52 protein-coding genes, 1 tRNA gene and 2 rRNA genes (2 of these 55 only partly in view) are annotated in these 57505 nt (G+C 60.0%); 19 read left to right on the top strand and 36 right to left on the bottom strand.

Annotated features, from left to right (window positions below; all coding sequences use genetic code 11):
- A protein-coding gene (locus EB233_RS08550; protein WP_064990865.1) for an integrase core domain-containing protein crosses the window boundary here: on the top strand, positions 1 to 1180 show its 3' portion. It extends 11 nt beyond the left edge of the window; only the last 1180 of its 1191 coding nucleotides appear in the window; its start codon lies off the left edge, out of view; it ends in the stop codon at positions 1178 to 1180.
- Between the two features lie 96 nt (positions 1181 to 1276).
- Here EB233_RS08550 and mgtA read toward each other — a convergent pair whose 3' ends face one another.
- From mgtA to EB233_RS08535, 3 genes are all read right to left on the bottom strand, one after another.
- Positions 1277 to 3940 carry a magnesium-translocating P-type ATPase gene (gene mgtA, locus EB233_RS08545; RefSeq protein WP_081294388.1) on the bottom strand — a complete coding sequence of 888 codons (2664 nt, stop codon included), beginning with the start codon at positions 3938 to 3940 and terminating at the stop codon, positions 1277 to 1279.
- 10 nt (positions 3941 to 3950) lie between these two features.
- A complete protein-coding gene (locus tag EB233_RS08540) occupies positions 3951 to 4760 on the bottom strand; it encodes a universal stress protein (protein ID WP_064992337.1) in 810 nt (269 codons plus the stop codon).
- Between the two features lie 705 nt (positions 4761 to 5465).
- Positions 5466 to 6218 carry an SDR family NAD(P)-dependent oxidoreductase gene (locus tag EB233_RS08535; protein ID WP_064992338.1) on the bottom strand — a complete coding sequence of 251 codons (753 nt, stop codon included), beginning with the start codon at positions 6216 to 6218 and terminating at the stop codon, positions 5466 to 5468.
- A gap of 366 nt (positions 6219 to 6584) precedes the next feature.
- On the opposite strand from EB233_RS08535, the gene EB233_RS08530 reads away from it, so the two are divergent.
- Entirely contained in the window at positions 6585 to 7127 is a 543-nt protein-coding gene (locus EB233_RS08530) for an Hsp20/alpha crystallin family protein (protein ID WP_064992339.1), read from the top strand.
- Positions 7128 to 7181: 54 nt separating this feature from the next.
- Here EB233_RS08530 and EB233_RS08525 read toward each other — a convergent pair whose 3' ends face one another.
- Positions 7182 to 7376, bottom strand: a complete 195-nt coding sequence (locus EB233_RS08525; RefSeq protein WP_064992340.1) for a hypothetical protein — start codon at positions 7374 to 7376, stop codon at positions 7182 to 7184.
- A gap of 464 nt (positions 7377 to 7840) precedes the next feature.
- Here EB233_RS08525 and EB233_RS08520 point away from each other — a divergent pair, with 464 nt between their 5' ends.
- Complete coding sequence (locus EB233_RS08520) at positions 7841 to 8272, top strand: DUF2267 domain-containing protein (protein ID WP_064992485.1); 432 nt, start codon at positions 7841 to 7843, stop codon at positions 8270 to 8272.
- A 256-nt stretch (positions 8273 to 8528) separates the two neighbouring features.
- On the opposite strand, the gene EB233_RS08515 is transcribed toward EB233_RS08520, so the two are convergent.
- Entirely contained in the window at positions 8529 to 9110 is a 582-nt protein-coding gene (locus EB233_RS08515; protein WP_244277837.1) for a hydrolase, read from the bottom strand.
- A gap of 89 nt (positions 9111 to 9199) precedes the next feature.
- Between EB233_RS08515 and groL the strand changes: the two genes are divergently transcribed.
- Positions 9200 to 10822 (top strand): chaperonin GroEL, encoded by a 1623-nt coding sequence (groL, locus tag EB233_RS08510; protein ID WP_064992341.1) that lies wholly within the window; start codon positions 9200 to 9202, stop codon positions 10820 to 10822.
- Between the two features lie 66 nt (positions 10823 to 10888).
- Positions 10889 to 11077, top strand: a complete 189-nt coding sequence (locus EB233_RS08505) for a hypothetical protein (RefSeq protein WP_027054313.1) — start codon at positions 10889 to 10891, stop codon at positions 11075 to 11077.
- On the opposite strand, the gene EB233_RS08500 is transcribed toward EB233_RS08505, so the two are convergent.
- From EB233_RS08500 to EB233_RS08485, 4 genes are all read right to left on the bottom strand, one after another.
- Positions 11074 to 11910 (bottom strand): universal stress protein, encoded by an 837-nt coding sequence (locus EB233_RS08500; protein WP_064992342.1) that lies wholly within the window; start codon positions 11908 to 11910, stop codon positions 11074 to 11076. The two genes, EB233_RS08505 and EB233_RS08500, sit on opposite strands and share 4 nt — an antisense overlap.
- A 44-nt stretch (positions 11911 to 11954) precedes the next feature.
- On the bottom strand, positions 11955 to 12782 hold the full coding sequence (locus tag EB233_RS08495) for a universal stress protein (protein ID WP_064992343.1): 828 nt from the start codon (positions 12780 to 12782) through the stop codon (positions 11955 to 11957).
- A 73-nt stretch (positions 12783 to 12855) separates the two neighbouring features.
- On the bottom strand, positions 12856 to 13281 hold the full coding sequence (locus tag EB233_RS08490) for a DUF3775 domain-containing protein (protein ID WP_081294377.1): 426 nt from the start codon (positions 13279 to 13281) through the stop codon (positions 12856 to 12858).
- Positions 13259 to 14176, bottom strand: coding sequence for a DNA-binding protein (locus tag EB233_RS08485; protein ID WP_081294389.1), 918 nt, complete (start codon positions 14174 to 14176; stop codon positions 13259 to 13261). The genes EB233_RS08490 and EB233_RS08485 overlap by 23 nt, the downstream gene beginning before the upstream one ends.
- Before the next feature lie 149 nt (positions 14177 to 14325).
- Between EB233_RS08485 and EB233_RS08480 the strand changes: the two genes are divergently transcribed.
- Positions 14326 to 15366, top strand: coding sequence for a hypothetical protein (locus EB233_RS08480; protein ID WP_064992345.1), 1041 nt, complete (start codon positions 14326 to 14328; stop codon positions 15364 to 15366).
- On the opposite strand, the gene EB233_RS08475 is transcribed toward EB233_RS08480, so the two are convergent.
- From EB233_RS08475 to EB233_RS08465, 3 genes are all read right to left on the bottom strand, one after another.
- The gene (locus EB233_RS08475; protein ID WP_064992346.1) at positions 15311 to 16288 is read right to left on the bottom strand and encodes a ribose-phosphate diphosphokinase; all 978 of its coding nucleotides are present in this window, start codon (positions 16286 to 16288) and stop codon (positions 15311 to 15313) included. The two genes, EB233_RS08480 and EB233_RS08475, sit on opposite strands and share 56 nt — an antisense overlap.
- Positions 16289 to 16399: 111 nt before the next feature.
- Positions 16400 to 18118 carry a PHA/PHB synthase family protein gene (locus EB233_RS08470; protein WP_064992487.1) on the bottom strand — a complete coding sequence of 573 codons (1719 nt, stop codon included), beginning with the start codon at positions 18116 to 18118 and terminating at the stop codon, positions 16400 to 16402.
- Positions 18119 to 18281: 163 nt separating this feature from the next.
- Complete coding sequence (locus tag EB233_RS08465) at positions 18282 to 18626, bottom strand: hypothetical protein (protein ID WP_032917720.1); 345 nt, start codon at positions 18624 to 18626, stop codon at positions 18282 to 18284.
- A 435-nt stretch (positions 18627 to 19061) separates the two neighbouring features.
- Between EB233_RS08465 and EB233_RS08460 the strand changes: the two genes are divergently transcribed.
- A complete protein-coding gene (locus tag EB233_RS08460; protein ID WP_064992489.1) occupies positions 19062 to 19595 on the top strand; it encodes a flavin reductase family protein in 534 nt (177 codons plus the stop codon).
- A 90-nt stretch (positions 19596 to 19685) separates the two neighbouring features.
- Positions 19686 to 20513 carry a universal stress protein gene (locus tag EB233_RS08455; protein WP_064992348.1) on the top strand — a complete coding sequence of 276 codons (828 nt, stop codon included), beginning with the start codon at positions 19686 to 19688 and terminating at the stop codon, positions 20511 to 20513.
- 244 nt (positions 20514 to 20757) lie between these two features.
- Here EB233_RS08455 and EB233_RS08450 read toward each other — a convergent pair whose 3' ends face one another.
- The 4 genes from EB233_RS08450 to EB233_RS08435 form a co-directional block, all read right to left on the bottom strand.
- Positions 20758 to 20946 carry a hypothetical protein gene (locus tag EB233_RS08450; protein ID WP_064992349.1) on the bottom strand — a complete coding sequence of 63 codons (189 nt, stop codon included), beginning with the start codon at positions 20944 to 20946 and terminating at the stop codon, positions 20758 to 20760.
- Positions 20947 to 21557: 611 nt separating this feature from the next.
- Positions 21558 to 22208, bottom strand: coding sequence for a BON domain-containing protein (locus EB233_RS08445; protein WP_064992350.1), 651 nt, complete (start codon positions 22206 to 22208; stop codon positions 21558 to 21560).
- A gap of 136 nt (positions 22209 to 22344) precedes the next feature.
- Positions 22345 to 24183: an ATP-dependent zinc metalloprotease FtsH gene (gene ftsH, locus EB233_RS08440; RefSeq protein ID WP_064992351.1), complete on the bottom strand. Its 1839-nt coding sequence runs from the start codon at positions 24181 to 24183 to the stop codon at positions 22345 to 22347.
- A 29-nt stretch (positions 24184 to 24212) separates the two neighbouring features.
- A complete protein-coding gene (locus EB233_RS08435; RefSeq protein ID WP_155765464.1) occupies positions 24213 to 24728 on the bottom strand; it encodes a hypothetical protein in 516 nt (171 codons plus the stop codon).
- Positions 24729 to 24841: 113 nt separating this feature from the next.
- Here EB233_RS08435 and EB233_RS08430 point away from each other — a divergent pair, with 113 nt between their 5' ends.
- The 4 genes from EB233_RS08430 (at position 24842) to EB233_RS08415 (ending at position 28927) form a co-directional block, all read left to right on the top strand.
- Complete coding sequence (locus EB233_RS08430) at positions 24842 to 25660, top strand: ABC transporter ATP-binding protein (RefSeq protein WP_064992353.1); 819 nt, start codon at positions 24842 to 24844, stop codon at positions 25658 to 25660.
- Positions 25653 to 26444 (top strand): ABC transporter permease, encoded by a 792-nt coding sequence (locus EB233_RS08425; RefSeq protein WP_208986344.1) that lies wholly within the window; start codon positions 25653 to 25655, stop codon positions 26442 to 26444. Before EB233_RS08430 ends, EB233_RS08425 begins: the two co-directional genes overlap by 8 nt.
- Before the next feature lie 90 nt (positions 26445 to 26534).
- Positions 26535 to 27785 carry an NRAMP family divalent metal transporter gene (locus EB233_RS08420; protein WP_246298424.1) on the top strand — a complete coding sequence of 417 codons (1251 nt, stop codon included), beginning with the start codon at positions 26535 to 26537 and terminating at the stop codon, positions 27783 to 27785.
- A 521-nt stretch (positions 27786 to 28306) separates the two neighbouring features.
- Complete coding sequence (locus tag EB233_RS08415) at positions 28307 to 28927, top strand: hypothetical protein (protein WP_155765465.1); 621 nt, start codon at positions 28307 to 28309, stop codon at positions 28925 to 28927.
- A 36-nt stretch (positions 28928 to 28963) separates the two neighbouring features.
- Here EB233_RS08415 and EB233_RS08410 read toward each other — a convergent pair whose 3' ends face one another.
- The 14 genes from EB233_RS08410 to EB233_RS08345 all read right to left on the bottom strand — a co-directional run bounded on the left by EB233_RS08410 (position 28964) and on the right by EB233_RS08345 (position 44260).
- The gene (locus EB233_RS08410) at positions 28964 to 29686 is read right to left on the bottom strand and encodes an ABC transporter ATP-binding protein (RefSeq protein WP_064992357.1); all 723 of its coding nucleotides are present in this window, start codon (positions 29684 to 29686) and stop codon (positions 28964 to 28966) included.
- Complete coding sequence (locus EB233_RS08405; protein ID WP_064992358.1) at positions 29679 to 30905, bottom strand: ABC transporter permease; 1227 nt, start codon at positions 30903 to 30905, stop codon at positions 29679 to 29681. The genes EB233_RS08410 and EB233_RS08405 overlap by 8 nt, the downstream gene beginning before the upstream one ends.
- Complete coding sequence (locus EB233_RS08400) at positions 30902 to 32173, bottom strand: efflux RND transporter periplasmic adaptor subunit (RefSeq protein ID WP_064992359.1); 1272 nt, start codon at positions 32171 to 32173, stop codon at positions 30902 to 30904. The genes EB233_RS08405 and EB233_RS08400 overlap by 4 nt, the downstream gene beginning before the upstream one ends.
- Positions 32174 to 32348: 175 nt before the next feature.
- The gene (locus EB233_RS08395; RefSeq protein WP_155765466.1) at positions 32349 to 32753 is read right to left on the bottom strand and encodes a baeRF12 domain-containing protein; all 405 of its coding nucleotides are present in this window, start codon (positions 32751 to 32753) and stop codon (positions 32349 to 32351) included.
- A 571-nt stretch (positions 32754 to 33324) separates the two neighbouring features.
- A complete protein-coding gene (locus tag EB233_RS08390) occupies positions 33325 to 34104 on the bottom strand; it encodes a universal stress protein (RefSeq protein ID WP_064992361.1) in 780 nt (259 codons plus the stop codon).
- An 802-nt stretch (positions 34105 to 34906) separates the two neighbouring features.
- The gene (locus tag EB233_RS08385) at positions 34907 to 35968 is read right to left on the bottom strand and encodes an ABC transporter ATP-binding protein (RefSeq protein ID WP_064992362.1); all 1062 of its coding nucleotides are present in this window, start codon (positions 35966 to 35968) and stop codon (positions 34907 to 34909) included.
- 38 nt (positions 35969 to 36006) lie between these two features.
- Positions 36007 to 36828 carry a carbohydrate ABC transporter permease gene (locus EB233_RS08380; protein ID WP_064992363.1) on the bottom strand — a complete coding sequence of 274 codons (822 nt, stop codon included), beginning with the start codon at positions 36826 to 36828 and terminating at the stop codon, positions 36007 to 36009.
- Complete coding sequence (locus EB233_RS08375) at positions 36829 to 37767, bottom strand: carbohydrate ABC transporter permease (protein WP_064992364.1); 939 nt, start codon at positions 37765 to 37767, stop codon at positions 36829 to 36831.
- Positions 37767 to 39104, bottom strand: coding sequence for an ABC transporter substrate-binding protein (locus EB233_RS08370; protein WP_064992365.1), 1338 nt, complete (start codon positions 39102 to 39104; stop codon positions 37767 to 37769). The genes EB233_RS08375 and EB233_RS08370 overlap by 1 nt, the downstream gene beginning before the upstream one ends.
- 64 nt (positions 39105 to 39168) lie before the next feature.
- Positions 39169 to 39828 (bottom strand): GntR family transcriptional regulator, encoded by a 660-nt coding sequence (locus EB233_RS08365; RefSeq protein WP_064992366.1) that lies wholly within the window; start codon positions 39826 to 39828, stop codon positions 39169 to 39171.
- A 22-nt stretch (positions 39829 to 39850) separates the two neighbouring features.
- Positions 39851 to 40735 (bottom strand): dihydrodipicolinate synthase family protein, encoded by an 885-nt coding sequence (locus EB233_RS08360; protein WP_064992367.1) that lies wholly within the window; start codon positions 40733 to 40735, stop codon positions 39851 to 39853.
- 520 nt (positions 40736 to 41255) lie between these two features.
- Entirely contained in the window at positions 41256 to 42044 is a 789-nt protein-coding gene (locus tag EB233_RS08355; protein WP_064992490.1) for an ATP-binding cassette domain-containing protein, read from the bottom strand.
- 34 nt (positions 42045 to 42078) lie between these two features.
- Positions 42079 to 43182: an ABC transporter permease gene (locus tag EB233_RS08350; RefSeq protein WP_244277838.1), complete on the bottom strand. Its 1104-nt coding sequence runs from the start codon at positions 43180 to 43182 to the stop codon at positions 42079 to 42081.
- A 121-nt stretch (positions 43183 to 43303) separates the two neighbouring features.
- On the bottom strand, positions 43304 to 44260 hold the full coding sequence (locus tag EB233_RS08345; RefSeq protein WP_081294390.1) for a sugar ABC transporter substrate-binding protein: 957 nt from the start codon (positions 44258 to 44260) through the stop codon (positions 43304 to 43306).
- Between the two features lie 507 nt (positions 44261 to 44767).
- Here EB233_RS08345 and EB233_RS08340 point away from each other — a divergent pair.
- Both EB233_RS08340 and EB233_RS08335 read left to right on the top strand, forming a co-directional pair.
- Positions 44768 to 45865 carry a LacI family DNA-binding transcriptional regulator gene (locus EB233_RS08340; protein ID WP_064992370.1) on the top strand — a complete coding sequence of 366 codons (1098 nt, stop codon included), beginning with the start codon at positions 44768 to 44770 and terminating at the stop codon, positions 45863 to 45865.
- Positions 45866 to 46176: 311 nt separating this feature from the next.
- Complete coding sequence (locus EB233_RS08335; protein ID WP_064992371.1) at positions 46177 to 47544, top strand: aspartate aminotransferase family protein; 1368 nt, start codon at positions 46177 to 46179, stop codon at positions 47542 to 47544.
- Between the two features lie 258 nt (positions 47545 to 47802).
- Here EB233_RS08335 and EB233_RS08330 read toward each other — a convergent pair whose 3' ends face one another.
- Positions 47803 to 48000, bottom strand: a complete 198-nt coding sequence (locus EB233_RS08330) for a hypothetical protein (RefSeq protein ID WP_064992372.1) — start codon at positions 47998 to 48000, stop codon at positions 47803 to 47805.
- Positions 48001 to 48459: 459 nt separating this feature from the next.
- Between EB233_RS08330 and EB233_RS08325 the strand changes: the two genes are divergently transcribed.
- Complete coding sequence (locus EB233_RS08325) at positions 48460 to 48717, top strand: hypothetical protein (protein ID WP_064992373.1); 258 nt, start codon at positions 48460 to 48462, stop codon at positions 48715 to 48717.
- Between the two features lie 449 nt (positions 48718 to 49166).
- On the opposite strand, the gene EB233_RS08320 is transcribed toward EB233_RS08325, so the two are convergent.
- Positions 49167 to 49637, bottom strand: coding sequence for a hypothetical protein (locus EB233_RS08320; RefSeq protein WP_155765467.1), 471 nt, complete (start codon positions 49635 to 49637; stop codon positions 49167 to 49169).
- A gap of 70 nt (positions 49638 to 49707) precedes the next feature.
- A complete protein-coding gene (locus EB233_RS08315; protein WP_155765468.1) occupies positions 49708 to 50271 on the bottom strand; it encodes a hypothetical protein in 564 nt (187 codons plus the stop codon).
- Between the two features lie 271 nt (positions 50272 to 50542).
- On the opposite strand from EB233_RS08315, the gene EB233_RS08310 reads away from it, so the two are divergent.
- From EB233_RS08310 to EB233_RS08295, 4 genes are read left to right on the top strand one after another with little or no spacing between them, the layout of a single operon-like run.
- Positions 50543 to 51241 carry an ABC transporter ATP-binding protein gene (locus tag EB233_RS08310; protein ID WP_064992375.1) on the top strand — a complete coding sequence of 233 codons (699 nt, stop codon included), beginning with the start codon at positions 50543 to 50545 and terminating at the stop codon, positions 51239 to 51241.
- Positions 51238 to 52440 carry an ABC transporter permease gene (locus tag EB233_RS08305; RefSeq protein WP_064992376.1) on the top strand — a complete coding sequence of 401 codons (1203 nt, stop codon included), beginning with the start codon at positions 51238 to 51240 and terminating at the stop codon, positions 52438 to 52440. The genes EB233_RS08310 and EB233_RS08305 overlap by 4 nt, the downstream gene beginning before the upstream one ends.
- A gap of 16 nt (positions 52441 to 52456) precedes the next feature.
- A complete protein-coding gene (locus tag EB233_RS08300; RefSeq protein WP_064992491.1) occupies positions 52457 to 53995 on the top strand; it encodes a TolC family protein in 1539 nt (512 codons plus the stop codon).
- Between the two features lie 3 nt (positions 53996 to 53998).
- The gene (locus EB233_RS08295) at positions 53999 to 55378 is read left to right on the top strand and encodes an efflux RND transporter periplasmic adaptor subunit (protein ID WP_081294381.1); all 1380 of its coding nucleotides are present in this window, start codon (positions 53999 to 54001) and stop codon (positions 55376 to 55378) included.
- A gap of 364 nt (positions 55379 to 55742) precedes the next feature.
- On the opposite strand, the gene EB233_RS08290 is transcribed toward EB233_RS08295, so the two are convergent.
- From EB233_RS08290 to EB233_RS08280, 3 genes are all read right to left on the bottom strand, one after another.
- Positions 55743 to 55819: transfer RNA gene (locus EB233_RS08290), tRNA-Met, on the bottom strand.
- 297 nt (positions 55820 to 56116) lie between these two features.
- Positions 56117 to 56231 (bottom strand): 5S ribosomal RNA (rrf, locus tag EB233_RS08285).
- Between the two features lie 269 nt (positions 56232 to 56500).
- Positions 56501 to 57505 (bottom strand): 23S ribosomal RNA (locus EB233_RS08280) (it continues 1795 nt past the right edge of the window).

The following is a 57505-nucleotide window of genomic DNA, read 5'->3' as shown; positions in this document are numbered from 1 at the left end:
AGAGACTGGCATCATGGATGAGCGGCTCCGGTTTGTTGTGGACTGCCTTTCTGGCGAGGAGACGATGACGCAGCTGTGTGCGGCCTACGGCATCTCGCGCAAGAGCGGCTACAAATGGCTAGGGCGTTATCGGGAGTTTGGTCCGGAAGGTTTGCACGATCGGCCGCGAGCGCCGCTCAATCACGGCCGGGCGACGGCCGAGGATTTGGTGGGGCGGATCGTGGCTATGAAGGAGATCCACCCGCTGTGGGGGCCCAAGAAGATCATGGCCAGGCTCAAGCGAGCGGAGCCCTGCTGCGGCTGGCCTGCGGTCTCGACGGCCGGTGAGATTCTGAGGCGGCATGGACTTGTGGGGCGTAGGCGCAAACGCTGGAAGGCGGCAGGCAATGGGCCATGGCCGGAAGCTTCGGAGCCGAACGCGGTGTGGACCGGGGACCACAAGGGTTGGTTCCGGACCCGCGACGGATGGCGTTGCGAACCGCTGACGGTGATGGATGTGTCGAGCCGCTACCTATTGGGGCTCGAGGCAACAAGCTCGACGGCGGATGAAGAAGCCTGGCCTGTGTTTGAGCGGTTGTTTGAGGAGAACGGCCTGCCGGATCGGTTCAGAAGCGACAATGGCTCGCCATTTGCGTCGGCCGGCGTCGCCGGGCTGACGCCGCTTGCGGCGCGCTTCATCAAGCTCGGCATCGCCCTTGAGCGCATCCAACCGGGCAAGCCGCAGCAGAACGGGCGCCATGAGCGTTTCCATTTGACCATGCTGCCGATGGCCAAGGCACCGGAGGCCGACAGGGCGGCTCAAGCCCAGGCCTTCGAGGCCTTCCGGCGCAGCTACAATGAAGAGCGCCCGCACGAGGCGCTTGGCATGGGCACCCCATCACAGCATTATTGTCCCTCAACCCGTCCCATGCCCAGGAAGCCCCCCGAGCCGGATTATCCGGCCGAGGCGGCGGTGCGCAGCGTGCGCCAGAACGGCGCCGTCAAATGGCAGGGCGCCGAAATCTACGTCTCGGCCACGCTGGCAGGCGAGCCGATTGCCATCGAAGAGACTGAGAACGGCGAATGGGCGATGCGCTTCTATGCCCATCCGCTCGGCTTCATCGACCACAAGCACATGAAACTGGTTCGCCGAAGCGCCACACCAACCAAACCGCCTGGCGCGGCGGCGAACCCATCATAAGGGGGAGAACTGTTACCCATGTATCCGGTTCAAACTGGTACCCATCTATCGGCTGGACACCTGGTCGTGATTGGAGCCGCTCCACTATAATGGTCTTCACTGTTTGGACCTGAGGACCTTCCGGCTGTGCAGCAATCTTGCAGTTGGTCGATGTGCCCGGCTGCCATGCTCGAAAACCCACCCCTTCGTGAATTCCGAAACAAGGACATAGGCGGCCGAAATTGAAAGAAGGCCTGCAAGTACCGACAGTGGAAGAGGGACAAACCCAAACCAAGCGGCGAACCGCATGTAGGGCATGGTCACGGCGACGATGCCAACCGCGAGCGCGAGGCATGCCAACAACCTGCTCGGACGGCTTAGCCAGAATGTCTTCCGCGTGCGCACGACCAGGAGAATGGAAAGTTGGGTGAGCAGTGATTCCACAAACCAGGCAGTCTGGAATTCTGCGGCTGCGGCATGCACCACGACGAGAAGGAAGGCGAAGGTCGCGAAATCAAATAGGGAGCTCACCAGACCGAAACTTACCATGAAGCGCCTGACGAAACGGATGTCCCAGTGCTGCGGCCTGCGCAGCTGGTCGGCGTCGACATTGTCACTCGCTATCGCTAGGGCCGGGATATCGGAAAGGAAGTTGTTCAGCAGGATCTGCTTGGCCAGCAGCGGTAGGAAAGGCAGGTAGAGCGACGCGGCGGCCATGCTGATCATGTTGCCGAAATTGGCGCTGGTCGTGATGGAGATGTATTTCATCGTATTGGCGAACGTCTTGCGGCCATCGTCGACGCCCCGCACCAGTACACCCAGGTCGCGCTTGAGCAGGATAATGTCGGCGGCCTCCCGAGCCACATCGACAGCCGTATCGACGGAAATGCCAATGTCGGCTTCATGCAGCGCCGGCGCGTCATTGATGCCGTCGCCGAGATAGCCGACGACGTGGCCGCTCCGGCGCAACGCTTCGACAATACGCTCCTTCTGGTTCGGATCGATCTCGACGAAGAGATCGGTATTGCGGACACCGGCCAGAAGGCCATTTTTCGTCATTTTCGACAGGTCTTCGCCGGTCATGATCCTGTCGGACCGCAGACCTACAGCCTCGGCCAGGTGGGCGGCGACATAGCGGTTGTCGCCGGAAATGACCTTTACAGCGATGCCCCTGCTGGCAAGAGCGGACAGCGTTTCACGCACGCCTTCCTTTGGCGGATCGAGAAACAGCAGGAATCCCGCAAATGTCATCGCCGTTTCGTCATCGCGGCTGAAGCCCGCATTGTCCTGGTATCGCCGGATTGCCAGACCCAGAACACGATACCCTTGCCCGCTCCAGCGCCTGAACCTCTCGTCGATGGCTTGGCGTTCCGCCGCGCCCAGGGATTTCTGGCCGTCTGAACCTCGCACAAAGACACAGGCATCGAGAACGTTCTGTACGGCACCTTTGGTGATCAGTATCTGTTCGTCCTTTCCTCCCTTCACGGCGACCGACAACCGCTTGCGAACGAAATCGTATGGGATTTCGTCAAGCTTGGTGAAGCCGCGCAGATCATCCTGTCCTGGCTGGGCATTCGCTATTGCCTCGTCGAGGGGATTCTTCAGCCCGGTCTGCAAAGTCGCGTTCAGCCGTGCCCAGAGCAGAACCTCCTTAGAAGCATTACCCTCGACATCGAAAGATCCGTCGAGGTGAATGACGCCTTCCGTCAGCGTTCCGGTCTTGTCTGTGCACAGCAGGTCCATGCTGCCGAGGTTCTCGATCGCATCGAGGCGACGCACGATCACACCGCTGGCGGCCATCATCCGCGCGCCCCTGGCCAAAGTGACGCTGATGATCGCGGGAAGCAGTTCGGGCGTCAGTCCAACGGCGAGGGCAAGCGAAAACAGCAGCGATTCGATCAAGGGCCGATGCAGCAGCAAGTTGGCGAAGAACACCAGGATGACGATCACAAGCATGATCTCGGTCATCAGATATCCGAACATCCTGATGCCGCGGGCGAACTGGGTCTCGGGAATCCGCCGCTCCAAAGCCTCGGCGATCAGTGCAAACTCGGTGCGCGCTCCCGTGGCCACCGCAAGCACCTTCGCCGTCCCGCTGCGAACCGACGTACCGGTGAAGACGGCATTCGTTCGTTGTGCGATGCCAGCTTCGGGAGCAGACCGGCCAGCGGACTTCACGACGGGGAACGTCTCGCCGGTTAGGACGGATTCGCTGACATTAAAATCCCGGGCCTCCAGGATCACGCCGTCGACGGGAATGAGATTGCCAGCTGACAGGCAGACGACATCGCCTGGGACGATGTCCTCGACATTGATCATGCGTTCGAGGCTATCACGCAGCACGGTTGCCTTGCGGGAAACACGCTGCTGCAGCGCCTCCATCGCGCGAGAGGCACCGTACTCCTGGGTGAAGCTGAGGACGCAGCTAGCCAGTACAATCCCGCCGATAATCGCAGCTTCACGGCCCTCGCCGACAAACATCGACACGGCTGCGGCAAAGACAAGGATCAGCACCAGCGGGCTGCGAAACTGGCGGGCAAAGACTGCCAACGCCGATCCGGCGGAGCGCGACGCCAATGCGTTTGGACCGAATTTCCCGAGCCGGACCGCCGCGTCGACGCTCGAAAGACCAGACGTGGAGGTCTCCAGTTCCGCCACCAACTGATCTGTCCCGAGCGACCAATAGGGGCTCTGGGCATGATCGGGAGAACGACCGATCGAATGGCCTTCGTTTGCCATGGCGTTCAGCCGCTCCGCCTCGTCTGTCGCATGGGTCACCATGGCCATCCCGTCAATTGGACAGGAGGCGATTGACGCTGCCCTCGCGGATCAGCGAGCGTGTAACGCCGCCAAAGGCCCATTCTCTCAGCCGGCTGTGACCATAAGCTCCTGAAACGATCAGATCCGCATGAATCGATCGCGCAAAGGTCAACAACCTGTCGGCGTCAGCATCGCCAGCGACAGTTTCCGTTCGCGCCGTGATGCCGTGTTGCTCCAGAAAGGCCGCGACATCGGCAAGGCTGTCTCGAACATCTTCCGCGGATTCGGATTGCATGGTGGCGACAACAACCTCGTTGGCTGCAACCAGAAACGGCAAGGAATCGGACAAGGCCCTTCGCGCTTCCCGGCTGTCTTTCCAAGCGACAAGCACAGTCTTGCCCAGCACATGTTCGGCATTGGCCGCGGCGACCAGCACTGGTCGACCGGCGCCAAGAACGAGGCTGCCAATATCGACCGCGCGGTAGACATCCCCGCCGCCGTCGGCAGTCACGATTAGATCGGCCGAGCGGGCCACCTGGCCCAAGGCGCGGGTCGGGCCGCAGACATACTGGATCCACTCGCTGCTGACCGCGGCCGGAACGAGCTTTTCGAAAATGCCGTGCATCTCGGCCAGGCGCTTTTCGATTTCGGTGCGTTGGATCTGCATCACCTCGCCTTCGTAGACCAAGCCTTCTCCTGTCGAAACCAGAGGCGGAACATCCGCGGCCGCAAGGCCGACGAGATGAGCATCGAAGCGCTGCGCGAGCTCCGCTGCGAGCTTGACGATCGGTGCGGGGTCTGCGTCCACGGCCAGGTTGACGACAATCGTTTTGTAGGACATGCGAGCACCTCGCTTGAGCAAAGGATAGCCTCTTGATTGCCATCTCGTGGCATGTGATGCCTTGATGTCGGTCAAACGGCGGAGCCTCGTGTTTGCGAATGGATGCATGGGTGCTGAACCAGCGATCGCTAGCGTTCTTCCAGGTGCAGGATGAGATGCGAGCAATGGGGAGCCAGCTTCCGTAGACCCCGTCACAGGGACCGCCGGCTCGTCAGGCCGTCCGTCGAGACGTGACGAGTTGTCGGAACACGAGCTGCCTCCTATGCTCAAAGGAGAGGTGGGCCTGTCTATACCACCAGGGGCAGTCCAGCCAAACATTGCCTATGATCTTGGCAGCCTATCGCATCTGGTGCGCAGGGCATTGGTTGCCGACCCGAAAAGCTAGTTTGGGTCTCGCAGAGCATCCGGATCATTTTCATCCGTGTTCCACGGACGCCAGTGGGTGGGATGGACGTCGACGCGTGCGCCGGTCGCAGCATTTCTCCAACCCATCGGCTCCCTCCTGCAAGGGAATATCAACACGTGCACACCGTCTTGATCAAAGACAGCCAGTTGAAGACTGGGGCCGAGTGGCGCGCTGGCGACAGGATTCCACATCGGATTACCTTGATCCAAGCGATGGTTGGGCGCTTTGATTTGAATCATTTCTCGACAGGCACCGCTTCCCGCAGCATCGTTTCTGTGACGCATGGCGGCCTTGGCGGATCATCTCGCTGTGTATCCGCCGTCGATCAGGTGGTAGCTGCCGGTTATGAAGCTTGCCTGGCTTGATAAAAGGAAACAGGTAAGCGCGGAGACTTCCGTGGGTGTACCCAACCGCCCGACCGGGTGCAATTCTGCCAGACTTTCTATCACGTCCGGATCCAGATTCTTGGTCAGCAACGGCGTGTCTATGAAGGCCGGGCCGATGGCATTGATACGGATGTTTCGCGCGGCGAACTCCATCGCCGCGACCTTCGTCAGCCCCACCAGCGCATGTTTGGTCGCCACATAGGCACAGGCCTTCGGCCTTCCAACTGAACCCAAGACGGACGACATGTTGACGATGGCTCCGCCTTCTCCCGTCTCGAGCATGGCGGCAATCTCGTATTTCAGGCCGTAGAAGACACCGTTGAGATTCACATCGATGATCTTGCGCCAATCCTCCAGCGGATAATCGGCCGTGGTTTCGCTTGGCCCGCCGATACCGGCGTTGTTTACCGCGAGATGCAATCCCCCGAACTCCTTCACGGCGAAGTTGGCCATCTCTCTGACCGACTCGGCGTCGGCGACATCGACCTCGAAGGCGAGCGCACTCCCGACCTCAGACGCGATCCGCGTAACGGTGTCCACCGCTGAAGAATGGTCGATATCCGCGACGACGACATGCGCTCCACGGGTGGCCAGTTCAAGGGCAATGGCTGCGCCAATTCCCGATCCGGCCCCGGTGACGATCGCCGTTTTGCCTTTGAAATCCATGTTCGTAAGACTCCGTTTGATCAGGTAGCCAATAGCGATCGCTGAAGGTCAGTGCCTTGACCGCAGTCAAATCGAGATCGCATTCCTGTGCGGCGTGGCATTGGAGGATGTTTGAGCTGAGTTCGGCTTTCTTCGTCTTATTTGACGCCGATCAAGGATCGCTGCTCATCCCCAGGCTTTGATGACTACCTCGACAGGCCAGTCATGAATTGGCGATGCGACGAGTCCTGCACATGGGAGTCGCGGAAAATTGCCGGTTCATCCCCTGGCGAGCGAGCTCGCTATCACCGCTCCGGTGCCTCCTAGGAGGAGGTGGAAGAGCGGAGGCAGCAACTTGTCCAGAAATCTGTCTAAAGGAGACGAACAATGGCTGAAGCTGCTACCAAACTACCCGTGAAATCCGAGAAGAACGCTCCTGCCGCCCCCAGGTCGGATAACTGGATGGGGCCGTTCGAAAGTCTGCGTCGCGAAGTCGATCGGCTTTTCGACGATTTCCACCCCTTCGATTTCCGTTTGCCCTCCACGCGTTCGCTTTTCAGTCGCGACCTGCCGGCCCTGCGCAGCGATGCCTGGTCGGTGGCGCCGGCCATGGACCTCGTTGAAAAGTCTAACGGATTCGAGATCACCGCTGAACTGCCCGGCATCGACGAGAAGAACGTCGACATCAAGCTCACCAACCGCGTCCTGACGATCAAGGGCGAAAAGAACGAGGAGAAGGAGGAAAAGGAAAAGGACTACTATCTCTCGGAACGCCGCTACGGCTCGTTCCAGCGGTCATTCCAGTTGCCCGAAGGGGTCGACGCCGACAAGATCGACGCCAGCTTCACCAAGGGCGTGCTTACCGTGAAGCTGCCCAAGACCGCCGAAGCGCAGAAGGCCGAAAAGAAGATTGCCGTCAAAGCCGCTTGACCGCGCGAATGTTCGCTTCCTCAGCGCGACCGCACTGAGGAAGCCTTCGTCGAGTCAAGCTGCAGGGTCCTCGATCTTCGAAGGCCCGTCTTGCTCGGTAGCAGTATCAGCCTGATGAATCGCGATTTCGAGCTTGTGCTTTTCACGGGCAAGCAGAGTCTCGACCACCCGTCGCTTTTCCGGGTCGATTTCTCTGGCGAGCAGGTCTTCCAAATGGGCGATATTGGCCCTTGCGATGAACCGGTCCACGACAGTCCCTTCAATTATCGCTCAGACGCATGCGGGCGAGAGGTTACACCCAGCGCCGTCGGTATCCTACCCCATTTGTTCACTTGCAGGACTGGGGGCCTGGTCTAGGCTCGATTGACATTGCAGCGCGCCAGACGGCTTCGGAAAAGTCAAAGTCTGGTGCTCCAACGACGATTTCGGGATGGGCCGGCATCCCCACGTCGCGCGGCAAGGAGCGGCTGCGCATCACACCGCTGCCCTTTCATTCGGATGAGTTAATCGCCGCACGATGCGCTCGTGGAGACCTGGAATGCGCTTGGCAAACCGTTGTGCCCCGCCGGGCCGGCCGGCCGTCGCCAAGGGCGACCGGATTGTCCGGTTGCTGGTGAACAGGGCAGGCGGCTGAAGAACGCAAAAACTTGATCCGGCGCAATGCGCCCGGGTCGCGACAACGCAAGATGCAAACAGATTGAAGGATGACAACCATGACACATTCCGTTTCGCACGCGTCCATCACACATGCCGCCGAGCAGGCGCAGCAATGGGTGAACGAGCTCGCCAAGGATCTGGACTGGAACGAGCAAAGCGCCTTCCGCCTGTTGAAGGCGGTCCTCCACACCGTGCGCGACTGGCTGTCGCCGGAAGAAATGGCTGATCTGTCGGCTCAGTTGCCAACGCTCATAAGAGGCATCTATTTCGAAGGTTGGAACCCGGCCGAGCCGACATGGGAACGCACGAAGCGCGACTTCGCCATCTGCGTTCGCAACAGCTTTGGCTACGAGCCCGAGATCGACGTGGACAAGGCTATAGGAGCGGTGTTCCGGCTCCTCGACCGGCACATCTCCCACGGCGAGATCGTTCAAGTCCGCAATTCGATGAAGAAATCGCTGCGAGAGCTTTGGCCGAAGGATAAGTGATGTTTCGCGATCGTTGCGGCGCGGCGAACCCATGGCCGCCGAAAACCAGCGCACTGTTGACGCTCACGGATATCGACGCGGTCTAGATGGGTTACGGCACCCCGGCGGCCCGGGCGCTGCGCGCGTCGGAGCAACGGAGCTTTTGGGGAAGGATTTCTCCGCTGGCTCGATGGGGCCCAAGATTGGTGCCGCGACCGAGATCGCCAAGCAGCGCCGGGGCACCTGGTTTGAGCCTTGAGACTGACGCGAGCCGATTTCAGGTGATTTTCGCCACGCCGACGACATAGTTCTTGCCATAGGCCGCGGCGCATTTCGGGCAGGTCGTGTAGAAGAAATACACATCGGCAGCCTTGGGATTGCGTTGGCGCGCAAGCTCAAGCATTTCCTCGTGCCAGCCCCTCACCTGCTCGAACGCCCCTTCGAAAACCTTGGTGATGAAGTCGCCCGTGAGCGTGGTCATTTCCTCCCCCGGCACGGCTTTCGATATCGAGAAAAGATGCTCGCTTGTCCACGGCGACAGATCGCGGCTGAGAACGATATACTGGCCCTCGGCGGAGGCGCCGGCGTCGTCGATGTGCTCGCTGGCGCGGGCAAAAACGCTGCCCATGTTCACCGGAACATGCATGACGCTGTGGGTTGTGGCCCTCACGAACGGCTTGTCGGTGAAGTGCAATTCTTGATCGTCCCAGCCGCCCGGGTTGAATTTGGGGCAGCAGCCCGTCGTGTTGACGCTGGCGTCGTAGTGCGGTGTTTCGTTCGTCCGCATGACTACCTCCTGATGTGACCAGGCGGCAGCAGAGCAGCCAAAGACCTTGTCGGCATTGATCCCGGTCAACACGATGTGTCGCCAGTAGCGCTATTGATGCGCATCAAAGCCCATCGGCGATAGCACAGCTATGTGAATAGGTCTGACACCGGGAGACGACCATGGCTCACAAACAGGTACTGTTCCGCTCGGCGGCGCGCGAAAAGATTCTTCGCGGTACGACCCAACTTGCAGACGCCGTGCGAGTAACGCTCGGTCCGCGTTCGAAATCGGTTCTGATCGAAAGGAAATGGGGAGCCCCGATCGTCTGCAACGATGGAGTGACGATCGCCAAGGAAATCGACTTGAAGGACCCAGAAGAAAATCTCGGCGCCCGCATGTTGAGACAGGCAGCCGAGAAAACTGGCGACATGGTCGGCGACGGAACGAGCACAGCAACTATCCTTGCCCACGCGATATTCGCCGACGGCGTTCGCAACGTGGTCGCCGGCGCCAGCGCAATCGACATCAAACGCGGTCTCGACCGCGCGGCGAAGCGCGCGATCGAGACACTCAAACAGATTTCGCGCCCGGTCTCGACGAGGCGCGAGAAGGAACAGGTGGCGACGATCTCCGCTCACAACGATCCTCTCATCGGCCAGCTGATCGGCGAGGCCATGGAGAAGGTCGGGGGCGAAGGGGTCATCACGGTCGAAGAATCGAAGACCACCGAGACCGTTCTCGATGTGGTTGAAGGCATGCAATTCGATCGCGGTTTTCTCTCTCCTTATTTCGTTACTGATGCCGAGAAGATGGAAGCGGTGCTTGAGGATGCGCTCGTGCTCATCGTCGAAAAGAAGATCTCGACGCTCAACGATCTCATCAAGCTGCTCGAGGCCGTGGCCAAGTCAGGCTCGCCTTTGCTGGTGATCGCCGAGGATGTCGACGGCGAGGCTCTGGCGACGCTCATCGTCAATCAGATCCGCGGCACTTTCAAGAATTGTGCCGTGAAAGCGCCCGGCTTCGGCGATCGTCGCAAAGCCATGCTGCAAGACATTGCCATCCTGACGGGCGGGCAGTTGATTTCCGAAGACCTGGGCCTCAAGCTCGAGAACGTTGCAATGGCCCAGCTTGGGCGCGCGAAGCGGGTGGTCGTTGATAAGGACAACACCACCATCATCGGCGGCAGCGGCGACCAGAAGGCCATCAAGGGACGCGTCGAGCAGATTCGGCGAGAGGTCAGCGATACGACCAGCGATTATGACCGTGAGAAGCTCCAGGAGAGGCTTGCGAAGCTCGCCGGCGGCGTGGCCGTCATCAAGGTGGGCGCGCCGACGGAGGCCGAAATGAAGTCCAAGAAGGAAGCGCTCGACGACGCCATCAGCGCCACCAAAGCGGCAGTCGCGGAGGGCATCGTGCCTGGTGGCGGGCTGGCTTTGCTGCGCTGCATTGGCCCGGTCACCGAGGAAGAAGCGCGTTGCGAAGGCGACGAGCGCACCGGTGTCCAGATCCTGAAGCGCGCGCTCGAAGTGCCCGTGCGGCAGATCGCCGAGAATTCCGCCGTCGACGGCGGAGTGGTCATCGCCAGAATGATGGAAGGCAAGGGAAATTTCGGCTTCGACGCCGGCCGCAAGGAATATGTCGACCTGGTCGAGGCCGGTATCATCGACCCGACGAAGGTCGTGCGCATCGCGCTTGAGAACGCCGTCTCGGTCGCCAGCGTGCTGCTCCTGACGGAAGCAACGATGACCGAGATTCCGGAGCCGGCCAAGGAGCGCCCGCTTGAACCCGAAATGTCGATGTAGTTGGTCCGAATGATCTGAGGGACAGGAAGCGAAAACAGAGGCGCCACAACCAAACGGGAATGCAAAATGGCACAGCGAATGGACAAGATCGAGGTCGGCATGGATCTGGCCGTAAGATGCCGCGTTACCGACACCTGGCAAGACAATCTAGGCGACCAATGGGTCAAGGTCCTTATCGAGGGCCATGATAAGCCTGTGAAATTGAAGGCGGTCCACTTCTACCCCTTCGACGATCGCGACTTCGCCGGCGCCTAATGCGACATCAACACCGGCAAGCGCAGATCCGATAGTATCCCCTCGGTTGCCCCACCGAGCACGAAGTCTCGTATACGAGAATGGCCCCACCCACCCATGACAAGGAGGCTGCCATTGATCCTTATGGCATGATCCTCGAGCGCGGAGCCGATTTCGTTGTCGCCGGCGTGGATCGACGCGGCCCTGGCCCGGAGACCTCGTGCCGCGAGACCATTGGCCAGCCTATCCCCAGTATCTTCGCGCGGTAGAGCCTTCTCATCCGTCACGGTGATGATCGATATCGTCGATGCCCGTTCCAGGAACGGCCTGGCATCGGCCACGGCCCTTGCAGCCACGCGGCTGCCGTCCCAGGCGATCACCACATGATCGAGCGCACCGACATCTTCATCGCCCGGAAAAATCAAAGTCGGCCGACCGGAACTGAACACCACTTCCTCCGCGGTCGCGCGGATTGACTCGGTATCGCGTGTCCATCCCACCATGCAGAGATCAAAATAGCGCGCTTCCCTAGCGGCAGCTTCCCGCATGAAGGCTGGCTGAGCTTTCAGTTCCTGACAGGTCAAGGTCACCCTGCGTCGTGCAGCTTCGGCCGCGACTGTCTCCAGCAGGGCCTTGCCCCGATTCCTGCTGGCCGCATTGGCCTCGCGGATCTTCGCCGGGAGATCGAGCAACAAGCCCGACAAGGCGTTCGAGACGTCCGGAATGTCGGCATTGATGACCGCCGCATCCAGAGTGGCACCGAGTTGCTTGGCCACGGCCACCGCATTCGAAGCAACTTTCGGCCCCGGCGGGTCCGGATAAGTCGGCACTAGCAGGGATGTCAACAATTGCATCGGCTTGTCTCTTTCCGGGTTATGGGACAGGCTGCTAGGGCTATTCAGTTCGACAACAGCCTGTGGAACGAGCCCGAATTGAGCAGGGATCGTGTCGCGCCCCCGAAAGCCCATTCGCGGAAACGGCTATGGCCATAACCGCCGGCCACGATGAGATCGGCTCCGATACGATCGGCCTCGACGATGATCGAGTCGCCCACCGAGATTCCCTCGCCTTCGACGAAATGGGACCGGGCTGTCACACCATGCTTCATCAAATAGCGAACCACGTCCGCCACACTATCCCGCGCGGCCACCTTTCCTTCCTCGGCAGCGCTGAAGACAGTCACCTCCTTGGCATTGCTCAGGAAAGGCATCGCGTCGACCACCGCCCGCCGCGATTCACGGCAATCCTTCCAGGCGACCATCACCCTCTCACCCTTGAAGGCCGAGAGGCCGTCGGCTGCGAACAGAACCGGCCGGCCCAGGGACAGCACCAACGCGCCGGGATCGACGGTTCTTTGGTAGTCGCCGGCGGCAGCCGCAGTCGGCGTCCCGGTGATCACCAGATCGGCCGCGCGCGCGTGCATGGCAACGGCACGCGTGGGATCATCGAGTTCAGCGCGCCATGATGCTCGCTCGTCGTTGCCGACGACGGCGAGGAACTCCTCTTTGAGCTTCTTGATGCGCTCCTCGATTTCGTGGGTTCTGACACGCAGAACCTCTGCCACCAGTGGGGCGGATTCGCTCGGCGACACCAATGTGGAAGGCTCGGCCGCCACCAACGCGATCAGATCCGCCTCGAATTTCCTCGCGATCTCCTGCGCGAAAACGAGGCGCGGCCTTGCCGGTGCATCAATGTCGAGCTGGACCAGTATTGTCGTGTAGATCATATCCGGACTCCATCGGAGGCCGGTAGATCAACACGGTCCAGAGCTTTTTGCTTTGATGCGCGTCAAGTCCGGTTCAGTCGGAGCAAGACAGCCCGAGAGCATCGAGCCCTGCCGCAAGATGATCTCCCAGGAGCGGATTGCCGCAGAGATAGCTGGCCGTGTGTCTGTTGTGGGCGTCGGCGGCCTGCTGGCGAAGCTCGTCCCAATCGACCGCCGCACCGCTATCCCTGCCGAGCCACATCAACGCCACCAGGTCGATCTGCTCATCGATGGAGAGTTCAGAGATCAGCGAGACCAACTCTTCATGCACAGGATCATCGTCATGGTCCTGAAGCACCGCGATCTCATTGTCGTCCGTGGGATTCGATCCCGTATCCGGCTCGGTAACGGCGACCTTGACGTCGAATTCATGTGCCTTGGCGATTATGAAGCAGACTTTGCGACCGGGAACTGCCAACTCGCGCGTCTCAGTGTCTTCACTTCCGATTCCGCGTTTCATCCGATACCTCCTCTTCGTCTTCAGGGCCTTGACGTCCGCGAACGATGCGTTGCCCTCGCCACGGTCCCCGTGAGGCGGTGACCACGGTGCATCGGCCCTCCGGCTCTCCATCCTTCTCGTAGTGGATGACGACCCAATCGGACGTCTTGTCGAGCTGGTGCGCGAGTTGGGTGTTTGAGAACAGAGCCGTGAAATGCCAGCCGCCATGGCGGGCATGCAGGATGGGCAGCCAGGCGTCGCCAGTGGGATTGAAACGCTTCGGCGCTATCTTGCGCAGATGTCCTGCGGCGGCGCTGTCCCGATACATCCGGTCAACCTGCAAAAGCAGCGAAACAGGTGGGCGAGCGGCGTTGGCCTGCTGGGAAAATTTCGGCCTGCCGAGGCGTTCCGCGATAGCTGCGGCGATCATGCGCTTGCGGCGCGGTCCGAGGCCTTTCACGTGCAGTTTGCCGAACCGAACGGCATGTTCCAGCTCCTCCAGGTTCTCGATCTGGCCATCGGTGGCAAGCCGGCCTGCGAGCTTCGCGCCGATACCTGGAATACTCCGGAACAGCATCTCGGGGGCAAGTTCTCCCCGCAGGCGATCTAGTTGTGACCATCGCCCGGTGCCGACCATTTCCGCGATCGCGGCTGCGATCCCGGTTCCAACTGTGGGCAGGGAGACCAATCCCTCGCGGCCTTCCTGCAAGAGAATCTGATCGACCGGGCGATAAAGCGTCGAGATGAAATCGGCCGCGCGCCGGAAGGCCCTGGCGCGAAATCCGCCCTCGCCCTGCTGCGTCAAGAGGTCGGCACAGTCACGCAGCCTGCCTGCAACCATCAGATTAATGGCCGGCAGGCTTGGAGATGCCACAGCTGTTGGGGTAACAGCATCAACGCTGGCCTGAGTAGTCATCCTGAACTTCCCCGGCGGATCGATCAAAGAGCTACAATAAGGGAACAACCGCCGCATTCCTTGATGCGCATCAAGGCACGCCGCGCCTTTTGGCCGATCTGTTCGATGTGCTTCACGCGTTCCAATAGTGCATCCAGAGGTAATGTCAGATGATCGACCTGGCGGCAAAGGTGCGCTTCCTGAGCGATGTGAGGTCGTATCCTCGCCCGGCATTTTCCGTCGAGGCTCGGGAAACCCACATGTCATGGGTCTTCCTCACTGATGACCGCGTCTATAAGCTCAAGAAACCGGTCCGATATCCCTTCCTCGACTTCCGCGCGCTTGCTCGGCGGCGCTTCTTCTGCGAGGAGGAATTGCGGCTTAACAAAAAGCTTGCCGCCGACACTTATCGTTCCGTTATTCCGCTACGATGTGACCTGAGCGGACATCTCAATCTCGCGGGAGAAGGCCGGGTCGTCGACTGGTTGGTCAAGATGAAGCGCCTTCCCGAAGCCGACCTGCTTGACGCGAGACTGCGCAATGGACTCGTGACCAGGAGCGACATTCAGAAGCTCGGCGAGCTGATGGCCAGCTTCTATTCGGGTTGTCCGCCACAGATCGAAGACGGTGGTCTCTACCTGAAGAACCTCGCCAAGGAACAGGCTGTCAATCGAGCCATTCTCGGGCAGCCTGCGCTCGGCGTCGCAGATGCTGCCTTGCCCATACTTGACATAGCCGACGCCCGGTTTGAGGAACTTGCCACGAGGATCAAGGCGAGGATCGAGGAAGGCCGCATCGTCGAGGGGCACGGTGACCTCCGGTCCGAGCACGTGTATGTCGGCACACCGATGCAGGTCATTGACTGCCTCGAATTCGACCGCACCATGCGCATCGTCGATCCTTATGACGAAATCAATTATCTGGGTCTCGAATGCGCGATGCTGGGAGCAGGCTGGGTCCGAACCGTACTTCTCGACACGCTGGAGACGCACCTTGGCGCCCGCCCAGACGACGAAGTCCTGGCTTTCTACGGTTCATTTCGAATGTTGCTGCGAGCGCGGCTTTGCGTAGCGCACCTTCTCGATAGCGTTGTCCGGGATCCCAAAAGGTGGCCGGCGCTGGCGCTCGCTTATATAGCCGGGGCGAAGAGAGAACTCACCGCTCCATGCCTGCCAATTCGGAAATCGAACCGTTTACGTGCAGGCGCTTGATCGCCTCGGCAATCAGTGGCGCGATCGAAAGTATCTGCAACTTTGCTTCGTGACCGGATGTCACCTTCGATGGCGACCCCACGCTGTCGGTAGCCACAACGCGCCCGATGGCGGTGTCGGTGAACAAAGCTTCCGCGCCTCTGCTGAACAGGCCGTGCGTGGCTATGGCGTGGACTTCCTTTGCCCCGCGCTCCCGGCAGGCGTGAGCAGCGCGGATCATCGTGCCGCCGGTGCTGATCATGTCGTCGACGAGGAAGACGACTTTTCCGTTCACCTCGCCGGCGAACAGGTCGCCTGAGACGACGCCACGGCTCCGGCGCTTCTCCATGAAACCGAACCCCACCTCGTTGCTCATCGCCGCCTCGCATCTCTCCTTCAAGAGTTGCGCACGCTTCACGCCGCCCCCGTCGGGAGAGAACATCACAATGGGCTCGGCACCGGCCAGTTCGCGAAGCGCGGTCGGAAAGAGAGCTCCCGTATCAAGATGAACCGTTCGGCAACGGAAGGCGTTTTGAAACGCCGCGAAGTTGTGGACATCGAGGGTGACCAGGCAGTCGGTTCCGACAGCTTCGAACAACTGCGCCACATAACGCGTCGAGACGGGGTCGCGCGCTTTGGTTTGCCGCTCCTTGCGCGCATAGGCAAGATAGGGCGTGATCGCCGTAACGCGCGCCGCGCCGTTCTCCCGACATGTGGCGACGTAGAAGAGAAGCTTGAGCAGCTTGTCGTTGGGGGAGGCGCCGGCTTCGCCTGCAAGGCTTTGAATGACGTACACATCTTCGCCACGCACGCTAACGAGAGGTCTGGCCTTGTGCTCGCCGTCCTCGAAATCGCGCTCCTCATGGGGGTCGAGTTCAACTCCCAGGATCCGCGCGACATCGCCACCCAGCCGACCGGTTTCTCTCAAGGCAAACAAGCGCATGTTTTATCTCACCGATGCCACGTGATGCCCACCAGTTCGCCTTTTCATGTCTATCGATACCGTGCCAGCGGTCACCGAACCTTGATTTGGCTCAAACGGCTGAGAGCAAGGTTATCGCTCGAGGACATATGTTCCGGGCGCCGCACAAATCGTCTTCAGTTCGCCTGGAGTGCCGACCCGGTCGGCGGCAATCCCAGCGTTGGAATGGCGCGTTAGCCATTCAACCCAGGCCGGCCACCAGGAGCCATATATTCGGGCCGCGTTGCTCGCCCATTCATCCGCGTCCGGACGGACATCGTCGTGGTGACAACTGAGCCGCCGATAGGAACGGCGCGGATGGCCGGGCTCAGAGACGATGCCCGCATTGTGTCCGCCGCTGGTCAGGACGAAGTCCATGTCCGCGTCGATGAGATAAGTCAGCTTGAATACCGAGCGCCATGGCGCGACGTGGTCAGTCTCTGTCCCGACGGCAAACACCGGCGCTCGAATGTCTTCCAGATGAACAGGCCTGCCCTCGACGCAAAGGCGCCCCTCGACAAGGTCATTGTTCAGATAAAGCTGCCGCAAGTATTGCGACTGCATGCGGAACGGCATGCGGGTGGAGTCGGCGTTCCACGCCATGAGGTCGGTCATCGGAGCGCGCTCGCCGAGCAGATATTCGCGCACGATGCGCGACCATATCAGGTCCTGAGATCGAAGCATCTGGAAAGCGCCGGCCATGCGGCGCTGGTCGAGGGTGCCCTCGACCCACATCATGTCCTCGAGCAGCGTGATCTGGCTCTCGTCCATGAAAAGCCCGAGTTCGCCCGGTTCTTCGAAGTCGACCTGCGCTGCGAAAAGCGACAAGCTGGCGAGCCGCCGATCGCCGTCACGGGCCATCGCCGACGCGGCAATCGACAGCAGCGTCCCGCCCAGGCAGTAGCCCGCTCCATGGATACGACGGCTCCCAGTCGCTTTTCCGACCACATCCATGGCCGCCATGACACCGAGGTGACGGTAGTCGTCCAGGGACAACCCGCTCTGGTCGGCACCCGGATTGCGCCAGGAGATGCAGAAGACCGTGAACCCGCTCTGGACCAGGTAGCGGATCAGCGAATTCCGCGGCGACAGATCGAGAATGTAGTACTTCATGATCCAGGCGGGAACGATGAGGATCGGCTCTTCCATCACCGTGTCCGTCATTGACCCATAGCGGATCAACTCCATCAGTTCATTCTGGAAGATCACTTCGCCCGGTGTGGCGGCGACCTCGATACCCGGCCGGAAGTTTTCCGCACCAACCGGCGGCCTGTCGTCGGCCAGGCGAAGCAGGTCATCAATCAGGTTGTTGGCGCCGTTGACGAAATTGGCGCCTTTTTCCGTAATGGTCTTCTCGATCACCTCCGGATTGAGCGGAGGGAAATTCGACGGCGCGGCCATGTCGAGAATCTGGCGGCTGTAGAACTCGACCAGCCGCTCATGCTTCCTGGCGACTCCCGGAAGGCCTACGGTCGCGTTGTGCCACCATTGTTGGGACAGCAGGAAGGCTTGCTGCATGGCATTGAACGGAAAAACCTGCCAGGTCTGGTGCTGGAACCTTCTGTCTTGGGCCAACGGCGCAATGGTTGGGGCCGCAGTGCCCATTCCGAGTGTGCAGCGGAAAAGGAAGTCATTCAGCCTTGCCGTCTTTTCGATGGCTTTGGCATAGACCTCGCCTTGCTTACCAGGTGACAGGGCAAGATGCAGCATCCAATCCTGCCAAGCCTGCATCAGGCTGATAGGTGAAATGCCCGCGGTTGCAGTGGCCAACAACGCATGCGACAGCCGGTCGACATCTCGATAGATGCCCACGGCTTCATTGTCCGGCCGGGGTGTCTCGGCGAGGACTAACGCGCCCCCGACGGCATCCTGGTCAGACTTTCGCCGCATCCTCTCATGGCCCGCCTTGGGAACACCTGAGGCCGAAGGCCCATCAGCGGCCGATTTCCGCCCGCTCTTTCTTGATCGTAACATTTTAGGTTGCAAGCGTTGCCGCAGCCATATCGTCCATCGTGGTTTCGGCCTCTTGGCGCACCTGGCCGGCCGTCTCCGAAGCGAGCTTGGCGCCTATGGAAGCGAACTTGCCCGCCTCTTTGGCATAGTCGGACGTGGCATTCTGGACGAAGTTTGCGAACACGTCGAAGGCGTCGACGAACTCACCCTCTGTCAGTTTCTCGATCAGCTTCAGGTCATCCTCGAACCGCCGCTTGAGAAACGATACGCCTTCGATCTGGTAGCGCAGCAGCGCACGCATCGAATGCGCTTGCATCGCGGCGGTCGCTCGTATCAATTTTTTGCTGGTATTGGCGAAAGGCGGCAATTCCGGTGCACGAACGTCTTCTGGATACCAGATCATTGATGTCTTTCCTTCTTGCTCTTCGCTTCAATGCCTTTGTGCGGTTGGCGCGAGGGTGAAACGTGCCCAAAGCCTTGGCTTGCCGAGAGGTGTTTGCTTCTCCTGAACGTAGCCAGATCGAAATAGATCGCGGCGCCGGCTATGAAGACGAGGCAGAGCACGGCTCCCAACAGAAGAAAGTCTTGAGCGGACATTAAGACGCCCCTTGTTGATCTGTTTGAAGATCGCAGGGCGCTTTGAAGCGGACATTGATCCAGGTCAATCCAGGCGGATTGCCATCCGGTTCGCGCAATCGCCGGGCCCGCATTCCCAGCTTTGACCCTGATCAAGGCGAAGAACAGCATTGCCGGCGAGAAGGCGACGACAACAGCCCTGTCGAGATGCGAAGGAGGAATGGCTATGAAGGAACTGCCGCTCGCCGATGTCTATCGGCTCATCGAGCCTGGTCCAGTCGTTCTGCTCTCGACGCGATCCAGGCAAGGGCGCTCGAATGTCATGACCATGACCTGGCACATGATGGTGGCATTCACGCCGCCAACGATAGCGTGCATCGTATCGAGCAATGACCTTTCGTTCTTCGCCTTGCGTCAGTCGAAGGAGTGCGTGATCGCAATCCCCGCGGTCGGCCTTGCGGACAAGGTGGTCAAGGTCGGCAACTGCTCTGGCCGGGACACCGACAAGTTCGCAACGGCATGGTTGACGCCACTTCCCGCGGAACAGGTATCGGCGCCGTTGATTGCCGAGTGTTTCGCCAATCTCGAATGCCGCGTCGTCGATACGCGCATGGTCAACAAATACAATCTTTTCGTGCTGGAGGTCCTCAAAGCCTGGGTCGATCCAGGACAGCCGAAGCCGAAAACACTCCATCACATCGGCAACGGTGCTTTCGTGGTCGACGGCGAAGTGATCCACCTGGAGTCCAGCATGCCCTGAGTGTCGACGGACGCGACTTTGATCGGCATCAAGGCGAGCCCTGCCTGCGGTCATAGGGTCACTGATCGAGAACCAATGGGAGCGCTTGCCATGAGCTACAAGTCAATTCTGCTGAACCTGAATATCGATGATCCGATAGAACCGTTGACGCGGCTCGGGATCGATCTTGCCAAGCGTTTTGACGCCCGTCTGATCGGGTTCTGCGCCGCGGACGCTCCACTGCCGGTAACGATGGCGCCCGAGGGCGCGGCGATCGCTGCTGAGATTTGGGAAGAGGCGCGGGATGAAATCCGCCAACGGCTAAAAGATCGGAACAGCGAGTTCGATAGCCTGGTGGCAGGCACGCTAAAGACAGGGTGGCATGGGGCAATCGAAAATCCGGATCGGGCGCTGGCCAGAATTGCTCGCGCCGCCGATCTGGTTGTGATGAGCGCTTCGCAGGGTGTCCTGACGGGTGATTCCTACCGCACGGTTGACCCGGGATCGCTGGTGCTGCGCGCCGGCCGGCCGGTCCTCGTCGCGGCCCATGGCGCGGCGCATTTGCCCGCCCGCAGGATTGTGGTGGCCTGGAAGGACACACGTGAGGCGAGACGTGCGGTGGCGGACGCCGTGCCGCTGATGGTCATGGCTCACGAGGTCATCATTGTGGCGATCGATCGCGACCCGGACGATTGGATCAGGGACGGTGTCAGTGATGTGGCGAGTTTCCTGGCCGGGCACGGCATCAAGGCACGGACCGAAATCATCAAGGCGGACGATGATGAACGAAATCGCCTTGTCGATTTCTTTGCCTCGGTGAATGCCGAGTTGATTGTGTCGGGAGCTTACGGGCATAGCCGGTTGCGGGAATGGGCATTCGGCGGAGTTACCCGGTCGCTGCTGGATGAGGTCTGGCTCAATCGGCTGATGTCAAACTGACGCCCGCGAATCTCAGGTCATCCGATCGAGGGGCACATGAGGAGATCGCAGCGCTGAAAATGTTCCGTTGGGATTCATGGTGCGATCGCCAAGGTCAATGCGTCAACTGCGGGAAGCCCGACGGTGAAGGGACATCGGCACGGCTCATCCGTGCAACCGGGTGAGTTGGGCCGGCTTTGCCTGAAATAGCCCTGGGCCAAGCAATCAAAATTCGCGATCCGGCCGGCTCGGGCAGAGAGCAGTCTTATTCAGTTTGCCCAGGCTTGCCTGCCTCGTCATCAGGTGCTTCCAGCGGGTGGCGTAACTGCTTCCACTCTTCGGCAAGGAGCTCTCTCAAGAGCGTCCGCTGGCCGAGGTCCGTCTCCGTCTCCAAGCGCTTCTCGAAACGGCGGACATTCTCTTCATGCACGAACTTGTTATAGCGCGTAGGCATTACTTGGTCCTCCGCCGGCAGGGCCGGGTACTATTTGGGCTCGTTCAAGATCACGCGAGACATTGGCAGGACCGACCATTCCGGGGCAGCGCACGAGCCTTGATCCTTATGCTGTCGCGCCATCCCGCCCCCATTCTTATGCTTCGCGCGCCGGTCATCGAAGGATTACAAGAATGGCGAACTACCGTCCGCGCGCATTATATGTCTGCCTGCCGTTTCGGGGTGAAGCATGAGCCACTTTCAAGCGTCGGCTTGCTACTGCTTTCGGCGCGGATGGTTGCAATAGCATACGCCCGAAACGAGATGGCTACGAGTCAATTCGATAAGGGCTGAGGCCGATCACCCGAGCTTCAGTCGCAACCTGGAAAGTGGCGAGGCCAATGCCGGCACCTGCTTTTTGAGCTCCTGCGGCGGCGTAGATTTTGGCCTCCGCGGCTGCCGGCCTGGTGTACCGCCCGTAGAAGGCCATGGGCCGGTCCAAACATATCAGCCAATGCCAAGGATCCCCGTTTATGGGAATAATGGTGCTGTCCAGACTGAAAAGGTGCCAGTGCTATAAGCACCGACACCTTGAAGCGACGGGTGGCACGCGCTCTCCCGTCATTTCGCTGTCAACCGATCGTGATCCGGTCTTCAACGGTTTTCACGCCCGCTGCCGACCATGCGGCCCGCTCCGCGGCGCTACGTTCCGACCAGGCGCTTACCCGGCCCTCGAGCCTCACCGCACCATTGTCGAGGACGTTGACCTTGATCGCTTGCGCCTCAATTTCGGCATTGCGCTTCAGGGCACTCTCGATACGCTGTTTGATGTCGTACGTCGAAGGCCGCGGCTTGATCTCGATCTGGTTGGTTACGGTGATCACGCCGGCGAGGTGACGCACGGCGTCCTCCGCCGCGGTCTTCTGATATTGCCATTCGACCTTGCCGGTGAGCTTTACCCAACCATCCTGCACGCGGATCTGCACAGAGCCGTTGGGGATCGATGTGTTCCAGGCGATGGTGTTGACGGCGCGCTTGGCGATCTCGTCATCGGCGGTCTTGTTGGAGCCGAATGGACGCACTTCCATCTCCTGCGCGATGGCCTTGACGCCCTTGACGTTTCGCACCACGTCTTCGACCTTGACCTTTTGGGCATAGGTCGGGACGTGGCCAGTCAGCGTCACGACGCCGTTGTCCACTGCCACACCGATGTCGGCGGCATCGATGCTAGGCTCGAAGTCCAGTTCATCGATGATGTCTTGCTTGAGGGTGCTGTCACTCATTTTTCCACCTCACTGTTCCGGGATACTTCTTGCAACGTCGCAAGTCTGGTCCGTCGGTGGTGCGGTGACGTTGATCTGGGTCAAATACCGATCAGATTTCGTTGGGGACGCTGTAGCGGGCTACGTTTGTTTCCAGTCACGCAGGCTCTGCCGCGACCTTCCTGATCGGGGGAGCAATGGATGGCGCGCGGCGCAAAGGCTGGAAATCGTCAGGTGTGATGGTTTCGCGTTCGAGCAGCAGGCTGGCCCCCGCTTTGAGATCACCCAACCGTGACCTGAGCAATTCCTGCGCCGCGGCAAAGGCTTCGTCCAGCATCTGGCGCACCGCAACATCGACCTCCCGCGCGGTGGCCTCGGAATAGTCGCGCTGGCGCAGCGACCCGTCTCCCAGCCATTGCTGCTTTTGTTCCTCGAGCACCGCCTGCCCCACGGCGGAACTCATGCCGAAGCGTGTAACGCTCTGGCGCGCCACATCCGTGGCCTTGGCGAGATCATCGGCCGCGCCGGTCGAAACCTCACCATAGATGATATCCTCCGCTGCCCTGCCCGCCAGCAGCGCGACCATCCGCTCCTTCAGCTCACTTTCGGTGATCAGAAAGCGATCGTCGGTCGGACGCTGCATGGTGTAGCCGAGCGCGCCGATCGAGCGCGGGATGATTGACACCTTGTGCACGGGGTCTGTCTTGAGAAGCGCGGCCGCGGCAAGCGCATGCCCCATCTCATGGTACGCGACTCTCTCACGTTCTCCCGGATTGAGCAGCCTGCTCTTGCGTTCGGAACCAGCCACGATGCGCTCCACGGCGTTCGTGAAATCATCCATCGTCACCTTGTCGGCATTGCGCCGAGTGGCGAAGATCGCTGCTTCGTTGACCAGATTGGCAAGATCGGCGCCTGTGAACCCCGGCGTGATTGCCGCCACTTCATCGACATTCAAGCCCGGCGCCATCGCGACGCTGCGGACATGGACCTTGAGAATGGCCTCGCGTCCCTTCCGGTCGGGCCTGTCGATCACCACCTGCCGATCGAACCGCCCGGCGCGGGTGAGCGCCGGATCGAGAATTTCCGGACGGTTGGTGGCGGCAAGAAGCACAATGCCGACGCGAGGATCGAAGCCGTCCAACTCCGACAGGAGCTGGTTCAGCGTCTGCTCCTTCTCGTCCGCGCCGCCATAGCCCGCGAAGGGGCTGCGCGCTCGTCCGAGCGCGTCCAGCTCGTCGATGAAGATGATGCATGGCGCGGCCTGTCTAGCCTGCTCGAAGAGATCCCGGACGCGCGCTGCACCCACACCGACGAACATCTCGACGAACTCGGAACCGGAGATCGAGAAGAAGGGCACGCCCGCCTCGCCCGCCACCGCGCGCGCCATCAGCGTCTTGCCGGTGCCGGGTGGCCCGACCAGGAGAGTGCCCTTGGGGATGCGCGCGCCAAGGCGCCCATATTTGTCCTTGTCCTTCAGGAAGGAGACGATCTCCTGCAGCTCGAGCTTGGCCTCGTCGACGCCGGCGACATCGTCGAAGGTCACGCAGGTCTGCCTTTCAAGGTAAACCTTGGCCTTGGACTTGCCGATGTTGATCAGTCCTCCCATGCCTTGCCGCTCGGCGAAGCCGCGGAACAGAAACATCCAGAGCCCGAAGAAAAGCAGTGCCGGCAGGATCCATGAAAGGATGGTGGTCAGCCAGTTGCTGTCGGTGCCGCCCGACACCGTCACGCCGGCCTTCTCGAAGGCTTCGGCTGAGGCCGGGTCAACGCGTGCGGCGAGGAAAAGACCCTTGCCCTCCTGTGGCTCCTTGAATTGACCCTGGATGGTCGTCTCGGTCAGGGTGACCGAGGCCACCTTGCCTTCGCCGACCAGTCGCATGACGTCGCTATAGGAGAGTTGCGCGACATCCCGCCAACCAAGCCAGAGCTGGAACATTCCAACCAGGACCAGGGCGAGGATGAAGTAGCCGACGTTGAAACTGTGCTTCCTGTCCATAGCAGTCTCCAGGGTATCGTCCGGCAGTCTCAACCGGCTTGCCAAAGGTGAAGGGCCCGCTTGTCGGCCGATCGTTTCGCGGGCTGCGCTTGGGAGAGCCTTTCTGATGCGTTCCTTGCCCGTTCGCGAATGGCCAAGGGATCGCATTCGCAAATTGCCCCGGCATCGCCTTCCGAGAAGCCGCAGGCATCCAAAAGGACGATTGCTTCACGCTCGGCAGGACAAAGTGCGCGCAGGAGCGACCTGGCAGCGGTGCTGTCCATACCGCGGATTGGCGAGGGTAGCGTCGCCGGGTGCCTTGGAAGACGAGCTAGAGCTCTGGTGCTCTCATAACCATGAAACTCCCGGTGCATGAGATTGAATAGCCGCATTCGGGTATCGTACCCGGCGACGCGGGGATTGCCCTTGCAGGTGCCGAGAAGCACGATCTCGATCAGCGCGTCCGCGACATTCTGGTCGTCCACCAGGCAAATGGCGAATGCCCTCAGATGGGGAACAACCCCTCGGAGATCGGATGCCGAAGGGGTCATGACGGAACCTTTCATCGCCGAGATTTCAGCGCAGCCTATCGGCGCCGCGATCTCTAGGCTTTGAGCGAAATCAAGGAGTCTCGCATTTGTTGCGCCTACAAGGCCCTGGACTGAACGCCGAGTGACCGATGGACACTTCTCCGCTACCAAAGCCCAATTTCCTGATCGAAACCAAACGGTTGTCGAAGTCCTTCGGTGACCGGCCGGCAGTGGACCAGGTAGACCTTCGGGTCGGCGCCGGCGAGATATTCGGATTGATCGGACCGAACGGCGCGGGCAAGTCGACGCTCATCAAGATGCTGACGACGCTGCTGCCGCCAACCAGCGGCGACGCCTTCATTGCTGGCTTCGACCTGAGGCGGCAATCCAGGGATGTGCGCGCCGCCATCGGATACGTGCCGCAGCTTGTGTCCGCAGACGGCGCGCTCACCGGATATGAAAACCTTCTGCTGTCGGCTCGTCTCTACCTGATACCTCGCTCGGAGCGGGCAGCGCGGATCAAGGAGGCACTCGAGATGACCGGGCTCACGGAAGCCGCGGATCGTCTCGCGCAGCATTATTCAGGTGGGATGCTGCGGCGACTTGAGATTGCACAGAGCACCTTGCACCGACCCCGTCTTCTTGTCATGGACGAGCCTACCGTTGGCCTCGACCCAGTGGCCCGTGACATGGTGTGGGATCACGTGCGCGACCTGCGCGCCCGCCTTGGCACCACCATCCTGTTGACCACGCATGTCATGCAGGAAGTGGACGCGCTCTGCGACAAGGTCGGCATTCTTCATCGTGGCAAGCTGGTTGAAAGTGGCACGCCCGCCGAACTCAAGGCATCGATCGGACCCAAGGCAACCCTCGATGACGTCTTTGCCGCGGTTGCCGGCAAGGAAGCCGATGCGTCCGGGGACTACCGCGATATCCGCCAAACCCGCAGGAGCGCCGTCAGTGGCTGACCCGATCGACTCCCTTATGGGCTTCGCCACGCAAGCCTACGCCGTGGCGGATGCGGAGGTGAGGAAGCTTCGACACGACCCAAGCGAACTCCTTACTCGTGCCATCCAGCCAGCGATATGGCTGGTGTTGTTTGGCGAGGTGATGGCTCAGGTGCGTGGCCTTACCACGGATAACGGCCGTTATCTGGACTTCCTCGCACCAGGTATCCTTGCGCAGAGCGTACTGTTTGCCGCGATCTTCTACGGCATCGCCGCCATCTGGGAACGAGACCTTGGGGTGCTCCATCGCTACATGGTGAGCCCGGCGCCGCGCAGCGCGCTCGTCATCGGCAAGGCGGTATCCTCTGCCGTGCGCGGGCTTTCGCAAGCCGCCATGGTTTACCTGCTCGCCCTCCTGCTGGGCATCTCGGTTGACCTCGATCCCATTCACCTTGCGGCCGCCATCGGGATGATCGCGCTCGGCTCGGGATTGTTCTCGACATTCTCGCTTATCATCGCCTGCATCGTCAGGACTCGCGAGCGCTTCATGGGCATCGGCCAGGTGCTGACCATGCCGATCTTCTTCGCCAGCAACGCGATATATCCCATCGACATCATGCCGCGCTGGTTGAAGGTCGTTTCCCTCGCAAACCCGCTCACCTACGAGGTCGATGCGCTGCGCGCGCTCATGCTTGTTGGCAACACCAGCAGGTACGGGCTCGCGGCTGACTTCATCGTGCTCGCAGCCATCTCAGCAGTGATGATCGTGATTGCTGCGCGTATTTATCCACGCCTGACCATGTAACGCCCGATAACCCTGTCCTCACGATCCGCTGCAATGAACGTCATCGAAGAAGACACCAAGGAGGGCACCCTCTCCACCAGCCGGCCAAGTTTGATCGGCCGGCTGAAAGAGCATCCTCTCGCACGCGTCGGTCCGGGTCTGATCACCGGAGTTGCCGACGACGATCCGAGCGGAATTGCGACCTATTCGCAGGCGGGAGCTCAGTTCGGCCTCAACATGCTCTGGACGATGCCCCTTTGCTTTCCGCTGATGGCGGCGCTCCAGTCGATGTGCGGCCGCATCGGCCGCGTTACAGGCAAGGGACTTGCCGCCAACATAAAGGCGTTCTTCCCGCCGGTCGTACTCAGGGTCGTGGTTGTATTGCTGCTGGCGGCCAACACGCTGAACATCGCTGCCGACATAGCGGCCATGGGCGAGGTCGCGGAACTTGTCACCAGTGTCAACAGGCATCTGGCCACAGTGGGCTTCACTCTCGCTACCCTGATCCTGCAGGTGTTCGTTCCGTACCACCGCTATGTCAGCTTCCTCAAATGGCTGACCCTATCGCTTCTCGCCTACGCCGCCGTGCTTTTCATGGTCCACGTGCCTTGGAGCGAGGTGGCACTTCGCACCGTCTGGCCCAAGCTGCCACTGAACTCCGATACGGCTACGATGGCGGTGGCCATATTCGGCACGACGATCAGCCCCTACCTCTTCTTCTGGCAGGCGTCCGAAGAGGTCGAGGACATGAAAGGCGTCCCTTCTCTCCTCGAAGAAGCGACGCAATCCGATCGCGAACTGCGCCGGCTGCGCTGGGACACATGGAGCGGCATGTTCTACTCGGACCTGACATCCTATTTCATCATATTGGCAACCGCCGTAACGCTCCACGTCGAGGGTGTCACCAACATTGAGACCGCGGCACAAGCGGCCAGTGCACTGCGGCCACTGGCAGGCGATTTCGCCTTCGTCCTTTTTGCGGCCGGCATACTGGGCGTGGGATTGATCGGCGTGCCGGTGCTGGCGGGCTCGGCGGCATACGCGCTGGCGGAAACGATGGGATGGCAAGAGGGCCTCGAGCTGAAAGCCAACGACGCGCGCGGCTTCTACGGCATCATCGCCGTAAGCATCCTGGTGGCGCTAGTCATCCAGTATCTCCCCATCAGCCCAATGAAGGCCTTGTTCTGGAGCGCCGTCATCAATGGCGTTGTCGCGGTACCGCTCATGGTGGTCGTCATAATGCTGGCTTCAAGCCGAACCGTGATGGGGCCTTTCACTTCCGGCCGGCCGATCATCATTCTTGGCTGGATTGCAACGGCCCTGATGGCCGGAGCGTCGATCATGATGTTGTTTCCCAGCTAGACGGGGAGAGCGCGAGGAGATTGCCCACCGGGTCGCGTAGACCGCCGTGAAGCGTCGTCACAACAAGGAAGGGAACGGGTGGGTGCCGTTTTGAGTGACACTTTTCGATGCATTGATCGAGATCAAATGTTTCCCGTCATATTCAGTCATATAACCGCGATGAAGCATTCAGGATAATTGCACTTAATGAAAAACGCTGTTGCGAGGCTTGTCGACACATGCAACGCCGAAAGGACCAAGGGAACGGACTTTCCGACGATCTGGAGGGATATCCTGAAGGCGCATCCCTGCGTTCTTGGACAACCAGTCCAAGGTAGTGGAAAGGACGGCCCGGTTTTGAGCGTTCCTCTGATCACCGGTCAGTCTCTCGTCTTCCGGCGGTCACATTTTTCTCTTGTGTGAGAATTTGCCAGCAAGCGGTCCTTGCTTTGGCTGAGCCTGCCGAGACGGTTGATGCGGATCAAGGCCATTGCGCTTGCGAGCTGCTTTGATGCTGCTAGCAATCAATGGGAGACGCTAAAATGGTCGGTATCACCTTGAGTCCCGAGCAGATTCGAACCGCACCGCCGGAAGTTCGGCAATGGCTGGAAACCGAGATCGCGCATTCTCTGGGATTTGGTCCTGCAACTAAACCGGTGCCGCCGGACGCGCCGCATCTCGTTGCTTGCAGTCCGCAGGAGGCAGCGGCGATCTACGCCTCGATCAGGAGCATGCTGCCCGTCGTCAGCGTCTTCTTCGAATTCGCTCGTAAGGGGACAACGATCCACGATCAGGGCCTCGAGGCCTTCCGGCTTTCCGACATGCTGCGCAACACGCGTCTGCCCGATGCGCGCCACCTGACCGCTTGCCTGGAGGTGATCGACCGCGCCTTTCGCCTGGCGCGCAATGACGATCATGCCGTGCTTTCGGTTCTCGATCCCAGGGGCTACTGCATAATTGCTGAGGCGACCCGGGAAAGCGCCCTGGCTGTGTGGACGCAGGAAATGAACGCGCAGCAATTCCCGGATGGTCCTGTGCCTACCGGCGCCGAGGGTCCGCCGGCGGAGCCTTTCTCGACCTACGGAGCCTTGGCGCCCCAGTCCGTCCACCTTGGCCAGCCCTTCTTGGAACGGTCCGAGCAGAAGAATGGACAACGGAACTAAAGGACGTTCCCTCGATGGCGGCAGCCAAACGGAAGATCAACGGGATTTGACGGCCTTGCGAATGGCCGGATTGCGCCGGTCACCGGTGAGCCGGCCGTCGACCAACTCGATGATGCGGTCGCATTGTGCAGCGAGATCGTGATTGTGGGTTACGATCAGGAAGGTGGTGCCTCGCTCCAGGTTGAAGCGTCGCATCAATTCGAACACTCCCTGGGCGGAAGCCGTGTCGAGGTTTCCAGTCGGCTCGTCCGCCAACACCAGGAATGGGTTCATCGCCAGGGCGCGCGCCACGGCGATACGTTGCTGCTGCCCGCCTGACATGTTCAGGGCGCGGGTGTCGCGCCATTTGATGAGGCCGACCCGATCCAGCAGTTCGTCGGCGCGTCGTTCCATCTGGCCATCCGGCCGGCCGCGGTCGACGAGCATCGGCATGATGACATTCTCGCGGGCGGTGAATGCAGAGATGAGGTGATGATACTGGAACACGAACCCGATCGCGTGTCCGCGCAGGCTGGTCAGCGCCGATTCCGGCAGCGACGTCGTGTCTTCGCCTTGAATCAGCAGTCGGCCCGATGTTGGACGGTCCAGCAGTCCGATGATGTTGAGGAGCGTGCTCTTGCCGCAGCCTGATGGTCCCATCAGCGCCACGAACTCACCTGCCTTCATGGCCAGGTCAATGCCGTGCAGCACCTCGGTCTCGATCGGGGTGCCAACATTGTAGGATTTGCGGATCCCGTCGAGGACGAGGAGGTCAGCCACGGATCGCCTCCACCGGGTCGAGTCTCGCGGCCCGCAGCGCCGGGACCATTCCCGCGAGCACGCCCGTGAGCGTCGCCAGCAGAGCTGACGTCACGAACAGGCTGGGTTCGACAATCATTGGAAAGAGCTCCGCCCCATTGGCCTGACGCGCGTAGAGATGCCAGATAAGCAAGGCCACTCCACCCAGCGCGCTTCCGGCCAGCGACCCCAGAAAGCCCAGAATGCCGCCCTGGATGAGAAAGACCCGCAATATCTTGCCACGGGAGCTGCCCATGGCTCTCAGGATGCCGATGTCCTTGGAGCGCTGAAGCACGGAAACGACCAGGACGGCTGCAATGCCAAAGGCTACGGAGAGGCCGACGAAGCTGCGAATGAGAAGGCTGGAAAGGGTCTGAGCCCAGATCGCGGTGAAGAACTGCGCATTGGTCATGATCCAGCTCTGGGCTTTCACTGGAAGGACCGCGCCGATGTCCTGGGCGATGGTCTCAGCCGCGTAGACATCGTTGACCGTCAGGTCAATGCCTGTGACGCCCCCGATCAGGTTGAGCAGGCTTTGCGCCGTACGCAGTTGGACATAGGTGTTGCGCTCGTTGGCCCCTTTACTGCCAAGGTCGAAAATCCCCCGGATGGTAAGGATGCGGCTGCCTCCGGTTCCTGTTGTGACGTTCAGCTTGTCGCCGACAGTAGCGCCAAGATCATTGGCGAGATCGATACCGACGAGAATGTCGTCGGTCCCCAGGCTGGGCTCGCCGGCGATGATGTAGTCCGGCAGGCGCACGATCCGAAAATAGTCATCCGGCTCTATACCAACGACGCCGATGCTGCGGCTGGCATCGCCGCGCACCGCCAGCGCCGAGCCGGAGACGGAAGGCGTCGCGACGACAATGTCGGACCGGGCCCGCATCCGGGTCAAGATCGTCTGCCATTGGTCGACAGAGAGTACGCGCTGCGTAGGGCGCTGGACGATGGCCGCCTCTATCACCCCCTCCTCCTGCCGCAGCGGGCGCGCTACTTCATCGGGGGGCTGAAGTTCGATCTGTGGCTGCGAAGTAAGCACTCGGTTGGTGAAATTGGTCTGCACACTCGTCAGCATCGCCGACATGAAGACAATCACAGCCACGCCGATCGCTATGCCGCCCAGGATGAACCCGGTCTGCATGCGCCCCTCGCCCAGGAAACGGAGCGCGGCGATCCAGGCGAATGTCAGCCAGCGCCTCATGAACTCACCGGTCGAACGCGCTGGCCAGCACGAACACCGGCCGCGATTGGCACCACGAGATCGCCCCGACCGAGGCCGCTCAAGATCTCGACCTGGTCGCTGGCACGCAGCCCGATTTGCACCGCCTGCTGGCGCGCTCGACCATCGCGCACGACAAGCACCCAAGGCGAGGCCGAGGTGGGATCGTGGACGACGCGCGCCGGAACAATAAGCGTCGATGGGCGACGGTCGACCGCGATATCAACCGATACGGTCATGTCTTGCCGCAGATAGGCCGGCGGGTTCGCGACGGTAAGCTTGACCTCGACCGAAGCCCGCGCGATGTCGACCGATGGATTTATATACGTCACCTTGGCGTCGAAGCGTTGGTCGGGATATGCATCGGCCGATGCCTGAGCGCTTTGGCCCAGAGCGAGAAGTCCCAGGTTCTTTTCGTCGATCTGCAGTACGAGCTGGATGTCACCGGCCGGCGCCAACACAAGGAGCGCCCCTCCCGGCTGGACGACGGCGCCGCGCTCGACGTTGCGAGTGATCAGGACACCGTCGCGCGGCGACGTGATGGTGGCGTAGCCTAGCCGGGCCCGGGCAGTGGCGAGATTTGCTTTGGCCTGATTGAGCTCGGTCTCGGCCATCACGTAGTCGCTTCCGCCAGGCTGAGACGTATAAACCTGCAGTTCGGCGGTGCGCACCTGCGTGTGCGCGACGTCGAGATCCTTGGTGGCCCCGTCCAACGTTTCCTTGGTCCCGAAACCAGACTTGAACAGATCTTCCGCGCGCTGATAGGCGGCTTGCGCATCAGTTAGCGTTGCCTGGGACTGCTTGAGTGCCTCTTGCGCCGCCGGCAGGGTAAGTTCACGCATCTGGCGCACCCTCGCCTCGGCCTGCGCCACCGCGCCCTCGGCGACCACCACGGTTGCCTTGAGCTCGCCGGGTTCAAGCGCGATCAACGGCAGTCCCTCCCTGACACTCTGCCCTTCGTCCACCAGCACATCCTGGACCGTTCCGGTGATCTGGCTGCCGATGTTGACGCGGAACGGCGTCTCGACATGGCCACTGGCCACCACCGTCCTCACCAGATCTCCGCGCATGACGGGATAGACGGCAACTTCGGGGCCGATGAGCCAGCGCGCGAGACCCCACCCTGCCACGGCGATGACAATCAGAAGTCCACCGACAAGCCATCTGTTGGCCGACAGGAAGTCGAGAAGTGTTCGCCGCGCTGATCCCGGCGCGGTAGCGGGATTGAATTGGGTGTTGGTTTGCAGCATCGCGGCCCCGTCCGAAAACGTTCCTTTGAGTACTAGGCCGAATCGCTTCGGATGCTTTGCGCCAAATCAAGAACGTTGTGTGCAAAGGATCCAAGGCACTCCGTAGAAGCGGCTCACCATGCTTGATGACGCCATGCCTGATGACAATGAGCCACGTGTGGAACAGACCGACCTTTCAGGCGGTCGAAACAGCGACCTTGATCGCCTCCACCGAATGCTTGACGTAATCCTTGCTTATTTCGCCCACGAGTTTCGCGCTCAAAGACGCCTGGTAGTGCTTGCGCATTTCACCAAGCGTGCGTGGATCGGCGATCACCAGTACATGCTGCCATGTTTCATTGTGGGCCTCACGATTGAGATACCTCGCAATCGATGCGGCAAAATCGTCTTCATCCAACCGCGACTGGTCCGGATTGGCGCTAGAACTTCGATGCCTGCCGCCGGATCCGGCATGAGCGATTTCAAGGACTGGACCTTCGACTTCGAAAAGTTCGAGTTGCGGTTCGTGTCCCTTGGTGTGGAAGAGCCGCAGGCTCTCGCCATCGGTAACCGCGACAAGAGTGTGATTATTGAGGATCATGTGTTTCTCCACGGGAGCTAGCGTGCGCCTTTTGCCGAGCAGGAAAGCCCGGATCGAGTTGCATCGCCTTGACCCTGATCAAAGTTTGGCAAGGCCATGACCTCGCCCGTTGCTCTCAGCGGCTTTAAATGCCGCGATAACGGCAGTGGCGCCGTGGCCTTCCCTCAGCGAAGTCGCACCGCCGGCCAGGCCGGTAACCTGAGGAAGTCCTTCAAGCTCGCCTTTGCGTAGGCCTCGCAGAAGACCATGTAGCGGTCGTCGGCCCGGCAGGGCTGTCCACCGACAAGTCCACGGTAAGCGCGCGCACCGCATCGGGTGGCTGCGAGTGCAGCAATTAGCCTCCGAACGGCGGTTCTTGGTGATGTCTTTGCATCAAGCAACGCAACTCGAACTCGGCACCGTCCCTCGAGCCACCCTCCCTGATCGAACAATGCAATATTCATCGTCGACGTCGCATTCGATCGCCACGAACAGGCCGATTTTTCCCGATTGTTATTATGCCAAGATCCGGCTCGCGAGGACTGTTCCCCGATAGAATGCTGGCGCGATCATGTGGCCATAGGCCCGACGTTCAGTGCGACACCAGCACCGGCAACGAGAATTGCTGCATCAGGGATTTCGTCATCCCGCCAAATAGGGCTTCGCGGAACCGAGAATGACTGTATGCCCCGGCCACGATAAGATCTGCCTCTTCCAATGCACGAGAGGCAAACAGCGCCTCGATCGGCGCTAGGTCGCCGGTGTTGGACCACTTGTCGATGGCGATCTTGATCCCATGGGCGAGCAGATGCTCACGGAGCATCTCGACGTCCGCATCCTCCTGGTCGGCCAGTGGATCGAACGCAAAAGCCGTCACTTTCTGCGCAAGGGCAAGGATTGGCATGGCGTCGTGCACGACGCGCGTAGCCTGAGCGCTGGGCGACCACGCGATTACGACCTGCCGGCCGATGGGCCCCGGCTTCCAGCTTTGCGGCAGCACTATCATCGGTACTCCCGCCGACATCAGGACCTGCTCCGGCACTCCGGGGAGAACCTTGCCAGAAGCCTCGGGGTTTGGCTGTGTTGCGATCAGCAAATCCGCATAATGCGCGTAGAAGTTCTTCCATCCCACCGCATCCCGATCAGCAATCTTGAAACGAACTGGCACGCCAGAGTCCTCGGCGCCGGCATGGAACGTGTCCGAAAGCGATTTGGCGCGCTCGGCCCATTCTCCCTCAAAGGCGGCAGCCGCATTGACGTCAACACCCGTCAGTCTCGCGCCATGGGCTCGTGCTAGAGAAAAGGCAAACTCCAGCCGCGTCCTGTTGTCCGTAGAACCGTCGAGAAAGACCAGAATATCTTTATAGCTCATCGATTTCCTCCCACGCCTCGAGCCGTCTCAGCCGGCACGCATCTAAGCGCCGGACATTCGGAAGCGCCTTGAGTTGGATCAAAGAGTTGGATCAAATCTCTTTGGTTGGACCGCACCTGGATTGGCGGACAAACACCGGCAGCAGGCCAGATAGCTATCCTGCCGCTCCGGGCGGCCCGGTGCCGACCTCGCAATATGATCTTGACATCGTATCGTGGATTCTAACACGAGACTCAACGCGCCGGAGCTTGCACCAATCACAATAGTGGCAACTGAGTAACCTGTTGGCGCTGCGAACTCTCCAGCAATGACGGTGAGTTGCTGTTCGTTCGCAAACTGCCCTGACGTCAGGTGGGGCACAACGTTAGGCCATTTTCCGCCATACGGCAGTGATTGTGGGAACATGTTCCAAATCGCCAAGATAGCCAAGATAAGTTGCCGAAATGGCTCTCATCAGGCTGTGGAGGCATTACAAAACCAGTGCGGGAAGCCGTTGGATGTCTGTCAGCGAGAATCGTATCGGCTCGCTAGCTAGGAAGCATTTGCGCAGCATGCCGAGCGTCGCGTCATCGATCTCGTCAGGTGACTTTAAAGGGATAAAGCAAGGTGATGTGGGCGGGAATGCCCTCGGCGGCCGAAGGGTCGTACCTATCGCGGAACGATCTGACGAGGGCCTCCGATTGGGGAACTAACATAACCAAGGCGGATTCGTGAAACGACATGGAGTTCAGTATCCATCGAAATGCGAGGTAAGGATACGATCTCCACTAGAAATCCCACAGTGGTTCGCGGCCGGCCGCGATCAGATGCGCCGACCGGTCTTGGCGTCGAATAGATGCGCCGAGGCGCGGTCAACCTCGATCGGCACGTCTTCGCCCTGCTTCAGCGCGAGCCGCTCGCGGAAGAGACAGGAGATCGCTTCCCCGCCGCAGTCGACCGTGGCAAAGATTTCTGAGCCGGTGGCCTCCAGCAGCGTCACTGTGCCGGACAGGCCGCCCTGGCCTGTCGCCCGGATATGTTCCGGGCGAATGCCATAGATCACTTCCCTTCCCGCCGCCTCGGCCGGCCGGATGCCTTCCGGCAGCGGGAGCGTCAGTCCGCCGGCGCTTCGGAAGATGCCTTCCTCGACGCGGCCGTGGATCAAGTTCATGGCCGGCGAACCGATGAAGCCGGCGACGAACAGATTGGCCGGACGGTCGTAGAGGTCGAGCGGCCCTCCGACCTGCTCGACCAGGCCGTCATGCAGCACGACGATCTTGTCGGCCATGGTCATGGCCTCGATCTGGTCGTGCGTGACATAGATGGTGGTGGTGCCGAGCCGCCGATGCAGTGCCTTGATCTCGCCGCGCATCTGGACGCGCAGCTTGGCGTCGAGGTTGCTGAGCGGCTCGTCGAACAGGAAGACCTGCGGATCGCGAACGATGGCGCGCCCCATGGCGACGCGCTGCCGCTGACCACCGGAAAGCTGGCGCGGATAGCGGTCGAGCAGCTTTTCTAGGCCGAGAATGTTCGCCGCGCGCTTGACCCGGCTTGCGGTGTCGGTCGGATCGGCTTTCTTGATCCTGAGAGCGAAGCCCATGTTTTCGGCCACCGTCATATGCGGGTAGAGCGCATAGTTCTGGAATACCATGGCGATGTTGCGGTCGCGCGCCCTCAGATTGTTGACGACGCGCTCGCCGATCGCGATCTTGCCGCCCGAGATCGTTTCGAGCCCGGCGATCATTCTGAGCAGCGTCGACTTTCCGCAGCCCGACGGACCGACCAGGATGACGAACTCGCCATCGGCGATATCCACGCTCACATCATGGATGATCCGAGTAGCTCCGAACGCCTTCTGCACATTGCCGATGCTTACTGATGCCATTTGATGTCTCCACGAAAAGAGTATGACGGCCGGGGCGCTCAGCCGCCCTTGACCGCACCAGCGGTGAGCCCGGCGACGATCTGCCGTTGCGCGAACAAAGTCAGGACCAGCACTGGCAGCGTCACCACTAGGGCCGCGGCGGCGAGCGGACCCCAGCTCACCTGCTCATAGGAAAGCATGTTGTAGACCGCGACCGGCAATGTCCGCGTCTCGCGGCTGGCGAGCACCACGCCGAAGACGAAGTTGTTCCATGAAAAGATGATCGACAGGATGAACGCCACCACGATGCCGGGCTTGGCGATCGGCAGCGCGACCAGCCGGAACACCTGCCAGGATGAGGCGCCGTCGATATTGGCCGCCTCTTCCAACTCCATCGGCGTTGTTTCGAAATAGCCGATCATCACCCAGACCACGATCGGCACGGTCACCACCAGATGGATGATGATCTGCGGCCACAGCGTGCCGAGGATACCCAGCCACTGGAACAGCAGGAACAGCGGGATGAGATAGGAAAGCCCGGGCGTCATGCGGGCGATCATGATGACGACCGCCGACCGTTCGGCCTTGAGCCTGGCGATGCCGTAGCCTGCCGGCACGCCGATCAGCAGCGCCAGCAGCGTAGCCGTGCCGGTGACCAGAACCGAATTCCACATATAGAGCAGGAAGTCGTTCTCCTGGAACACCTTGGCGTAGTTTGACCAGGTGAAGCGCTCGGGGATCAGGATCGGCGGATAGGCGCCGTTGTCGATCTCAAATTTCAGCGACAGCGAGATCATCCAGAGGAAGAACAGGATCGCCGGTGACACCAGCACCAGCGCAGCGAAGAAAAGACCGACCTTGTTGAGCAGCCGTGAACTCATCTATTTGCCCTCCGCGTCGATCCATTGCGATCGCTGGCGCAGCATCAGGAGGATGAAGGACAGGGCGACGATGATGATGAAGAACACGACCGCCATGGCCGAGCCGTAGCCCATGTCGTAATAGGAAAAGGCGGTGTTGTAGAGATAGATGTTGATCGTCTCGGAGGCGGTTCCAGGCCCGCCCTGGGTCATCGCGTAGATGATGTCGAAACTCTTGAGCGCGTCGATCGTGCGGATGATGACGGCGATCATCAAAAACGGCGCTATCATCGGCAAGGTCAGATAGCGGAACTGCTGCCAGGCATTGGCGCCGTCGATCTCCGCGCTCTCGAAGGGCTCGCGCGGCACCGACGCCAACCCGCCCAGCACGATCAGCATCACCAGCGGCGTCCATTGCCAGGTCTCCACCGCGACCAGCGAAGGGATGACGGTGTTGACGTTGAATATCCATTCCTGCGCCGGGATGCCGACCAACGACAGAAGGTAGTTGAGCACGCCGAGCTGCGGATGAAACATCATCGTCCAGACCAGCGCCACGGCAACGGGCGTGGCCATCATCGGCATCACGAAGACGCCGCGCAGCAGGCCACGCAGCGGAAATTTCGCGTCGAAGATCAAGGCGGCGACGGTGCCGAGGAACATCGGCCCCACCACCGAGAGGAAGGTGTAGGTCAAAGTGTGCCAGAGCGAGTCCCAGAACCGCGGATCGGTCGCCAGGCGCAGGTAGTTTTCCATGCCGGCAAAGCTGCGCGACTGGCCGAGGGTCCAGCTGTTGATGCTCATCCACAGCGTGAAGGCCCAGGGAAAGACGATCACGGCGCCGATGACGACGAGCGCCGGGACGACGAAAGGCCAGTAGTTGGGAGTCAGTCGGACCGGCTGGCTGCCTTCGATGCCTTGCGTCGTCACGCCTGCGCGTTCCGGGGCGATGGCGGACATCAGCCTTGCTCGCTCCTGTCCAGGACCGGCTGGAACTGCTCGGTGGCTTTCTTCAGTTCGTCCGCCGGGTCGGCACCGGCAATCATGTTGGTCAGCGCCACGCCGTAGATGTCGCGGAATTCGGTGACCGGGATGATGACCGGCAGCGCCAGCCGGCTGATGTTGCCGGAGCCTACGACGGCATCGAGCCAGCTTGGCGGCATGGTGACGCCTTCGCGCACCTTGGGGTCTTCCAGCACCGATTTGCGGAATGGCACGCCGGCCCCGGCCTGCAGCAGGCGCGCGCCCATGGCCGGCGACACCGCCCACTGGCAGAACAGGTAAGCCGCTTCCTTCTTCGTGCTGGCGGACGTCACGCCGAGACCATCGCCGAAAGTGCCGGCGGCATGCGCCTTCGGGCCTTTCGGCATGACGCCGTAGCCGACCTTGCCGACCACGCGCGACTTCTCCGGATTCTCCATCGGCGGCGCAAAGCCAACGCCGTCGAACCACATGCCGATCTTGCCCTGCAGGAACGCAGACTGCGCCTCGGCCCAGTTGAAGCCGGTGACGCCGGGAGGCGCGGCCTTCGTCATCAGCCGCTGGTAGAGGCTGGCGGCCTCGACCGCCTCCTGCGAAGTGGTGCGCAGCTTGCCGTCGCTGCCGAGCGGCATCGCGTCGTAGCCGAGCATCAGCGACGTCCACACTGGCGTGTTGGCGTTCTTGAGGCCGCGGGCGACGAAGCCGAACGTGTTGCTCGACGGATCCGTCAACGCCTCGGCGGCCGCCACCAGCTGCTCGAAGCTTTCCGGATATTTCAGCCCCTTGGCGTCGAATAACTCCTTGTTCCAGTAGAGGATCCAGTAATCGACCGAGAACGGCAGCGAGCGCAGCACGCCCTGGCCGTCCTTGGCGAACTGCATGCCGGCCTCGGCGAAGTCGCTCTCGACCAGTCCTGGATCGGTGAGGCCCGGATCGGCAAAATAACCGGAAATGTCGGCCAGCCAGCCGCCCCTCTCGAACTGCCGCTTCTGCACATGATAGCTCAGATGCACGACGTCGAAGCTGGGCTTGCCGGAGCTGAGCTCGATCACCGTCTTCTGGCGCTGCTGCTGCTCAGGCGTCGCCTCCGCATTGACCTTGATACCGGTCAGTTCCTCGAACTCGGCGAGATTCTTCAGGATGGTGTCGCTGCGCGGGCTCTTGACCAGATTGACGTCGAGCGTCGTGCCGGCAAAGCGCTTCCAGTCGACGCCTGCGGCGAAGCCGGGTCGAAGACCAGCAAGGCCGGCGGCGGCGAGCGCTGCGGTTCCCTGGAGAAGCTGCCTCCTGGTTGGGCTGAATGGATTGGACGACATTTCTTCCTCCCGGTTGCTGTCGTTATCGATTGCGCCGCATCCGTTGCGGCGCGTTCCTGCTTCCTCAAATCTGCAGCGCCAGCCGGCGCGCGTTGTCGATATGCTGGCTGATTGCCTCGACCGCCTTCTGCGGATCGCGCTTCTCCAGCGCATCGATCACCGCCAGATGCTCGCGCATGACCGGCACGACACGGCCGTCGATGCGGAACCGCTCCTGGTGGATGAGCCGGATCTTCACCGAATTGACTAGGTAGGCTTTGGCGATGATCTCGTTGTCCAGCGCGCTGATGAACGTGTCATGCATGGCCCAGTCGATGCTCTGGGCCTTGGCTTCCATTTCCGGCGTTGCGGTCTGCGCCAGCGCTTGGGCGAGCATCTCCTCATGCTCGCGCCTGAGACGCGCAAGCTCGGCGTCGGAAGCGTTGACGGCGAACAACGCGACCGCCTCGCGTTCCATGAACAAACGGAACTGGAAGGCCTCCCGGATCAGGCTGATGTCGATATGCGCGATCTGCATGCCGCGCTGCGGAATGGTTGTCAGCAGCCCTTCAGCCTCGAGTCGCGGCACGATCTCGCGGATCGCGCCAAGCGGCAGGCCGGTGAAGGCGACCAGCTCGCGCTGCGATACGAACTGGCCTGGCTTGAGGTCGCGGGCCAGCAGATGCCGCGTGAAGCTGGCATAGGCCTTTTCCCTCAGGGTTGCCGGTTCGCTCGTGTCGTCCATCTCGGTGCACTTCTTTCGCCGGTCAGGCTGCCTTCGTCGCGAACAGCCTGTCGTAAGCGGCGCCAAGCTGCTGCCGTTCCTGCAATGCCACCGGCTCGAGCGGCGGCCGGACCGTCAGCCAGCGCTCGTCGCCAGTCTGTCGTGCCACCATGGCCTTCACCGCCGGAATGACTGGATGCCCAAGCAGTTCGAGGACGAAGCTCTCCACACGGGAATCGTCGCGCCCGCTCTCGATGATGGTGCGAAGCTCGCCGGCGGCGAAATTGGCCATGCCGGAAATCGCGCCTTGACCGCCGATCCGCACCGCCGGCGCCAGATGCCGTTCATCGCCGATCAGGATGATCAGGTCGCCATGCGCCTTGAGCAGAGCCTCGCTGTATGCCCAGTCGCCACCCGAATCCTTGACCCCGGCCACCACGCCCGGATACGCCTCGCGCAACCGGCCGATCAGGTCGAGCGACAGCCTGACCGTTGTGACCGAGGGGATGTTGTAGAGCAGTACGCCGCGGGCGAGCGGACCGAGCGTGGTAAACACCGCGGCAAACCAACCGAACAGCCCGTCGTCGCCGACATTCTTGAAATAGCTCGGCGGCGCGAGCAGGATGTTGCGAGCGGCGCGCTGCAAGGCCTGGCGAGACTGCTCCGCGGCATCCTCCACCGCATCGACCAGCACGCCCGCGACGAGTTCATCGGGCCGGATGCCTGCAGCAAGCATGGCATCGATCACCGCTTGCCGTTCCGCAGTGCCGACGGAAGCACCTTCGCCAGTGGTTCCGAACAGCGTAACGCTGCTGCAGCCGGCATCGAGACAAGTCCGGGCATGCGCGGTCATGAGCGGGATCGCAATCCGCCCCGTTGCGTCGAAAGGCGTTGTGAGGGCAACAGATAGACCAAAGCGCGACGCCACTGCAAAGTCTCCAATTCATCAATCTGTACGCAGCTGTATCACACTAACATGTTAGTTGCAAACTGCGCTGCTGTCGGTGCTACAGGCAATCCGGCGCGGTCCGGCCGTCTCATGATCGGCGTGGGCACAAAGCAGGGTTAGCGCGCGTTCCGTCGTTCCTGGTCTGCATCGACTCTCATCCGCCGAAGCGGATATCCTTGTCTCAATTGGCGTCCGTCAGTACGCCGGCGCCTGGGGTTTGAAAATCGGATGTATCGTCCAGCGACGCGCACCGAGAAGGCTGAGTGCTTGCGGTTTTCGCGCCAAACGGCATCAGCCCCGTCTACAGTCGGAACACTGATGAGGGACACGTCATGAGCCACGTCGGGTGCATGATGGCCGCTGCGCTCAGCTGCACACGAGCGGCATTGCTACAGCCTCGTCGCCGTGACTAATATTCGTCATCTGACATAGCCATAGGGCATCCTCATCCTGACGCCTCAGGTTCGATGATGCACCATCACACTCGGGGCCTACACACCTAGACCGTCCCGCCGAGCTCGTCCGAGAGTTCCTGCAATTCCTTGTCGCCGGCCATCATGGTCTGCAGTTCATCGAGTTGAATCTCTGACCTTCGGAACGTGCCCATCGTGCGACCCCGGTTCAGGACCGTGAAGCTGTCGCCGACCGCGTAGGCGTGACGGACATTGTGGGTGATGAATATGACGCCAAGACCGCGCTGACGTACCTGTCGGACGTATTTCAGCACCATCGAGGTCTGCGCCACGCCAAGGGCCGAGGTCGGTTCGTCTAGGATCAGCACCTTCGCGCCGAAATAAACCGCCCTGGCTATCGCCACGCATTGGCGTTCGCCGCCGGACAAGGTGCCGACAGCCTGCTGGGGATCGCGGATGTCTATGCCGATCTTTTTCATTTCGTCACGCGCCACCCGATCCGCAAATTTCTGATCCATGAAGGCCAGCGGTCCGAATTTGCGAACCGGCTCGCGCCCCATGAAGAAGTTCCGGGTGATCGAGAGCAGCGGGATCATGGCCAGATCCTGGTAGACCGTGGCGACCCCGGAATCGAGCGCTTGGCGCGGACTTGAAAACGTCACCGCCTCGCCATCGACGGCAAAGTCCCCTGTGGTGGGTTGGTAGACCCCGGAGAGAGTCTTGATCAACGTCGACTTGCCAGCCCCATTGTCGCCCAGCAGGCAATGAACTTCGCCGGCCCGGACAGTCAGGGATACGCCCGCCAGGGCCACCACCGGCCCGAAATGCTTGACCAGATTGTGGACCTCGATCAGCGGCCGGTTGTCGGCGGGCATGCCGGAACCGTTGGCTTTTATGGTGCTCAGCATTTCACCTCTCTCCGGTGACCCGACGACGGATCACGTTGTTGAAGAGCACCGCGATCAGCAGCATGGTGCCGAGAAACACGCGGAACCAGTCGTTCGGCACGCCGGTAAACAGAATGCCCATCTGCACCACGCCAAAGATTAGTGCGCCGAAACAAGCCCCGACGATCGAGCCGTAACCGCCGGTCAGCAGACAGCCGCCGATGACCGCGGCAATGATTGCCTCGAACTCCTTCAACAAACCGCGATCAGAGGCGGCCGAACCGAATTCGAAAACCTGCGCGGCGGCATAGACCGTGGCGCAGAAGGCGGTAAACATGAACAGCGAGATTTTGACCATGGCAACCGGAACGCCAACATTGCGGGCGGCGTTGGCGTCGCCACCTGCCGCGAAGATCCAGTTGCCGAAGCGCATCCTGGTCAGCACCACATGCGCGACGGCGGCCAGGCCGAGCGCCCAAACAATTACCATGGGAATTCCGCGTACGACCGGTTCGCCATTAGCCAGGCGGCCGATGGTGCCCATATCGGCGAACCAACCAAACAATCCTGTGCCTATCACCCCGGAAAACAACCAGGGCACGACACTGCCTTCGGCGACTTCCTTGACGCCGCTGACGATGGTGCGGTTGGTGAACAAGATCGACAGGGCGATCGTAAATCCACGCAGAATGTATAGCGTTGCGAGCGTCACGATAAAGGACGGAAGCCGCGTCCGCATCACGATCCAGCCGTTCAGAAATCCCACGGTGAGGGCGCCGACGAAGGCGAACAGGGTACTGGCGGCGGCCGACCAACCGAAATAGACCATCGGGATCGAGATCATCATGCCGGCAAAGCCGATCATGGAGCCGACCGAAAGATCAAACTCGCCACCGACCATCAGCAGCGCCGCACCGACCGCGATGATCGTCAACTGCGCGCTGACGGTGGTCCAGTTCAGGATGCCATCCGCGGCGAACATGCCGGTATTGCCGGCCGTGATGCCGAAGAATACGAAGACCAGCAGCACACCGGCAAAGGCACCGAGTTCCGGGCGGGAAATAATGCGCCGCAAGGATGATTGACGCATCAGCCGCTCGTCGCGTTCCTTGCGAAATGTCTTCATGGCACCGGGCATATTTTCACTGTCGGCCATGCCCCCTCCAGAAAGGCTGCGCACGAATGGAACAGGCGCCTCCGGCGCACGTTCGCATCCTGGTTCAGCGTCCAAGCCTCCGTCGGCCGAATTATCGATATTCACCGGCCAACCTCTCAACCAGTCCGATATTCGCCTTGGTGATAAACCCCGGCCCGGTGTTGACATTGTTGGCGGGGATCACGCCGTAGCGAGCGTATTCGGTGAGCAACACCACCGGCAGGTACCCTTGCAGATAGGGCTGCTGGTCGATGGCGGATTCTATAATGCCGTCCTTGATCGCGGTGGAGATCCCGGAATCGAGATCAAAGGTGATGAAGCTTTTGTAGTTGCCGGACGAACCCGTGTCGCGCAGCAACTTGATCGTGGGATCGGCCGAGGTCGGCCCCAGGGTGAGGATACCATCGGTATCGGGATGAGCCGTCAGATAGGCCTTCACCTTGTTATAGGCCTCGATCGGGTCAGTGCCGGAATCCAGCATATGATCGCCCAGGGGCACGCCGAGACCATCGGCGTAGCCTTGGCAACGCTGCACCGAAGCGTTGTTGGTGATGTACTCATTGACGCACAGGAACCTGGCGACGCCAGCGGCCTTGGCTCGTTCGCCCGCACCCTTGCCCGCGTCGTATTCCGGCTGGCCGATATGCATCAGCGCGCCCAGCTTCTTGGATTCCTCGGCGGTTCCCGAATTGACGGTGATCACGGGAATTCCCTTGGCGACGGCGCCCTTCACCGCCGCCTCCAGCACGCCGTAGTCGGCGACCGTGGTGATGATGCCGGTCGGATTGGAGGCCGCCGCTTGCTCGACAATCCGGGCCATCTCGGCGATGTCGCCGGTGGATGGATTCCGGTACTCGACTTTCACGCCCAGATCCTTCTCGGCGTTCTTCAGCCCGTTCTTGACGGTGTTCCACCAAGAGTCCGAATCGGGCGCATGGCTGACGAACACGAACCGCTCGCCTTCGGCCCGGGCCGATAGGCTGGCCCCGATTAGTGGCAAAGCACAGACTGCGGCAGTCAGTAGAACGCGAATTAGTCCGGCTTTCATTTTCATGGTTCTCCAAAGGGATTTATCGTGTTTCAAAATCCTCGTCCTTGATGCGCGAGCCTATTCGCCAGTCGCGCGCCAATTTGGTCGGCTACCGGCCCGCTTGGCGGATGATTTCCATTTTCGGAAACAGAGCCGCCCTGGCGAAGACAGCTCTCCCGGAGTGGCGATCCTGCACCTTCATCGATCGAAGCGTCAAAGCGGCGCCGGCTCCAGCCCCTGTTATTTTCAGAATGTGTACGTTTACATTAGTGAGTACGTCGGCGAATTTGTCAACTGCCGCATCAGAAATGTATGAATTCGTTGAGGCTGCGATCGTGACGAGCCGCTGGAGGGACCTCACAACGGGCGATGAAGCAGGAAGTATTCACCCCCACCCCTTACTTCGAAGGGCGCCTATCGTCGGTTCCTAGGATCGGCCCCAGGTGGTCTACAACGGATTCTGGCCAAACTATCGGAGCTTCGGCATCATAGTTTGCCGCAGATAAACATTGAGGGTAACGCTGAATGATCGACAACCCGCAGTTTCGCAAACCCACCATCAGGGACGTAGCAAGAGAGAGCGGCGTCTCCATCGCGACGGTAACCAGGGTTCTGCAGAAATCACCCAAGGTTACCAAAGAAACCAAGAACAAGATCGAGAATGCGATTCAGCGCCTGAACTATCGTCCGGACTCGCTTGCTCGCGCGCTTGTGATGCGCGAGAGCAAGATACTTGGCCTGATGGTACCGACCAGTTCAGACCAGTACTGGGGGGAAGTTGCCGCCGGCGTCGAAGCACGGGGGCGAGAACTCGGCTACCAGATTCTGCTGGGCAACACAGGCCGCGATCCTGCTCGAGAGCGCGAATTGGCGGAACACTTTCTGAGCCACAGGGTCAATGGGCTGATCGTTGGAGGCGCGTCACAGGCAAGCCAAGGCTGGCTTCGCGATCTCAGCCCTGCCATCAAGACCGTATTGGTGGGCTGGGACGCCGGAACTGTCGAAAGCGATACGCCCCACATTACGCCCGCATTGATTGGAGGCTGGAAAGCCGTATCGGGATCGAGCCTCGATTTGGTCGGGCCGGACCTGGGTGCCGAAGTCCTGTTGACGGATGATCGGGCGGCTGCGAGGCGCATGACGGAGTATCTTGTCCAACTCGGCCACAGGAGGATCACTTTCCTCGGTGGAAGGCTTCTGAGACCCGCTGTGCTGATGTTGGAGGGTATCCAGTCTGCGTTGCAAAGTGCTGGAGCATGGCCATGCCCCATCTGGCGTTCAGACGAAACGTTCGAGGCTGGCCGAGCCACTGCTAGAGAGCTTTTGAGCCGACCGGATCGTCCCAGTGCGATCTTTGCTTACAATGACGTGCTGGCGATCGGCGCGATGAGGGGTGCGCGCGAGATTGGATTGTCGATCCCAAACGACATTACGGTGGTGGGTTTCGACGACATCGAGGCAGCCAGTTTCGTGGAGCCTCCTCTGACCACCGTCCGTTCTCCCAAGCGCGAGTTCGGAGCGCGAGCCGTGGACTATTTGCTGAGTGCCGAAACCAGCCTCCCGGATTTTTCCCCCCAGTTTGAGCTTGTCATTCGCTCTTCCAGTTCAGGTCCCGCGAGATAGAAAGCGATACCGGGAGTTCGCTGTTGGCGGCCTGAACAGGAGACCCGCCACGCGAACAGAAGGTTTGCTGTCCCACAACCGAAGTCGCGGCCATTTCATTTTGCGCTTCTTCTCTCGCCTTCCCATCTCGCAAGTGAGACGCAGGCGGGTGCGTCCTGCGGCGATGGTCTTCCCGTTGGCTCGCCGGGACATCGGCGTTTGCACCATTGACAGCTTGGTCAGACGGGGATATCTGGCAAATGTAAACGTACACATTATCAAAAAACAGCGTATTTGCGCGTCATCAACATTGTTCAGCAGGGAGGATACGTATGAACCAGCCGGAGCGCATAGACACCCCATGGCCGGTGCCGCATAGGGGTTCGAAGGAGTTGTTCGAACGGGCGCAAAAAGTAATTCCGGGCGGAGTAATGGGCCAAGGCCGCTTCGCAAAGCCCCATCCGCTCTACATGACCAAGGCGCAGGGTGCCCGCATGTGGGATGTCGACGGCAACGAATACATCGATTTCCATTGTGCATTCGGCGCGGTGCTTCTCGGCCACAACGATCCTCGTCTGCGCACGGTAATCGACCGCACCCTGGATCAGCATGGTGTCGCGTTCTCGGCCGCGCATCCGCTGGAATCGGAATTGGCCGAGCGGATCATCAAACATGTCCCTTCGGCCGAAAAGGTGATCTTTTGCTGCACGGGTTCGGAAGCGACGTATCATGCCATCAGGCGTTCGCGGGCCCATACCGGCCGGAACAAGATCCTGAAGTTCGAAGGCGCCTATCACGGATGGCACGACTATGTTCAGTGGAGCGTCCACTTCGATCCCGCCGAAGCCGGTTCCCCGGAAGCGCCAAAGCCCGTCCAGGAATCGGCCGGAATGATCCGCGCCGCTGAAGAGGGACTGCTGACCTGCGGCTACAGCGACACAAAGACGCTTCGGGATATCTTCGCAAAACATGGAGCCGACATCGCGGCGGTGATCGTCGAGCCCATATACCACAATGCCGGCGTGGTCATGCCGGCTCCGGACTTCCTGTCCGAGATTCGCAGGCTGTGCGACGACAACAAATCGGTTCTGATCTTCGATGAGGTCATCACCGGATTCCGGGTCGGCCTTGGCGGCGCCCAAGCGCAATGCGGCATCACACCTGACCTGACGACCATGGGCAAGGCCTTTGCAAACGGCATGCCCATTTCAGCGATCGCCGGAAAGGCCGAGATCATGAACGGTTTCGCGCCGCTTGGTAAAACCTTCTTTTCCGGAACCTTCTATGGCCATGTGCTGAATGTGGCGGTCGCGAGCGGCTGCATCGAAATCCTCGAAAATGATCCGCCTTATGAGTATTTGGATAGTCTGGGCAAACGCCTGAAGGCTGGCATTCAGGCGGCAATCGACCAGACTGGCGTCCCCGCAACCGTTGGGCAGCATGGGTCGGTATGGGCGCTCTACTTCACCCGTCGAGGTCTGGCCAACTATCGCGACATGGCCAGCTTCGCGCAGACGAAAGAACATCCGATCCACTCGTCGTTTCAAAGATGGATGCTTGAAAGCGGGATATACATCCATCCTCACTTCATCATTCGCGGCTACCTCAATGCCGCACACACCGAGGCGGATGTGGATCATTTGGTCGACGCGACCAGACGTTATTTCATAGCTCATAAAGAAGATCTCACAGAACTTTGAAATCAAATACCGGAAAGCCTGCTTGGCATGTCTGCAGGCCTCCCATTAACGCGGTGGTCCCAAGCGCCCAGAACGAAAGTCGCAAAGGCGGTGTTCTTGAGCTCCTGCGGGATAGGAAGAGTCGAGTTCGCTCGGCCCCTCCAAGATCAGGCCTTGGCCTGATCCAGAAGTGGGTGAATTCCTCGTCGGCGATCACAACGTTGTGCTGCGGCGCCGCACAGGCGTCGGTCCTGACGTCGGCGATGAATTCCTTGAAGGCTAAGACCCGCTGCAGCCGCTCGTATGCCGCGACAGTTCACTTTTGCCGGTGCCGGGCTGCTTGCCGCCAGGGACATCGGCAACCTGGATTTCCCCGAACCACGGCAGACAGGCCCGGCCGGGCCGGATCAGCTTGTCGCCGTCAATCATCACCACCTCGGCGAACATACGGTGGATGTCCATCCCAATGACCTGCATGGCCTCCTCCTCGTTCTGATCGGAAGCGTGCGGGCAACACGGCAACCACGGATTCGCGCTCGCAGCGCATCCGGGCGGACCGCAGGGGCGGCCAAATAGCGGCTCGGGCTCTCAGCCCATGGTTTAGGTCGTCGGCCTGCCCGCACTCTCGTGCTTCCGACGCCCCGGAAGCGGTTTTGGAACACGGACAGGGACGGCGCTGCATCAACGTCACAGATCGAGAACGAGGACCGCGATCGGCTTCTTGAACTGCTACGGGTTCGCCTCGAAGATATCGAATCGTATCCAGCCTTCCTGAAGCGCGGCGCAGCGAGAATACCAGGGCGGACGTGTTGCTCATAAGCCATGCCGGCAAGAACCTGCCTATCGAGGCCAACGTCACTACAATAGGGAGCGATGGTCGGCGCCGTTGGAACAACTGGCCGGCTACGCCGCTGACGCGGCGCCGATGGATTCGGAATGTATCTAGTCTTTTGGTTCGGCACTGAGTTCCCGCTCCCCGGTCGCAGCGACGGGCAAGCACTTCCATCGGACACTGAGGCGCTAGAGACGATGCTTCGAAACGATATTACGCCGCGGTTGCAGGACAAGATGGCGATCATCGTGCTGGACGTTTCTCGCCCAGCGGCGATGGTCGCGGCTCAGGCCCGGCGCGATCAGAAAATCGCAAAACGCAAAAACCGCCCCGGTCAGACCGGGACGGTTATTGATTTATGATAGAATTGGTTGCGGGGACAGGATTTGGCTTCTCTGTCCCGCCGCGTCGGCTTCGCCTCCTTGCGGGCCTCTGATGAGAGTTCAAATCGACCGACCCTCACAGCCAAAATAGCAAAACGGCCAGCACAAGGCGGGCCGTTTTGCTATTTGGTTGCGGGGATGGGCGGCACGCCGGAAAACGCCGGCGCGTCCTACAACCTTAATCAGGGATCGTGCACCCTGGCTATCCCGTCATCACCTTGCTCAATGGAAATGCGCCGATTGCCCGGACCCGGAGGCCGCGATACGCTCGTGACCTTCACATCCTCCAAGCGATCTCGATCCAAAGCTGCTTCGCCGTTCGATCTTTTGACTTTCCAATTGATCGATAATCATCCCCGACATCGTGTTCTCCAGTGAACAAGAGGCCAGGCATATTCCTGGCGCTCTCGCTCTGCCGGCGCTGAAGATCAGTTGTACATGTTAACGTTGTAGGTAAATGTACATGTCGGATAGTCGGTAGTGATAGTGCCAGCCGAACAAGTTGGACTAGAGCCAGTGCCGTCGCTTTTGATGAACGTCGCCTTGAAAGATCCTGGCTCGCATCCGGGACCTGGCCAAGTGCTCGATGGCCCGTATGCACTCACCGACACTTGGCACGATTTGTAAACACCAGCCGTAGAGTCATAATAGCGATAGCGGGCAATCATGCTTCGAATGTAATCGGTCGAAGTGGCCGTGTTCTTCACCTGACCAGTCGATCCAGTATTGATCGTCGGAAAAGTACAGCCTCCGGAGGGCGTGCATGAACTTTGCGACAGATTGATTGTTTTTCCTGTGCCATTATACCAGTTGACCGTGATCGTGTCGGCAGCAAGCGCCGCCGTGGCAGAGACCATTGCCAAACACATCAAGACCATTGGGCCAACAAAGCGAATCATCTCAGCTTCCTCTCGTTGTCATGAGACCTAAGAAAATCACCTCAGAAAGCAGAAGAGGTGCGTTCTTCGCCTACCAGGTCACGTAGTAATCCAGGCCATCGATCGACCCCACGCCTTGACGCACACCCGCCGCGGCCTGAGCGTCATAGAAGCTCCGGTTAATCGTGTCCCAGCCGGCGCCACCAATCAGGCTGCCATCTTTGAACATATCGTACTGAATCGTCTCGTAGCCGAGGTCCTTGACGTCGCTGGCTCTTTGTATCTTCACCTTGCCGCTGGCGAGCGCTTCATTGAAACCGTCGAGGCCGGTCCAAGCGTCCTTTACGTAGGACATCACGGTCTTCTGGAACTCTGCATCGTTGACCACCGGTTTCTGCACCCGTGTAGCACTATCAGTTCCAAGTGACCGCAGGCGCTCTGCATGTTCGGCCGGCAGGTCCGAAAGTTGCGAACCCCGTACCAGCTGCCCGATTTTCAGGATCGCGTCCGATACAGCGGGCGACAGCCGCGCGCTTGTCTTCGGATCAATGCTCGATGTACCCGCCGGCTGTATAGCCTGGCTTACATCGGTGCGGGATTTGATCAGATTGAGCGTGGCAAGCGCAGTCGCCGCACTCGCGTTGACAGACACCATCTTTGGCTCCCCAGACATTTGCCGCCCGTCATAGGCGATTGATGTCAACGCGTGACGACTTCATGTGACACAAACTTAGGTTTCGCGCACAGTCAATAAAAAATCATTAATTTCCAGTGTTGATAGACAGATTCGACTTGTGACGCCACGAAATAATTTAACAAAAAGATCGAAGTAAGTTAAAGACAACTGATATTAAAGTTTAGGCAGCGACAATATTAGGCATTTCTAAATTTACCCCATTGAGGAGTCCCATTGAGGAGTATTGTGAGTGCTCACCCTGCAGGATGTTTCGAAGGAGTATCGATCCAGCCGCGCGAGAACACCCGTGCTAGCAGGTATCTCCCTTTCAATAGCGGCGGGAGAACTTTGCGCGCTCACCGGTCCTTCCGGCTCCGGCAAGTCGACGCTGATGAACCTGATCGGCCTACTGGATCGTCCGACCGCCGGCGAAATCAAGATCGATGCTAGCCCCGTTCAGCATCTGACTTCGGACGAACTCGCCGCCAAGCGCAATCAGGCGCTTGGCTTTGTCTTTCAGTCCTTTCATCTGCTGCCGCATCTATCGGCACTCGACAATGTAGCCTTGCCGCTACTTTATCGCGGGATTTCGTTGGGCGAGCGCCGTAAGCAAGCTGCGTCGGTGTTGCAACACGTCGGCCTGGCACAACGAACGTCACATCGACCTGATGAGCTTTCGGGCGGCCAGTGTCAACGGGTCGCGATTGCGCGGGCGCTGGTGACCCGCCCACGTCTGCTGCTCGCCGACGAGCCGACCGGCAATCTCGACAGCAAGTCGGCTGAAGACATCATGTCGTTGTTCCTTGAACTCAATGCAGAGCTTTCGGTGACAAGTATCATCGTCACGCATGACCCTTCTATCGCTGCGCGCTGCCCGCGAAGAATAGTCCTTCGCGATGGCCGCGTTTTCGACGACAACCGGGGAGAGTTGAGAAGCTACGCGTCATGAGCGTCCTCCGACACCGAATCTTCTTACAGATCATCGCGGATGCCCTTCGCGATCTTCGATCCATCAGAGCGAGGGCCGTTCTCGCCCTGATCGGAGTTGCAATTGGCACAGCAGCCGTGATCGCCATGTTGCACGTGGGCTACAACGCTAAGATTGCAGCCCTCCGGCAATTCGAGACATTGGGTGTCGATCTTCTCGCCATTTTCCCCAGCGCAGGCGAACCAGGTTCAGGACAGACGATGACGCTCGATGCGGTGCTGGCCCTCCCCGCTACCCAAATCGGCATTGGCAAGGTCGCAGCAGTTGTGCAAAGCGGGGTTCAGCTACGGGCGGGACGCGACAATATTCCTGTGACAGTTCTTGCCGCGACCAAGGATCTCTATGGACTGACGAAGGCCCGCCTAAAGGAGGGCCGTTTCCCAACAGACATCGACGGGTTTGCCCCTTATGCGGCAATCGGCGTGGGTATCGCCGCTACGTTTGAAGCTTCTGCGGGAAAATCCATTGCCGTGGGCGATACCATAGTGGCATCGGGGCAGATCTTGACTGTCATTGGTTTGCTTCAACCCGCCGAACCGAACGTGATCCTCAATGTGGACCTGGACAATGCCATTGTGATGCCATTCCTGTCCGCGCGAAGATTCGTGTCCAGCCCGGCGATTACCAATGTCGCTGCGCGATTGTCCCCTGGCGCTGACGACATCAAAACCGCGGCGAGGGTGCAAACCTATTTCGAGCAGCACATGCATGGCGGATCGGTGAACGTTCAGACCGCCCGCCAGATTATCCGGTCCCTGGAGAGCCAAATGCGGATTTATGCCCTTTTGTTGCTTGGCATCGGCACGGTCTCACTTGTCGTCGGCGGCGTAGGCGTCATGAACGTGATGCTGATGAGTGTTATGGAGCGCCGGCAGGAGATCGGGCTTCGCCGAGCACTTGGAGCGCGGCGCAGGGACATCCGCCTGATGTTCTTGACCGAAGCGTTTTGCCTCTCGCTGGTTGGCAGCGTTGCCGGCGTTGCGATCGGTTATGTTGGAGGCTGGTTTTTTGCGATCGGCGCGGGCTGGCGTTTCGAGCCTGCTCCGACCGCGATCCCGCTCGGGCTTGCGATGGCCTTTCTCGTTGGACTCTTCTTCGGTATCTATCCCGCATCCCGTGCCGCGCGCCTTGATCCTATCGTCGCACTCCGGGCCGGATAGCGAGGCGGCGGAGCCAATGGAGCGCGTGCAGCACAGGACGACACGAGCCTTTCGCGTACTGACGTTCAGCCTCGTTGCCTGCTCGGTCCTGATGCTCCAGCCAAATGACATCCGGGCGGCCCAAAAGATTCCAGTTCCCACCCCAAGGCCCGATCAGGAACGAACGCCGCCTAAAAATGAGATGCCATCGGCCTCCGCAGCCGGTACGGCCCTGTTCTCGGGGGTCAAGCTTTCTCTCGATGATGCCGTCTTTCTCGGGTTGAGAAACAACAGAACGATCAGAAGCGCCTATATCGACCGGACTTCACAAAAGTTCGGACTGCGTGTTGCAGAAGATCGCTTCACGCCCCAGTTCGGCATCTCCGGAAACGTCACCCGCCAACGCATCTTCGGCGTCGATTCAACCACCATTGAGGTCACCCCTGGCGTCTCGCTTCTGACCAAAACCGGAGCCTCGCTCGATTTCGCGTGGAATACGACAGCTAGTTGGCAGGATGGCGCCAATGAATTCAGTTCGGCCGCACAGATCGGGATCGAACAGCCCCTGCTGCGTGGCGCCGGTTTTGACGTGAATATGGCTCCGGTAAAATCGGCGCGGCTCGGTGAACTCGTCCACAAGCTACGGCTTAAGGCGACTGTGTCGGAAACCGTCGCGACGATCATTCTCGCTCATCGCGCCCTTCTCGCCTCCCAACAGGAACTACAGCTAGCACAGGCCGCCGTCGATCGGTCGCAAGACCTGTTGACGATAACCAATGCCCTCATCACGGCGGGGCGGATTGCGCCGATGGAGGCGATCCAGGCGCAAGCGGACATCGAAAGGCAAAAACTGAGGGTCCTGCAGGCCAAACAGACGGTTGAAACCAATCGGCTTAGCCTCCTTGATCTTCTGGCGCTTGATCTCGGTGCAAAGATCGTTGCCGTCGAAAACATCGATTCGAAAAAGGTCAACACTAGCATTGCGAGATTGCTGCCGATCGCCCTTTCCGAGCGGTATGACTATATGGGCCAAGTGTATGTCATTGAGCAGAATCGTCTCGGAATAACATTGGCAAAGAACGAACAGCTTTGGGATGTCTCTCTTTACGCGCAGGCCCGGTTGGGCGGCCAACGCGGCGAGGGAATAGGTTCCAATAGCATTGCCGATGGCGCCGCAGGCCTACGGTTCACTATTCCCATCAACGATCTAAGTCGCCAGCAACAACTGGTCGATGCGACTGCCTCGTATCAGAACGCCGAATTGCAATTGGAAGCCATCAGATCAGGAATCGAGATGCAGGTGCGCGGCACCGCTTCCCAAGTCAATCTTCTGTGGCAGCAGCTTGCCATTGCAGAAAAGGCGAGCGAGCTTGCGTTGCAGGCCGTCGTGATCGAAAAAGCCAAGCTCAACGCCGGCCGGTCCACGACATTCCAAGTGCGCTCGCTCGAAGACAGCCTGCGCGAAAGCGAAAGTCAGCTGCTCAACGCCAGGATCGGTTATTTGAACGCACTGACCCAACTCGACATGCAATTGGGCACAACGCTTGCCACCTGGCACATTGATCTGAAGGATTGACGGATGGCGGCCGTCCTTGGAAGTCCGGAAAAGAGCGATCGATGGGAGCCCTTGGCGTCAATCGGTGTATCGCCGCGTGAACCGGAGACAACGACTGAGAACCGGCCTGCACGTAGTTTGGCGGTCGCCGGCACGTTAACGGGAATTGTAGTGATCGCGACCGCCATATGGTTCTGGCAATGGAGCGGCGGTATTCCAACCGAAGTGCCGTTGCAGGACATGGGTCAGGCGCCCACCCTAACTGTACGCCCGCAACCGATTTCGGCCGATCTGAACATCCTCGGAACAATCGGGCCTGCGCGCTCGGTTACTGTTGCGGCTCCGTTCGATGGGGTTATCAGTGAAAAACGGGTTCAGATCGGCGACACCGTCAAGGTCGGTGACATCCTTCTGACGCTGGACGCGAGCGATATCACAAGTCAATACAGGACAGCGCAATCCGCCGCTCTGAAGGCTCAGATGGCCGTTCAAAGCATGCAACGGTGGGAAAGCAGTTCCGACGTTATGCGAGCAAAGCGCATACTTGAGGCATCGGAGGCAAGCCTTGCTACTCTCGACCGCCAGATTCAGGAGGTCAAAGGACTGTTCGATCAAGGAATTGTTTCTCGCAACGAATACGAAGGCATCGTGCAGCAGCGGGATACTCAACAGGTTCAGGTCGAGAGCAACCGCCAGGATCTGCAGGCAATCCTTGACCGTGGTGACGCCGACAATCGCCAACTCCTCAATCTCGACCTCCAAAATGCCGCTGACAAACTTAACGAACTAAAGCAGAAGCTTTCTGGCGCCACTATCGCGGCCGTTGTCTCTGGCGTCCTGACCAGACCGCCAGCCGACAAGAGCAACGACAAAGTATCCGTCGCGCCTGGTGGACGGGTAGCGCAAGGAACGCCGCTATTCGCTATCGCCGACACGACGAGTTTCATAGCCGTCGGAACGGTCGACGAGGTCGACGTCAACCGGATCAGGGATGGCCAGCCGGTCACCATCTCCAGCGATGCCGTTTCAGGCGCAAGCCTTACGGGCAGGATCGTGGCGGTTAGCTCAGAGGCAACACAGCAGGTCTTTGGACAGACACCTTCATTCGAAGTGCAGGTCTCCTTCTTACCGCAAACCGAAGCTCAGCGCAGAGCGATAAAGCTGGGAATGTCCGCAAGAATGTCGGTCCAAGTCTACACCAATCCTTCCGCGATCGTCATTCCACCAGCAGCGATTTCGAACGATGCGGCGGGCGCAAGGATCGCAGTGCTCCGTAATGGCAAGATCGAGGTCGTTTCCGTATCGCTTGGCGAGACCTTTCCGGCCGGAGTGGAAATCGTTTCCGGTCTGGAACCAGGCCAACAGATTTTGATCAACGGCATGCCCGACAGTATGAAACCGTGAATCTCTGACGCCCGACGTGGGGACCGGTTTTCGGGCGCCGTCCGACTTTGAGCGCTGCCTAAACCCTGTGCGCTACCCCCGTGTCGGCCAGGCCATGGAAGAGGCGTAAGCGGTGTTCTCAGGCCACGGCCTTAAGCTCCGGAGTTGGTTCGCGCCGCTCTACCGCCAATTAGACTAGATAGCGCTCGAAAGGAATGCGAGCCTTCGTGGCAGCGGGGAAAAGGTCGGCGCCATCTCGGTGACGGCGGAGCCTACCGTGAAAGGGGTGTCGTTAGGCTGATGATCAACAACGACGCTTGAGTGGCCTTCCAAACGCAAAAACCGCCCCGGTCAGACCGGGACGGTTATTGATTTATGATAGAATTGGTTGCGGGGACAGGATTTGAACCTGTGACCTTCAGGTTATGAGCCTGACGAGCTACCGGGCTGCTCCACCCCGCGTTACCCGCGGTCGCCGAAGGCGACTGCGATACCCCTAAGCAAGCGTTTGCTTGCTGATCTAAGCAAGCGTTTGCTTGCTGATCTGAGCAAGCGTTTGCTTGCTTTGGACGTAAGCCGAGACCTTGGACAGGATGGCCTACAGATAGGTATATTGCTCACCAAATGAAAGGGCCGCTTGCGCGGCCCGAGATCCCTTGGCGGGCCTTGTCGTGCAGAGAAGATTTCATCACATCGACCCAAAAATCGGCTTTGATTTTTGGAAAGTACGATGTGACCCATAAAACGTGCGTTTGGCAGACCTGGCAGCGACCTACTCTCCCGCGTCTTGAGACGAAGTACCATCAGCGCTGGAGCGTTTCACGGCCGAGTTCGGAATGGGATCGGGTGCAGCCGCTCCGCCATAACCACCAGGTCGGCAAAACGCACGTTGTTCGAGAAGCTGGGTTAGGGATTAGGCAGTAGGCAATAGTGAGCAGAGATGCTGCTCACTATCGGCTGTGCTGTTTGCCCGTCTTTCCGTGCCAAGGCGACATCTACAGTTGGCTTTCGGGCGAGAGCCCGCAAGCGCGACTGCGCGTCGCCGGTTTTCCGGCGCCCTCGCGGAGCGTCCGGCCGAAGGCCGATACGACGCGTGAGCGCTGATTGAACCATCGTGTTTCACGATGGGCATAAGGAATGAGAACGATCAAGCCGATCGAACTATTAGTACCGGTAAGCTTCAAGCGTTGCCGCTCTTCCACACCCGGCCTATCAACGTGGTCGTCTTCCACGGTTCTCAGGGAATACTCGTTTTAAGGTGGGTTTCCCGCTTAGATGCCTTCAGCGGTTATCCCGTCCGGATATAGCTACCCTGCTATGCGGCTGGCGCCACAACAGGTCCACCAGAGATCCGTCCATCCCGGTCCTCTCGTACTAGGGACAGATCCTTTCAATATTCCTACACCCACGGCAGATAGGGACCGAACTGTCTCACGACGTTCTGAACCCAACTCACGTACCGCTTTAAATGGCGAACAGCCATACCCTTGGGACCTGCTCCAGCCCCAGGATGCGATGAGTCGACATCGAGGTGCCAAACAACCCCGTCGATATGGACTCTTGGGGGTCATCAGCCTGTTATCCCCGGCGTACCTTTTATCCGTTGAGCGATGGCCCTTCCACGCGGGACCACCGGATCACTATGACCGACTTTCGTCTCTGCTCGACTTGTCAGTCTCGCAGTCAGGCAGGCTTATGCCATTGCACTCAGCGAACGATTTCCGACCGTTCTGAGCCCACCATCGCGCGCCTCCGTTACTCTTTAGGAGGCGACCGCCCCAGTCAAACTACCCACCATACATTGTCCCGGACCCGGATAACGGGCCGCGGTTAGACATCCATAGTAATAAGGGTGGTATTTCAAGGGTGGCTCCACCTGAGCTGGCGCCCAGGTTTCAAAGCCTACCACCTATCCTACACATGCCACTACGAATGCCAATGTAAAGCTATAGTAAAGGTGCACGGGGTCTTTCCGTCTAACCGCAGGAACCCCGCATCTTCACGGGGAATTCAATTTCACTGAGTCTATGCTGGAGACAGCGGGGAAGTCGTTACGCCATTCGTGCAGGTCGGAACTTACCCGACAAGGAATTTCGCTACCTTAGGACCGTTATAGTTACGGCCGCCGTTTACTGGGGCTTCGATTCA

This window comes from Mesorhizobium erdmanii (assembly GCF_013170725.1).
Taxonomy (GTDB): Bacteria; Pseudomonadota; Alphaproteobacteria; order Rhizobiales; family Rhizobiaceae; genus Mesorhizobium; species Mesorhizobium erdmanii.
Note: the sequence above shows the minus strand (reverse complement) of the source record. Positions and strands in the feature narration are given on the sequence as shown.

Excerpts from the sequence above, each read along its gene's own strand:
- EB233_RS08350 (WP_244277838.1), bottom strand. The coding sequence starts at position 43,182 with ATGAAGACATTTCGCAAGGAACGCGACGAGCGGCTGATGCGTCAATCA.
- EB233_RS08500 (WP_064992342.1), bottom strand. The coding sequence starts at position 11,910 with ATGCAATTGTTGACATCCCTGCTAGTGCCGACTTATCCGGACCCGCCG.
- EB233_RS08390 (WP_064992361.1), bottom strand. The coding sequence starts at position 34,104 with ATGAGCTATAAAGATATTCTGGTCTTTCTCGACGGTTCTACGGACAAC.
- EB233_RS08490 (WP_081294377.1), bottom strand. The coding sequence starts at position 13,281 with ATGAAACGCGGAATCGGAAGTGAAGACACTGAGACGCGCGAGTTGGCA.
- EB233_RS08295 (WP_081294381.1), top strand. The coding sequence starts at position 53,999 with ATGGCGGCCGTCCTTGGAAGTCCGGAAAAGAGCGATCGATGGGAGCCC.
- EB233_RS08460 (WP_064992489.1), top strand. The coding sequence starts at position 19,062 with ATGAAGGAACTGCCGCTCGCCGATGTCTATCGGCTCATCGAGCCTGGT.
- EB233_RS08480 (WP_064992345.1), top strand. The coding sequence starts at position 14,326 with ATGATCGACCTGGCGGCAAAGGTGCGCTTCCTGAGCGATGTGAGGTCG.
- EB233_RS08495 (WP_064992343.1), bottom strand. The coding sequence starts at position 12,782 with ATGATCTACACGACAATACTGGTCCAGCTCGACATTGATGCACCGGCA.
- EB233_RS08485 (WP_081294389.1), bottom strand. The coding sequence starts at position 14,176 with ATGACTACTCAGGCCAGCGTTGATGCTGTTACCCCAACAGCTGTGGCA.
- EB233_RS08415 (WP_155765465.1), top strand. The coding sequence starts at position 28,307 with ATGGTCGGTATCACCTTGAGTCCCGAGCAGATTCGAACCGCACCGCCG.
- ftsH (WP_064992351.1), bottom strand. The coding sequence starts at position 24,183 with ATGGACAGGAAGCACAGTTTCAACGTCGGCTACTTCATCCTCGCCCTG.
- EB233_RS08530 (WP_064992339.1), top strand. The coding sequence starts at position 6,585 with ATGGCTGAAGCTGCTACCAAACTACCCGTGAAATCCGAGAAGAACGCT.
- EB233_RS08335 (WP_064992371.1), top strand. The coding sequence starts at position 46,177 with ATGAACCAGCCGGAGCGCATAGACACCCCATGGCCGGTGCCGCATAGG.
- EB233_RS08445 (WP_064992350.1), bottom strand. The coding sequence starts at position 22,208 with ATGAGTGACAGCACCCTCAAGCAAGACATCATCGATGAACTGGACTTC.
- EB233_RS08380 (WP_064992363.1), bottom strand. The coding sequence starts at position 36,828 with ATGAGTTCACGGCTGCTCAACAAGGTCGGTCTTTTCTTCGCTGCGCTG.
- EB233_RS08450 (WP_064992349.1), bottom strand. The coding sequence starts at position 20,946 with ATGCCTACGCGCTATAACAAGTTCGTGCATGAAGAGAATGTCCGCCGT.
- EB233_RS08320 (WP_155765467.1), bottom strand. The coding sequence starts at position 49,637 with ATGATTCGCTTTGTTGGCCCAATGGTCTTGATGTGTTTGGCAATGGTC.
- EB233_RS08315 (WP_155765468.1), bottom strand. The coding sequence starts at position 50,271 with ATGGTGTCTGTCAACGCGAGTGCGGCGACTGCGCTTGCCACGCTCAAT.
- EB233_RS08435 (WP_155765464.1), bottom strand. The coding sequence starts at position 24,728 with ATGAAAGGTTCCGTCATGACCCCTTCGGCATCCGATCTCCGAGGGGTT.
- EB233_RS08365 (WP_064992366.1), bottom strand. The coding sequence starts at position 39,828 with ATGGACGACACGAGCGAACCGGCAACCCTGAGGGAAAAGGCCTATGCC.
- EB233_RS08400 (WP_064992359.1), bottom strand. The coding sequence starts at position 32,173 with ATGCTGCAAACCAACACCCAATTCAATCCCGCTACCGCGCCGGGATCA.
- EB233_RS08405 (WP_064992358.1), bottom strand. The coding sequence starts at position 30,905 with ATGAGGCGCTGGCTGACATTCGCCTGGATCGCCGCGCTCCGTTTCCTG.
- groL (WP_064992341.1), top strand. The coding sequence starts at position 9,200 with ATGGCTCACAAACAGGTACTGTTCCGCTCGGCGGCGCGCGAAAAGATT.
- EB233_RS08535 (WP_064992338.1), bottom strand. The coding sequence starts at position 6,218 with ATGGATTTCAAAGGCAAAACGGCGATCGTCACCGGGGCCGGATCGGGA.
- EB233_RS08455 (WP_064992348.1), top strand. The coding sequence starts at position 19,686 with ATGAGCTACAAGTCAATTCTGCTGAACCTGAATATCGATGATCCGATA.
- EB233_RS08505 (WP_027054313.1), top strand. The coding sequence starts at position 10,889 with ATGGCACAGCGAATGGACAAGATCGAGGTCGGCATGGATCTGGCCGTA.
- EB233_RS08540 (WP_064992337.1), bottom strand. The coding sequence starts at position 4,760 with ATGTCCTACAAAACGATTGTCGTCAACCTGGCCGTGGACGCAGACCCC.
- mgtA (WP_081294388.1), bottom strand. The coding sequence starts at position 3,940 with ATGGTGACCCATGCGACAGACGAGGCGGAGCGGCTGAACGCCATGGCA.
- EB233_RS08305 (WP_064992376.1), top strand. The coding sequence starts at position 51,238 with ATGAGCGTCCTCCGACACCGAATCTTCTTACAGATCATCGCGGATGCC.
- EB233_RS08475 (WP_064992346.1), bottom strand. The coding sequence starts at position 16,288 with ATGCGCTTGTTTGCCTTGAGAGAAACCGGTCGGCTGGGTGGCGATGTC.
- EB233_RS08345 (WP_081294390.1), bottom strand. The coding sequence starts at position 44,260 with ATGAAAGCCGGACTAATTCGCGTTCTACTGACTGCCGCAGTCTGTGCT.
- EB233_RS08300 (WP_064992491.1), top strand. The coding sequence starts at position 52,457 with ATGGAGCGCGTGCAGCACAGGACGACACGAGCCTTTCGCGTACTGACG.
- EB233_RS08330 (WP_064992372.1), bottom strand. The coding sequence starts at position 48,000 with ATGCAGGTCATTGGGATGGACATCCACCGTATGTTCGCCGAGGTGGTG.
- EB233_RS08395 (WP_155765466.1), bottom strand. The coding sequence starts at position 32,753 with ATGATCCTCAATAATCACACTCTTGTCGCGGTTACCGATGGCGAGAGC.
- EB233_RS08340 (WP_064992370.1), top strand. The coding sequence starts at position 44,768 with ATGATCGACAACCCGCAGTTTCGCAAACCCACCATCAGGGACGTAGCA.
- EB233_RS08375 (WP_064992364.1), bottom strand. The coding sequence starts at position 37,767 with ATGTCCGCCATCGCCCCGGAACGCGCAGGCGTGACGACGCAAGGCATC.
- EB233_RS08520 (WP_064992485.1), top strand. The coding sequence starts at position 7,841 with ATGACACATTCCGTTTCGCACGCGTCCATCACACATGCCGCCGAGCAG.
- EB233_RS08370 (WP_064992365.1), bottom strand. The coding sequence starts at position 39,104 with ATGTCGTCCAATCCATTCAGCCCAACCAGGAGGCAGCTTCTCCAGGGA.
- EB233_RS08430 (WP_064992353.1), top strand. The coding sequence starts at position 24,842 with ATGGACACTTCTCCGCTACCAAAGCCCAATTTCCTGATCGAAACCAAA.
- EB233_RS08325 (WP_064992373.1), top strand. The coding sequence starts at position 48,460 with ATGTATCTAGTCTTTTGGTTCGGCACTGAGTTCCCGCTCCCCGGTCGC.
- EB233_RS08355 (WP_064992490.1), bottom strand. The coding sequence starts at position 42,044 with ATGCCCGCCGACAACCGGCCGCTGATCGAGGTCCACAATCTGGTCAAG.
- EB233_RS08385 (WP_064992362.1), bottom strand. The coding sequence starts at position 35,968 with ATGGCATCAGTAAGCATCGGCAATGTGCAGAAGGCGTTCGGAGCTACT.